Below are 56032 nucleotides of genomic sequence, written 5' to 3' on the forward strand. Positions count from 1 at the left end.
CGCGCGCGAGGTTAACGCGCCGCTCGAGCCGATCGGCCACGTGACCCCGGACGATGTGGCGCCGGGCACTATTAACCCGCCACCCAACAAACGCGCCGTGCCGGTTCTTACACCGGGCACGGCGCTTTTTGCATCTGTCTCGCGGTGGCCTGAGCCGGGCTTCGTTCAGCACGAAACCCGGTTCCAGTCAGGCCTGAACGCGGCCTGACCTCACGACCTCAACCCGGCGTATTGCCGACCATATCGTTCGGTTTTACCCACTCGTCGAACTGCTGTTCGGTGACAAATCCAAGCGCCAGTGCCGACGCCTTGAGCGTCGTGCCTTCCTTGTGCGCCTTCTTCGCGATCTTGGCCGCCTTGTCGTAGCCGATGTGCGGATTGAGCGCCGTCACCAGCATCAGCGATTCGTTGAGCAGCGTGTCGATGCGCTCGCGATTCGGCTCGATGCCGACCGCGCAGTTGTCGTTGAAGCTGTGCGCGCCGTCGGCGAGCAGGCGGATCGACTGCAGCACGTTGTGCGCAATCATCGGACGGAACACGTTCAGCTCGAAGTTGCCGCTCGCGCCGCCCATATTCACCGCGACGTCGTTGCCGAACACCTGGCAGCACAGCATGGTCATCGCTTCGGACTGGGTCGGATTAACCTTGCCCGGCATGATCGAGCTACCGGGCTCGTTTTCCGGAATCGACAGTTCGCCGAGACCGCAACGCGGGCCGCTCGCGAGCCAGCGCACGTCGTTGGCGATCTTCATCAGGCTGGCCGCGACGGTCTTGAGCGCACCGTGCGCGAATACTAGCGCGTCGGCGGCGGCCATCACCTCGAACTTGTTGGGCGCCGACACGAACGTCACACCGGTTAGCTTGCCGATTGCCGCGGCAACCTTGTCGGCGAACTGCGGATGCGCGTTCAGGCCGGTGCCGACCGCTGTGCCGCCTTGCGCGAGTTCGTAGAGATGCGGCAGCGCCGATTCGACGTGGCGAATGCCCTGGTCGAGTTGCGCCACATAACCGGAGAATTCCTGACCTAGCGTGAGCGGCGTTGCATCCTGCAAGTGGGTGCGGCCGATCTTGACGATCCCGGCGAATGCTTTCGCCTTGCCGTCGAGCGTCGCACGCAGCGTCTTCAACGCGGGCACCAGATGCTTGACGATACCGACCGCCGCCGCCACATGCATGGCCGTCGGAAACACGTCGTTGGACGACTGGCCGCGATTTACGTCGTCGTTCGGGTGCACCTTGCGCGCCTCGCCGCGCTCGCCGCCCAGCAGCTCGCTCGCGCGGTTGGCGATCACCTCGTTGAGGTTCATGTTGGTCTGCGTGCCGGAGCCGGTCTGCCAGACCGCCAGCGGAAATTCGTGCGGATGCTTGCCTTCGATGATTTCGTCGGCGGCCTGCATAATGGCCTTCGCTTTGCTCTCGTCGAGCACGCCGAGGCCCAGATTGACCTCGGCCGCCGCACGCTTGATGACGGCCAGCGCCGTGATCAGCTCGGGCGATTGCTTCTCCGTGGAGATGCGGAAATTCTGCAGCGAACGCTGGGTTTGCGCGCCCCATAGCTGCGCGTTCGGCACGGCAATCTCGCCGAACGTGTCGCGCTCCATTCGTACGTCTTCGGTCATGGTTCAACTCCGCTTTAACTGAAAAGCCCAATTAGCTGGATAACTGCATGGTTCGGATGCCCTGCGCGCCCGCGCTGCAAGGCGTGCATCAAAGCTGACCCTGGACTGGCAATAACAAGAATAGACCCGTCATCACATTCCGGTACAAACCTGCTTGCGGGTCCGAGGTGTAGGTGTGCCGCTGGCCGTTCTCCTCGTCAGTCCATTCGAGTTGCGACTGCGGCGAACCAATGTAGCTCACTCCGGCAAGTTCTGCCTTCGAGGCGAGCGTGACCCGATAGCTGACCGCCGGCGCGGTCGCACGGTCGAACAGCGCGGCGACCTGGCCCGCCAGCACCGGACTGTGGATGAAGAGCGCCAGTTCGGTGTTCAGATTCGCCGAGCGCGGATCGAGGTTCATCGAGCCGATCACCAGAATCTGGCGGTCAAGCACGTAGGTTTTCGCGTGCAGGCTGGCGCGTGACCGCGAGCCTGTCACCGACGTCCCCGTGCTTTGCTGGTCAGGCTTGAATTCGTACAGTTCGACGCCGTGCTGCAGTAGCGGCACACGGTAGGGGCTGTAGCCGGCTTGCACGGCCACCGCGTCGGTGGCGGCGAGCGAGTTGGTCAGGACCGCGACCCGTATGCCGCGCTGCGTGAGTTGCGCGAGTGCATCCACCCCGGCATCGTGCGGTACGAAGTACGGCGATACCACCAGAAACTCTTTCTGGGCTTCCTTCATCAGATCGGCGAGACGTTGCATGGGTGGGCTGACGTAGTCGGGCGACGGCTGATCGATCTTGCCCGGCGTATCGGCCTTGAATTCCGCCGGCGCCCACGTGAGGTCGAGTTGGTCCGCGGCGATCTGCGTTGCGAGCGGTGTCGCATTTAGCGGTTTCGCGTTGTAGGGATCGGCGTTGGTGCGCCAGTGCGCGCGCAATGCATCGCGCGTCGCGTCGAGTTCCTGCGGCGAGAAGTTCTGGTGATTCAGCGCCTTCAGCGGATAGGCGCCGGAGCTGTTCCAGTACTCGTCGAAGCTGGCCGACACGTCGGCGGTAATCGGACCTGCCGCGAGCACGTCGAGGTCGCGGAACTGCAGCGTGGTGCTCGCGCTGAAATACTCGTCGCCGAGATTGCGGCCGCCGACGATCGCCAACTGGTTGTCCGCGATCATCGCCTTGTTGTGCATGCGGCGCGTGAACTGGTCGATCTTCGTGAGCAGGTTGGTGGTGCGCTCGAACACGCTGCGATGACTGCTGCCAAACGGATTGAAGACCCGCACCTCGATGTTGGGATGCGAATTCAGTCCGGCCATTATGTCGTCGATGTCCTTGAAATTCAGGTCGTCGACGAGCATGCGCACGCGCACGCCGTGGTCGGCGGCGTAGAGCGCGGCGCCGAGGAGCAGCTTGCCGGTAGTGTCTTCGTTGGCGATGTAGTACTGCATATCGAGCGTCTTCGTCGCCGCGCGGGCGAGGGCGATACGCATCTGCAGCGCCTCGGTTCCATTCGACAGCACGCGAAAGCCGGATTCGCCAGGATGCGCGCTTTCGATGGGCGAGAGAGCGGCACTCAGTGGTGTCGTGGTGGTGGTCGGCAGTGCGTGTGTGACGGGACGATCGAATGCGGCCGCGGGCGGCCGGCTTGCGCAGGCGGTCAAAAGTGCCGCTGCGGCGCACACTAGCAAGCAATGCTTGCCGATGCGCGTGGCCATTCGCACTGCGGTGCTCGCGAATGGTGTCGTCCTTGGTGGACGTTGACGATATTGCGACGTGATGTTGTTGTTGCTGTCGTACGCCGGCACGTTATTCCTCCGCTGGATTCGGTTCGCGCACGGCCTGAAGTGCAACGTTCAGGGCGTACACCCGATGCATCTGTGCTCTTTCGAGGAAAGCATTCTAAGGGGAATTGATCGGGCAAGCATGCGACGTCGCACTTGCGCCTGATGCTCATGAGAGCGGCTGGCGTCTCAACCCGGCAGGGATGGTGTTGCGACGTAGGGTCTGTGGTGTGATTCGTCATGCTAACGATATGCGAGTGAGTCGCACTCGTGGGCGACACCTGCGCAGCATGATTGCGAGTGTCGCTGCGCGCTCATCGATGACGAGCGCGCAGCGTTACCATTAGCTGCGTTTCGCCTCGAACGCGGACCCGCTGTCAGGATGCGTGGAACCTTTGGCCGGGCGACCTGCCCAGTATCCCGCGAGCAGCGATCCCGAGAGGTTGTGCCATACCGAGAACAGGGCACCGGGCAATGCGGCCAGCGGTGAGAAATACAGTTTGCCGAGCGTCGCGGCGAGGCCGGAATTCTGCATGCCGACTTCGATCGCCAGCGTGCGGCATACGGCTTCGTCGAATCCGAGCAAGCGGCCGCCCCAATACCCGCCGAGCAGACCGATGCCGTTATGCAGTACCACGCCGAGCATCACCACGAGACCGACCGACGCGATACTTTTCTGCGTGCCGCCCACCACCGCGGAGATGATCAGCAGAATGGCAATCATCGACACCAGCGGCAGAACCGGTTCGACCTTGCGCACCAGTTTGCCGAACAGATGGTTGACGACGAGGCCTACCACGATCGGCAGTGCGACGATCTCGAGGATGCTCATCAGCATGCCGCGCACGTCGACTGCGATCGAGGCGTCGACATAAAGGCGCGTGAGCAGCGGCGTCGCGAACACGCCAACCAGCGTCGACAACGCACTGATCGTCACCGATAACGCTACATCGCCGCGCGCCAGATAGATCATGACGTTCGACGCCGTGCCGCTCGCGACACTGCCTACCAGCACCATGCCCGCCGTCAGATCGGGCGGCATGTGCAGCACTTTGGCGATGCCCCACGCGGCGAGCGGCATGACGAGATAGTGCAGGACGATGCCGGCGACGACCGGCGCGGGCCGGGTGAAGACGCGCCTGAAGTCGGCGATGGAAAGGGTCACGCCCATCGCCAGCATGATGATTGTCAGCAGGGTGGTGACGTGCGGCGCGATGGGGCTGAACGAAGCCGGCGAAAAATAGGCGGCGAGCGAGACCAGCACGGCCCACAGCGGAAAGAGACGGGTAACCCGGGCAAGCATGTCAGGAGGTCCTTGGTTCTGTTTCTGGATGGAAATTCGAGCGGGCCGGCGTGCAAGGCGTCGAAGCATCGGACAGCGGATTACTGGCCGTGCGGATGGCGCATGCCAGGCGGCGCGCGTTGGATGCGTGTCCGGTGCCGTCCTTATGGGACGCGCAAGCGGGCAGCCGGGGCGCGGTCATACCGACGGTTGCGCAGCGGCCGGCACGCGTCGCAGGCTGAGCTTGTGAAAGCGCAGCGTCATGAGCAACGCGACGCTCGCGAGTCCGGCCGCGAGACCCCACCACAGGCCTCGTGCGCCAAGCCCGAAGTGAAATGCGAGCGTGTAGCCGGTCGGAAAACCGATCCCCCAGTAGCCGAACGCGGCGGCCAGCATTGGCACGCGCGTGTCCTTGAGACCGCGCAGACATCCGGAGCCGACCGTCTGCATACCGTCGACGATCTGGAAGATCGCGGCGACGCCAAGCAGCGAGCTGGCCAACGCCACGGTGGCGGCATTCGCGGGATCGTCGAGGTGTAAATACAGACCGACGATCCAGTGCGGCGCGAGGATCAGGACGAGCCCCGACAGCGACATGAATCCGACGCCCAACCCGAGCGCCACGAAGCCCGCGTGGCGCGCGGCGAGCGGCTGCCCCGCGCCGGACCAGAAGCCGACCCGCACATTGGCGGCCTGACCGATCGCGAGCGGCACCATGAACGCCACTGACGCAACGTTCAGCGCGATCTGATGCGCCGCGAGCTGCGATTCGCCGAGCACGCCGACCATCAGGCCGGTTGCCAGAAAGAGTGTGGACTCGACGCCATAGGTGATCGCCACCGGCCAGCCGATGCCGAACAGTTCGCCCATCAACGGCAATCTGGGGCGTGTCGCGGTGACGAAGTGACGATAGCGGGGGCGCAGATGCAGCCACCCCATCAGCACCAGCGCGGTGATCCACACGGTAATGGTGGTGGCTGTCGCCGAACCGAGGAAGCCGAGGCGCGGCAAACCGTTCGCCCCGTGGATCAGGCTGTAGTTCAGGAAGCCGTTCACGCAGACCCCCGCCAGCGACACCCATAACAGACGTTTGGCCGCACCGATGGCCGGCAGGAACGAGCGCATCAGGCCGACCCCGATCAGGCTCGCAGGTGCACCCCAGCGCAGGATGGCGGCGTATTCGCCGACGTTGCGTGCGAGTAGGGCCGGCTCGCCAAAGGCAAGCAGGATCGGCGTGGCGAGCGACAGCACCGTGAAGGCGGGGATCGCCAGCAGCATCGACATCACGAAGCCGGTCCAGTAGATGTGCGGCACGCGGTCTTCGGCTTGGGCGCCGCGCGCGTGCGAGACGCTCACGCTCACCGACGTCAGCACGCCCTGCAGCAGCGTGACGACCACGAAGAACAGGTTCGCGCCAAGTCCGCCGGCGGCGAGCGCGTCGGGCCCGAGCGAACCTAGCAGGATCGTATCGGTGACGCCCATTGCCATTTGCGACAGTTGGGCAATGGCGAGCGGGGCGGCGAGGCGGGCGGTGTCGGCGGCGTGGCGGGAAAACGTAGGCGGCGGCGCGGCCACCCGGGAGAGGCCGGATCGGGTCATAAAGCGAGGCACGGAGCAGGTCGCGTCCATGCCGTTTCTATCGAAACCGACAGCTTAGGGGGTAGGCGAGCTGTTGTCGATCTGTAAGCACATCTTTGGTGCGGATTTTTGGCGAGCCCGCAGTCCAGCGCTGAGCCGAGCCCGGCGGCGCTATGCCTCGTGCACGGCAATCCGGGTGTCGCCCAGCAAAACAACTTGTCCCGCGCGGATTTTGCAGGTTTTACGTAGCTCGACCTGGCCATCCACGGTCACTGCGCCGGAGGCAACCATCAGTTTGGCGGAGCCGCCGCTGTCGGCAAGCCCCGTTATCTTCAGGAGATTGTGCAATTCGACATAGTCGCCGGTCAGGGTGAAATCGAGATTGGGCATGGCGATTGCGGTAAGGGTAACGGGGTTCGCATCATAAGCCAGAAGCCACATGGATAGCCTCAGGTAGTCCGGCTTATGCTGATTGAAAGCATAGGTTATGTTTTCGTTAGAAAATGAAACGGTGCGTAACAGTGACCGTTTGTCGCGAACTTCACTCGCAAAGGGCAGGTCTGTAGAAAAACCTGCTGTCTGCGTGACCTTCCGTCACTTCGACGGCGGGGCGCAGCAGACCGGACGATACGCACAGCTAGCATCTTCGGTGGGCTTGCCGCCCGAGTCCTGACAACAATTTTAGAGAGGTAAAGCTATGACCCAGATTCGTTCGCTCCTGATCGGTACCGCCCTGACTGCTTTTGCCGCTACCGGTGCGTTCGCGCAGACCAACGCGCAACCGGATGCCGGCGGTGCGGGCCAGCAAATGGCGGCGCCCGGCGCCGATACAGCGGCTCCGGCCGCGCAAGGCGTCCAGCCGCCGACCCCGGCGCCGCAGCGTCTGACGGCATCGGGCTCGACCGATCCGCTGGTGCAAAAGCGCGACGCGGATGCGCAGGCCAATGCCCAGTACAGCGCGTCGAAGAAGGCGTCGAAGGCAGAGTTGAAGCAGCAGCAGGCCGCGGCCAAGTCGCAGTACAAGCAGCAAGTCCGTGACGCCAAGATTAACAAGAAGGCCGACAAGCAGACGGCCAACAACGATATGAAGATGAACATGCAAGGCCAGACGCCGAACCAGGATGATGCTTCCGACGTCAAGCACTAAGCATGTAGCAAGGGGGCGGTGAGCCGCTCCGACGGGCCGGCGCGGCTTGCCGCGGCCGGCCCGTTCAATTTTATCGACGGGTTGTCCATGGCCTGTCCGTGATCCTGAGGGAGGTATTGCATGAATAAGCCCATGAACTGGATTGTTGCGGCGCTGATTGCCGGCTGCGTGTCGCCGGTTGCGTTCGCGCAAACGAACGACTCGACCGCAACGCCCACGCACGCCGACAAAAAGGCTGCCAAGGAACAGGCGAAGGCCGACAAGAAGTCCGATGTCGCTCAGGCGAAGGCCGACAAGTCGAAGACGGAGGCGCAGTCTGACGCCGATAAGGCCGCGGCCGATGCGAAGGAAAAGGACGCGAAGAAGGAGTAGGGGTGGGGGCGTCGTCTCGGTAGTTGAGGAAAAAAAGGGTGCTTGTCGGAGCCGGTTGTATGGATATACAGTATGCGGCGCCGCGCTGTTTTGCGGCCCATGCCCTGTAACCCTCTATCTGCCGCCCAGACACCGTGCTCTCCGTTGCCGAACCCGCGCCGTCCGATACTGCCGCCTGGCTGGCCAGGCTCAATGACGCGCAGCGCGAAGCCGTTGAATACGACACCGGCAACGTTACGCAGCCGACCGGCGCCCTGCTGGTCATTGCCGGCGCTGGGTCGGGCAAGACCAATACATTGGCGCACCGGGTCGCCAATCTGGTCGTCAAGGGTGTCGATCCCCGTCGAATCCTCCTGCTGACGTTTTCACGCCGGGCCGCGGTCGAAATGACCCGGCGGGTGACGCGCATCGCCGGGCAGGCGCTGGGCGCGCGGGCCGCGGTAGCACAGGGTCTGACGTGGTCGGGCACGTTTCACGGCATCGGCGCCCGTCTGCTGCGCGAATATGCCGAACTGATCGGCCTCGCGCCCACCTTCACAATCAACGATCGCGAGGATTCCGCCGACCTGATGAACCTCGTGCGGCACGAGCTCGGGCTCTCGGCGAAGGAACGGCGTTTTCCATCGAAGGGCACCTGCCTCGCGATCTACTCGCGCGTTGTCAACACCGGCGCGGCGTTGGCGGATGTGCTGAACGACGCGTTTCCGTGGTGCCGCGAGTGGGAGGCGGATCTGCGGCTGCTGTTTGCCACTTATGTGGAAGCCAAGCAGAAACAGAGCGTGCTTGACTACGACGATCTGCTGCTCTACTGGTCCCTGATGGCCGAGCAACCGGCGATCGCCGCTGACCTTGCGGGCCGCTTCGATCACGTGCTGGTAGACGAGTATCAGGACACCAATCGCCTGCAGGCGTCTATCCTCCTCGCGTTGAAGCCCGACGGCCGCGGCCTGACCGTGGTGGGCGACGACGCCCAATCGATCTACTCGTTTCGCGGCGCGACGGTGCGCAACATCCTCGATTTTCCGGGCCACTTCGATCCGCCCGCGAGACAGGTCACGCTCGAGCGTAACTACCGCTCGACGCAGCCGATTCTGGCGGCGTCGAACGCGGTGATCGAGCTCGCCAGCGAGCGCTTCACCAAAAATCTGTGGACGGACAAGGCATCCGCCCAGCGCCCGCACCTCGTCAGCGTGGCGGACGAGGCCGATCAGGCGCGTTACGTGGTCGAACAGGTGCTCGAGGCGCGCGAAGCCGGCATGAAGCTGAAGGCGCAAGCGGTGCTGTTTCGCGCCGCTCATCACAGCGCCGCGCTGGAGATCGAACTGACCCGGCGCAACATTCCGTTTGTGAAATTCGGCGGCCTCAAGTTTCTCGACTCGGTGCACGTGAAAGACGTGCTGGCCGTGCTGCGCTGGGCGGAAAATCCGCGTGACCGGGTGGCGGGGTTTCGCGTCACGCAGCTCTTGCCTGGTGTCGGGCCGGCGACGGCGGCGCGTGTGCTGGATGCGGTGACTGAAATTGCCCCTGGCGCTACGGCGAGCGCATTAGCGTCCTTCGCCCCACCGGCTCGCACACTGGAAGACTGGCAGCCATTCGTCGCGCTCATGTCGAGCGTATGCGGCCCGGGCTCGTCGTGGCCGGCCGAGTTCGAACGGGTGCGGCGCTGGTACGAACCTCACCTTGAGCGCAATCACGAAGACGCGGCCGTCCGTCATGCGGATCTGCTGCAAATGGAGAGCATCGCCGCCACCTATGCCTCGCGCGAGCGTTTCCTGACGGAGTTGACGCTCGATCCGCCCGATGCCACCAGCGACGAATCCGGCGTGCCCATGCTCGACGAGGACTATCTGATCCTGTCGACCATCCATTCGGCAAAGGGGCAAGAGTGGCGCAATGTGTTCGTGCTGAACGGGGTCGACGGCTGCATTCCGTCGGATCTCGGCACGGGCAGCGAGGCGGAGATCGACGAGGAGCGACGCCTGCTGTACGTGGCGATGACGCGTGCGAAGGAGGATCTTCACATCGTCGTGCCGCAACGCTTCTACGTGCATAACCAGACGCATCTGGGCGATCGGCACGTTTGGGCCTCGCGCACGCGTTTCATCCCGGCGCACCTGCTGCCGCTCTTCGACGCGCATGCCTGGCCGCGCGTGCCCGAGCCCGTTGCGCCGAGCGCGGCGGGACTGGCCGCGGCGGCGCAAGCGAAGCTCGAAATCGCGGCGAAGCTGAAAAAGATGTGGGACTGAGCGCGGGCGAGGTGTCTGTCACCCCGCTCCGTTTAACGTGACTGCTGCCGCGGCTGCTGTTGCTGTGGTTGCGGACGGGGCGGCGGCGTAAAGAAGGCGCGTAGCCACGCCGCGAGCCGCGAGAAAATGTCATACGGCTCTTCGACAAAGATTTCCGGCTTCAGCAGGCGCAGATATTCCATGATCTGCTGCGCTTCCTGTTTCTGGAACGAGCCGTGGGAAATGCCCAACCGCAACAGGCCGCGTAGTTCGCCAAGCTTTTCGCGCGCGGTGCTGCCAATGCTCGTCTCGCACGCCACCTTCGCCTCGTAGACCCGCTGCCGCAGCGACTCGACCAGCCGCCATGCCGGCGTTTGCATGGTCTCTTCGAGCGCCTGGATGTCCTGCGCCGCGCTCTTGATCTGCGCGGCGAGCGGATCCACCAGCGACGCATCGCCATCCGATTCCTTGACGATCGCCGCTGCCCAGTCGTGACACTGCTTGGCCAGTTCCTCCGGGGTCCATTCGGAGCGCGAGGCGAAGCCAAACCCGAACTCTGATGCCTGCTGCATCAGGATCGCGACGACATCCGGGAATTCCTTGTCCAGCGTGCGTTTAGCCCATGCGTACTGACCGCCCTGCAACATCCGCTTCACCGCGTGTTCGGTGAGCGGCACCATGTTGTCGAGCAGTTTGGCGCGCAGAAAATCCTCAAACGACGGCGTGGCGAACTGCGGGTCGAGCTTGAGCGAGACGCGCAGAAACGCGTCAAAGTCCTTGCGCAGGTTTGCGACGGTTTCGTCTTTGAGTGAAAGGGTGATTTGACCCATGTCGTATCCCGTTTGGTCCTCCCGCGTTGCACCGCAAAAGTGCCGCCTTCTGCGAACTGCCCCCGTGACAGGGCGACGTCGATGCTCGACGCGGTTGATCTTGCTTGTTGCCGCATAACCAGCGGGAGAACTTCCCGGCGAGCGGACCTCGACTGCATAACGGCGGAATGGGGTAAAACTTGAGGGGCAGAGCTTGGGGCTGGTGCGTGCGGGCCGTCGGATGCAGCGCTGGTTGCGGCGCTGCACAAGGCTGGCGTTGCAACCAGGGGGGCCGCTCTACTTGAGGACGACGCCTTGCCAGACAAAAAAGACCGTGAGTCCGACCGCAATGGTGAGCAATGGCCGGCGGGTCAGCGCACTGACGGCCACGGCGGCGAGAGCCCCGACGAGTTGCGGATTGCGCCACGTGAGTTCGGCGTCGCCGCCGTGGGGCGAGACGGTCATGGGCACGATGATGGCGGTAAGCACCGTCACCGGCACGAAACCGAGGGCGGTCCGCACGAGCGGCGGGAACACCAGCCGCTCGCCGAGCACGAAAACGGTCGCGCGGATCGTCCACGTGATGAGCGCCATGCCGAGAATCAGGAGGGCGTAGTTCATTGTGCCGCCTCCGCCTCCGCCTCTGCCGTGCGCCGCTGGCTGCCGGGCAACGACAGCAGCACGCCGACCACGACTCCGGCGAACACCGCACCGAGCAGGCCCAGCTTATAGGGCCACGCCTGCCAGAAGAACGCCAGCGCGCCCGCGGTGACGGCCGCGGCGAAATAACGTAGCGCGACGAGTTGGGGCACGACGATCGCGATGAAAGTGGCGGCCATGGCGAAATCGAGCCCGAGCGACTGCAGACCTGGGAACGCCGCGCCGAACAGAAGGCCGGCGAGCGTCCAGATCTGCCAGTTGAGATACATGGCGAGACCCGCGCCGAGGAAGTAGTACGGGCTGATCGAGCCCGGCGGATGGTGCCTGTAGTGCGCCCAGGCGACTGCGAAGACTTCGTCGGTGAGCACGCCGCCCAGCGCGAGGCGCCAGCGCAGCGGCAGGTTCGAGACATAGGGCGCGAGCGTGGCGCTGTATAGGACGTGCCGCAGGTTCACGACCAGGGTGGTAGCCAGCACCACCGCGAAGCTCGTATGGCCTGCGATCAGGCCCAGCGCAATAAATTGCGCCGAGCCGGCGAAAACGACGAGCGACATCAGTTGCCCGTGCCACAGGTGCAGCGGGCCGGATGTGACGAGGGTGCCGAAGATCATGCCGAACGGCGCGGCGCCGACCATCATCGGGATGATGTCGCGCGCGCCGGCGGTGAATTCAGTGCGTCTGGTATGGGTCAATCTTGCCTCCTTGGTCTGCGGAGGATAGCCGCGGCGGGGTGGGGAGGGCTTGTACGTTCTTGCTATGGTGGTTTGCTGCGGTGCTGTGACCGCTGCTTTTGCGTGACTTGCGCTTAGCTAGCCTGCCAGCGCCCGGGCGGCACCCCAAACACGCGCCGGAAATGCCGGGTGAAGTGGCTCTGATCGGTGAACCCGCTGGCCGCGGCTACCTCGGTGACAGAGGCTCCCGCGCGCAGCGGCGCCAGTGCGCGTTGCAGCCGAACCTGGTTGCGCCACGCGTGCGGCGGCAGGCCGGTGCTCTGGGCGAACAGACGCGCAGCGTGGAACGGCGACAGGCCGACGGCGCTTGCCAGTTCGCCTAGCTGGAGTGGCGTGGCGAGATCGCCGGTAAGGCGCTCTTTCATGGTCGCGACGCGGGTGTCATCGACGGCGAGCCGTGCTGGCTTTGTCTGCCCGCCGGAGTAGCGCACGAGCAGCATCGACAGGGCGTCGAGCATCGCGGCTTCGGCCGCGAGCGGATCGGCTTGCGCTTCGAGCAGACGGTGAGCGCGTGCGAGCCGTTGCGCGACTTCCACATCGCGGATCACGCCGGGCTCGAACCATGGCAATGGCTGGGGCTGACCGGCGACGTCGTCCGCGAGTTGCTGGATGAAATCCACCGGCGCGTACAGCACGCGGTAGCGCCAGCCTTCCTCCATCGCCCGCGCGCCCGTGTGCAGCTCACCGGGGTTGATGATCGGCACGCTGCCCGCCTCGGCGACGTAGTCCGCGCCCAGATACCGGTAGCATTCGGCGCCGGCGACGATCACCGGGATGGTGTACGCGTCGTGCCAGTGCGGCGAAAACTCGTGATCGTGGTATTCAGCCGTGAGCAGATCCGCGCCAGGCAAAAGCGGCGTGCGCCAGTAGCGGGCGGAATCGCGGAAACGGGTCACGGTCATGATGGAAATCCAGCTCGGCCTGCCAGTTTAGCGCGAGCAGGCTGTCACCGTACAAGCAGCTTTCACTTGAGCGGAATCGTAGTGCCGGCCGGCACTGCCACCGCGCTGACACTGTTCTTCGCGCTGCCGCTGGCGACACGATCGCTGTAGGTCAGATACACCAGCGAGTTGCGCTTCGCATCGACGATCCGCACCACGTGCAGCGTCTTGAAGATCAGCGACATGCTCACCGAAAACACATCGGACTGCTGCTTGACCGGACCGGTGAACTTGATGGCGCCCACCTGGCGACAGGCGATCGATGCTTCGGTGGGATCTTCCGCAATGCCGAGCGTGCCCTTGATGCCGCCGGTACGGGCTCGCGACACATAGCAGGTGATGCCTTGCACGATCGGGTCATCGTAGGCTTCGACCACCACCCGGTCAGAGCCGGTCACGTGGAAATTGGTGTTGACGCTGCCCACTTCCTCGCTGTGCGCGAGAGGGTTGAGCAGAGCCGTGACAGCGAAGGCGAGCGTAACGCGCAACAAGGGTGATTTCATTGGGATACCGGAGTGATCAGGAATGATGGCAAAGCGAAAGCACCATCGTATATCGGCAACCATGACGCGGGTGGATGCGTCTGGAAACCGCTGAAGGAGAGCGGAATGGGATGAACGCGAAGAGCGCAACGTTTATTGGGTGGCCAGTATTACCGCGACGCGCGCCGCCCAAAAACAAAAGGCCCGCAAATGCGGGCCTTCGAATCTTTTGGCTCCTCGACCTGGGCTCGAACCAGGGACCTACGGATTAACAGTCCGGCGCTCTACCGACTGAGCTATCGAGGAACAGCAGTACAACTTTTACATAAAAAAGCCCGTTTTGGTTAACGGGCCTTTGCAAATCTTGGCTCCCCGACCTGGGCTCGAACCAGGGACCTACGGATTAACAGTCCGGCGCTCTACCGACTGAGCTATCGGGGAACAACAAAAGCAGAGAAGCGAAATTGTAGGAGGTGCTCCGGAACCTGTCAAGACCCTTGGCCCATCTCGATTTCGTTCGAATAGGCGTGGCCGGGGAGGGTGATACAGGGACCGGCGCGCAGCAGCCGGGTGCGACCTTAAGGTCGTGAGCCGCCGCGCGTAGGGCTGCTTAGCGAGCGAGCAAAGTCAGCTTTTCCTTCACGTCCTTGAATTCGTCGGCTTCCGGCAGCGGGGCCTTCGTCTTCGTGATGCTCGGCCAGCCCTTGGCGAGATCGGCATTCAGCGCGATGAAGTCCTGCTGGTCGCCCGGCACGTCTTCTTCGGCGTAGATGGCGTTCACCGGACATTCGGCGACGCACACAGCACAGTCGATGCACTCATCGGGGTCGATCGCGAGGAAGTTGGGACCTTCGCGAAAGCAGTCCACCGGGCACACATCGACGCAGTCGGTATAGCGGCACTTGATGCAGCTTTCGGTCACAACGTGAGTCATTCAGGCAGCTCCTGCATGCGGTATCGGGGAGGCGAAACGCCAAAAGCGCTATTGTATCGTAACGTCAAGAGGCATATGCAGCACGGGCTCACCCGGTTTATACGTTTTCGTGATTAGTTTATGGCACTGCGTAAGGCTGCCTGCGCCATATGCCCGCGCGCATTCGGGTAACATGCGTCAGGTCGGCGCGCCGGGGCGTGCCGCAGGCGCATGGGCCCAGTCGGGCCTTCCGTTCTTCCTGCAGTCCGGTACGCACCATCATGATTATTACTTCGCTGCTCGATACTGACCTGTACAAGTTCACGATGATGCAGGTGGTTTTGCATCATTTCCCTGCCGCGAGCGTGGAATACCGCTTCCGCTGCAGGACGCCGAACGTCGACCTCGTGCCTTATATCGAGGAAATCCGCGGCGAAGTGCGCAAGCTGTGCGAATTGCGTTTCACCGACGACGAGCTCGACTACCTGCGGCGCATGCGCTTCATCAAGGGCGATTTCATCGAGTTCCTCGCGCTCTTCCATCTGAACGACAAGTACATTTCGATTACCCCTTCGCCGAAGGGCAATGGCGAGATCGACATCGAGATCAAGGGTCCATGGCTGCATACGATCCTGTTCGAGATTCCGGTGCTGGCAATCGTCAATGAGGTCTACTTCCGCAACACGCAGCGCGAGCCGGCCTACGGCGAAGGCCGTGAGCGACTCTCCGAAAAGATCAAGCTGCTCGGCGCACGCCCGGAATTCGCGGACTGCAAGATCGCCGACTACGGCACGCGCCGCCGCTTCTCGAAGCGCTGGCACGAAGAGGTGATCCTGACGCTGAAGGACGATCTGGGCGAGCAGTTCACCGGCACCAGCAACGTCTTTTACGCCATGAAGCATGGTCTCACGCCGCTCGGCACGATGGCCCACGAATACCTTCAGGCCTGCCAGGCGCTCGGCCCGCGGCTGCGCGATTCGCAGATCTACGGCTTCGAGATGTGGGCGAAGGAGTATCGCGGCGACCTGGGCATCGCGCTGTCCGACGTGTACGGCATGGAAGCGTTCCTGCGCGATTTCGACATGTACTTCTGCAAGCTGTTCGACGGCGCGCGTCACGATTCAGGCGACCCGTTCGAGTGGGGCGAGCGGCTTCTGAAGCACTACGAGGCGAATCGCTGCGATTCGCGCACGAAGATTCTCGTGTTCTCCGATGCGCTCGATATTCCGAAGGTCCTGCAACTGTACGAACGCTTCCGCGGACGCTGCAAGCTCGCGTTCGGCGTCGGCACCAACCTGACCAACGACCTCGGCTATAACCCGCTTCAGATCGTCATCAAGATGGTTCGCTGCAACGGTCAGCCGGTCGCCAAACTGTCCGATTCGCCGGGCAAGAATATGTGCGACGACAAGGCGTACCTCGCTTATCTGCGCCAGGTTTTCGGCATCAAACAGCCGGACGAGGAAGTCTCGCCGTAACGGCAGTGACTTCCTGTACGGGCGCCTGGTGCGCGCCCGCTTAGGCCATCTGGACGAGTGTCCGCGAGTGAGGTGGCCGGTATAATTCTCGCGATACCTGCCTGTCGCACGGCTATCGAAAGAAACGAGACACTCGCGAGGATTTGGCCCACATGGATACATCGATTGCCCGCCGCAACATCCTGGCGCGCGTCCGCGCAGCCCAGGGCCGCGAAGCCGAGCCGGCAGAATCCGAGCGCGAAGCCGCTACCGACTATCTCGCTCGGCATCCGCAAGGTCCGCGGCCAACTATGCCGGACGATCTGGTCGCGCGTTTTATCGAAGAGGCGCAGAAGCTGTCCACCACCGTTGAGAGCGTCGACGCCTTGAGCGATGTGCCGGCTGCGGTGCTTCGCTATCTCACGCAGCACGGCTTGCCGCTGCAGGCCATTGCCTGGCAAACGCTGCAAGACCTCAACTGGACCGAAGCAGGTCTCAGCATCGAATTTCGCAAACCGGAAGATGGCGATGTGGTCGGCATCACCGGCTGTTTCTGCGCGACAGCGGAGACCGGCACGCTGGTGCTGTTGTCGGGACCCGAAACCTATGCGTCCGCCGGTCTGCTTCCCGAAACGCACATCGCGATCGTGCCGGCCTCGCGCATCGTCGCCGGTCATGAAGACGCCTTCAACCTGATTCGCTCCGAACGGGGCGAACTGCCGCGCGCCGTCAACTTCGTATCGGGGCCGTCGCGTACCGGGGATATCGAGCAGACTATCGTGCTCGGGGCACACGGGCCGTATCGGGTGCACGTGATCGTCGTGCGTACATGAAGCGACATGCTGTGTGGACGAGCATCGTGCTCGCCGCCGTAATGGCGCTTGGGCCGCAAATCGCGTCGGCCGCGACGCTTGATGGCGCAACCCTGTCGGCATGGTGGGGCGCGCCATTTGCCGGTGTGCTGCTGTCGATTGCCGTGTTCCCGCTCATCGCGCCGACTTTCTGGCATCACCATTTCGGCAAGATCGCGGCAGGCTGGGCCATCCTGTTTCTGGTGCCGTTTGGTGTGATGTTCGGTGCCGGCGTAGCGCTCGGCTCGTTCGTTCACGCCATGCTCGAAGAGTACGTGCCCTTCATCGTGCTGTTGACTGCGCTCTATACGGTGGCGGGCGGCATCTGCGTGCGCGGGAATCTGCACGGCTCGCCACGCATGAATACGGCGATCATCGCGCTCGGTACGGCACTCGCCAGCATCATGGGCACGACCGGCGCGGCAATGCTGCTGATCCGGCCACTGCTGCGTGCCAACGATAATCGCAAGCACGTCGTGCATGTGGTGGTGTTCTTCATCTTCCTCGTTGCCAACGCGGGCGGCTCGCTGTCGCCGCTCGGCGACCCGCCGCTCTTTCTCGGTTTTCTCAACGGCGTGGGCTTTTTCTGGACCACCGTGCATCTGGCTTTGCCGATGCTGTTCGTGTGTGGCGTCCTGCTCGTGGTCTTCTACGCGCTCGATTCGTACTTTTACCATCGTCGTGAAGAAGAGCGTTCGCCGTTTCTCGATCCCACGCCCGATACGCCACCGCTCGGCATCGACGGCAAGATCAATTTCGTGCTGCTTGGCGTGGTCATTGCGCTCGTGCTGATGAGTGGCCTGTGGAAGCCGCGTATCGAGTTCGACGTTTTTGGCACGCACGTCGCGCTGCAAAACGCGCTGCGCGATGTGGCGCTGATCGGCGTCACGCTGCTCTCGCTGGCGGTGACCCCGCGCGCGGCGCGCGAGGGCAATGCCTTCAACTGGGCACCAATCGAAGAGGTCGCGAAACTGTTCGCCGGCATCTTCGTGACGATCGCGCCGGTCATCACGATTCTGCGCGCGGGTGAGGCAGGCGCGTTCGCGGGTATCGTGCATCTGGTCAACGACGCGTCGGGCCAGCCGCGCGACGCGATGTACTTCTGGGCGACGGGTTTGCTGTCGTCGTTTCTTGACAACGCGCCTACCTATCTGGTGTTCTTCAACCTGGCCGGCGGCGACGCGCAAACGCTGATGACGAAGGGCGCCACCACGCTGGCCGCGATTTCCGCCGGCGCGGTATTCATGGGCGCGAACAGCTATATCGGCAATGCGCCGAACTTCATGGTGAAGGCGATTGCGGAGTCGCGCGGCGTGCGTATGCCGAGCTTTTTTGCTTACCTGGGCTGGTCCGTCGTTATTCTGGTGCCGTTGTTTCTCGTGACGGGCTGGCTGTTCTTTTAGCTTTTTAGAGCCATTGATGACGGTTGACTGCAGCACGGCCGCAGACGGTCCCGCTGCGCTATTCGGAGAATTGCAATGCAGAAGATCCTGGTTGCCCGTCCGATTTTTCCGGACGTGATCGAACGCCTCAAACAGTATTTCGAGGTGGACTGGAACAACGGCGAAGTCTTGCCTGCCGACGAACTGACGCAACGGCTTGCCGATAAGGACGGCGCACTGACGGCCGGCGACCCGATCGACGCAGCCGTGCTGGCGGCAGCACCGCGGCTGCGAGTGGTGTCGAATATGGCAGTCGGCTACAACAACTTCGATATGGCCGCGTTCAACGCGGCGAACGTACTCGGCACCAATACGCCGGACGTCCTGAACGAGTCCACTGCCGATTTCGGCTGGGCGCTGATGATGGCGACGGCACGCCGGATCGCCGAGTCCGAGCACTGGCTACGCGCCGGAAAGTGGCAGAAGTGGGCGTACGACGGCTTTCTCGGTACCGACCTGTACGGTTCGACGCTCGGTGTGATCGGCATGGGCCGCATTGGCCAGGCACTGGCGCGTCGCGCCCGCGGCTTCAACATGCAGGTGATCTATCACAACCGCTCGCGGGTCGCGCCTGCTATCGAAGCCGATCTGAATGCGGAGTATGTGTCGAAGGCAGACCTGTTGCGGCGGGCCGATCACGTCGTCCTGGTGCTGCCCTATACGAAGGAAAACCATCACACGATCGGCGCAGCGGAGCTCGCGCAGATGAAGCCGACCGCGACGCTGACCAACATCGCGCGCGGAGGCATCGTCGACGACGCCGCGCTCGCCGAGGCGCTGCGTGCGAAGCGGATCGCAGCGGCCGGTCTCGATGTTTACGAAGGCGAGCCGAATCTAAACCCGGCGCTGTTGACCGTGCCGAATGTCGTGCTGACGCCGCATATCGCAAGCGCGACTGAAGCGACCCGCCGTGCCATGGCCAATCTCGCGGCCGACAACCTGATTGCCGGGTTGGGCGAAGGTCCGAATGCAGGGCATCCGCCGAGCGCGATCAATCCGGATGTTCTCGGCAAGGCGCGTTCATGATGACGTTGTTGTTGCCCGCGGCGGTCGTGGTATTGGCGGTCGCTTTGGTGATCGCCTTGCTCGTATTGATGCGTGCTGGCCGTCAGAGTGATCTGCAGGCGCAGCTCGACCAGTTAGGCGATCACATTGGCTCGGCAGCGCAGGAGCAGTCGCGCGCGTCCGAGCGGATCGAGCGCGAGTTGCGCAGCGAGATCAAGGAGACCGCCCGCGTCTCGCGAACCGAACTGAACGGCGGCTTCTCGCAATTTCAGCAGACGCTTGCCGCGCAGTTCACGAGTATGACGACGCTGCAGAACGGCAAGATCGACGGCTTCGCGCAGCAACTCGTCAGACTCACGGAAACCAACGCGCAGCAACTCGAAGCGGTCAGGCTGAGCTTGCAGCAGCAGGCGCAGCAGGCGCGCGACGAGCAGGGTGCCACGCTTAAGCGTTTCGGTGAGACGCTGACATTGCAGCTCGGGCAACTGACGGAATCGAACGATCGCCGTTTTGCCGAAATCCGCACGACGATCGAACAACGTCTGAAGGACATCGAGACAAACAACGCGACCAAGCTCGAAGAAATGCGCCGTACGGTCGACGAGAAGCTGCACGCCACACTCGAGCAGCGTCTGGGCGAATCGTTCAAGCAGGTCTCGGACCGGCTCGAGCAGGTGCATCGCGGGCTGGGGGAAATGCAGACGCTTGCCGCAGGCGTTGGCGATCTGAAGAAGGTGCTGACCAACGTCAAGACGCGTGGCACATGGGGCGAAGTGCAGCTCGAGGCGCTGCTCGAACAATTGCTGACCGCGGATCAATACGCGAAGAACGTCGCAACGGTGCCGAAAAGCGCCGACCGGGTCGAATTCGCGATCAAGTTGCCGGGCCGGCAAGACCCGGAAGGTGTAGCGGTGCCGGTATGGCTGCCGATAGATGCGAAATTCCCGCGCGAGGACTACGAGCGGTTGATCGAAGCTCAGGAGCGAGCCGACCCGGTGGCGGTCGAAGAAGCGTCGCGGGCGCTGGAAGGGCGTATTCGTGCCGAGGCCCGCGCGATCTCTGAGAAGTATGTCGCGCCGCCGCACACCACCGATTTCGCCTTGCTGTTCCTGCCGACCGAAGGGCTCTACGCGGAAGTTCTACGCCGGCCGGGCCTCACCGACACGTTGCAGCGTGACTACCGGGTGACGATAGCCGGACCGACCACGCTCACCGCGTTGCTCAACAGTCTGCAGATGGGCTTCCGCACGCTGGCCATCGAGAAGCGTTCGAGCGAAGTCTGGCAGGTGCTCGGCGCGGTGAAGACGGAATTCGGCAAGTTCGGCGACGTGCTGGCGAAGACGAAGTCGCAGCTCGAAACGGTGACGCGTTCGATCGAAGCTGCGGAAACGCGTACACGCATGATGAACCGCAAGCTGCGCGACGTCGAAGCGTTACCAGGAGAGCAGGCGAGCGGCTTATTGGGAGATGCGCTGCTTGGGGCAGATGCGGAAGAATAGGGCGGATCTGGATTTACCCAGCCTTTGCCGCCTTTACTCCGGCCAATTCCTCAAGGGCATCACCCGTGATGCGCACGACGCGCCAATCCGGCAACACGGTCGCGCCCATCTTCTCGTAGAAACTGATGGCCGGCTGATTCCAGTCGAGCACCGTCCATTCGAACCGGCCGCATTGCCGTTCGACGGCCAATGCCGCCAGTTCGCGCAGCATCCGCGTGCCCAGCCCAGTGCCGCGCTGCGACGGCTGCACATACAGGTCTTCCAGGTAGAGTCCACGCCGGCCGAGGAAGGTCGAGAAATTATGGAAGAACAGCGCATATGCGACGATGCGGCCGTCTTCTTCCTGCGCGACCATGGCTTCGGCCGAGGGCCGCGCGCCGAACAGCGCGTCATGCACGCCTGCTTCGGTGGCGACGAACAGATGGGTGAGCTTCTCGAACTCAGCCAGTTCGAACATCAACGAAAAAATGGCGCTCACGTCGGCGCTCGTCGCGGCACGAATGGTGGCGGCCATTAAGCTTCCTCTTGAACGTCGCTCAACTGGATTTCGATGCCGCCAAACCGCGACGCGACCCAGTTATACGCATGACAGGCGATCCACAACAGCACGAAACCAAGAATCGCGTTCAGCAGCAGCGCGCTGAACACGGTGCTCAGCTCGACCGAACCGTAGCGGATAAACGCAACCAGTACCCCAAGCAGCACGATGGGCACACTGAAGGTCAGATACACCAGGATCAGCGCCTTGGCGGTCTGTCCCGGCGCGATGAACGAGATCTGTTTTCTCATGTAAGTCAAACCCGTTGGTCGTTGTGAGGGTAAGGGTTGAGGGTGAGCGGCAGCCGGGCGTGTCAGATCAGCCCGTCGAACAGCATGATATCGACGCTTTCGCCAGCCGTGATGTCAGAGCGTTCGTGCTCGAGCACGATAAAGCAATTGGCTTCGCTCATGGAACTAAGGACCCCCGAGCTTTGCGAGGGAGTCGGCGTGACCTGCCATTGGCCGCGCGCATCGCGTGTCGCTACGCCGCGCTGGAATTCGGTGCGGCCTGCACGCTTGCGGATGAGCTCGCGACTCGTGGCTTGCAGAAGCGCCGCCGGTTGTGGCGTGGCGCCGGACATGACCACCAATGCTTCGCGCACGATCTGATAGAACGTCACCATCACGGCGACCGGATTGCCCGGCAGGCCGAAGAATAACGCGGGCAGGCCGAGGCCGGGTCGTTCGCCTGACCAGACGCGGCCGAACGCGAGCGGGCGCCCTGGACGCATGGCGAGACTCCAGAACGCCACGTCCCCGAAGGTCTGCAATAACTGCTGGGTGAAGTCCGCCTCGCCGACGGAGACGCCACCCGAGGTCAGGACCACGTCGGCGCTGGCTGCGGCGCTGCGTAGCGCGGCCTCGAGCGCGGCGGGCTCATCCCGTACGACACCGAGGTCGAGGGGGTCGATGTTCATCCGCCGCAGCATGGCAAACAGCGTGTGACGATTGCTGTCGTAGACGCAGCCGGGATCGAGCGGCTCGCCGAGCGAACGCAGTTCGTCGCCGGTAGAAAAAAATGCGGCCCGCAGACGCCTGCGCACCGGCACTTCGGCGATACCAAGCGAAGCGATCAACCCGAGGTCCGACGCGCGCAAGATCCGGCCGGCTCGCAGCGCTACGCTGCCGCGCGGCAGGTCTTCGCCGGCGAGGCGCCGGTTGGCGCCACTGCGCACGGCGCTGGCGGCAAAGCGGATCGTCTCGCCGCTGCGTGTGACGAGTTCTTGCGGCACGACCGTATCGCAATCCGCCGGCATCGAGGCGCCCGTCATGACCCGCACGCACTCCGTTACCGCAACCGCGCCGCCAAATGGGTGGCCAGCCAGCGCCTTGCCGGCGAGCGTCAGTTCAACGCTGTTCGCCTCGCTGTTTGCCTGACCGGCGAGCACGGCGCTGCGGAAGGCGTAGCCGTCCATTGCCGAGTTGTCGTGCGCGGGTACGTCGCTGGGCGACACGATGTCTGCGGCCAGCACGCGGTCGAGCGCATCGTGCAGCGGCACGTGTTCGACTGCAGTGACGGGTGTGGCCCACTGCCGCACGATCGCCTGCGCGGCCGTGACCGGCAGCGCCTGAGGATCGTACTGCGCGACGCAGCTGGAAAATTCGTTAAGCGTGGTCATGAATGGAGAGGCGTCGCGGCCGGATGCGGTCGGCTGGATTGGGTGAGCGCCGTGCGTCCGGAGCAGAACATCGGCTGCAACCTCGTTGACGTCTGAACGACGTCTCAATGGCGTTCAAGGTCGGCCAGTTCTTGTAAAGAGTTGATATTGTAAAACGCGCGCTCATCCGGAAAGGCGACTTCCACCGTCTTGTGGCGCGCGTACCACGCGCGGACCTTACGTTCACCCGCTTGCAGAAAGGCGGAGAGGTCATCGGCCAGACTGGTGCGCAACAGCGCGAAGACAGGGTGAATCGAGGTCTCGCCGTGCGTGTCGACGGTGGTGACGGTGGCGATATCGGCTTGTTGTGCATCGAGGGCATCCGCGAGCCGCGCGGCGAGATCGGCCGGCAGTCCGGGTGAGTCGCATGGCGCGCTGACCACGAACGGGGTTCGAGCGGCGCGTAGGCCGGCTAGCAGACCCGCCAGCGGGCCGGGGAAGTCCGCTACGCTGTCTGCTACGACGCTCGCGCCAAATGGCGAGCCGAGCGCGGCATAGATCTCGGGATGACGATTGGCGCTGATGAGTAACGATCCGGTCTGCGGTGCGAGTCGCTTCATGACGTGCAAGGCGAGCGCTTCGCCGTGCAGCAGTTGCAACCCTTTGTCGACACCGCCCATACGCGTGCCGCGTCCGCCGGCGAGAACGAGGCCGGTGAGATTGGCTGGCAGGGGATTGAGTGCGGCAGGCAAGACGGCCTCAGCCGCCGATGTACGACATTTCGACGCGGCGCTCGTCTGGCGATTGCGATACCGCAGCGCTGCTGCCGCGCAGTTCGGAATAGCGATCGCCGCGGGCCTGCCAGATATGTGCGACCGCGGAGGCGATCTGTGCGTCGCTCGAGCCATTGCGCACCAGCGCACGCAGGTCGTGTCCCCCTGACGCAAACAGGCACAGGTACAGCTTGCCTTCCGTGGAGAGCCGGGCGCGTGTACAGGTGCCGCAGAACGCCCGGGTGACGCTCGAAATCACGCCGATCTCGCCGCTGCCGTCGGTGTAGCGCCAGCGCTGCGCAGTCTCGGCGGCGCTGTGCGCTTCGAGCGGCACCAGCGGGAAGTATTCGCCGATCCTTTCCACGACCTCGGCCGACGGCAGCACTTCAGCCATGTTCCAGCCGTTCGAGGTGCCCACGTCCATGTACTCGATAAAGCGCAGCACGCAGCCCGAGCCTTTGAAGTGGCGTGCCATCGGCACGATTTCGCCATCGTTGGTACCGCGCTTGACCACCATGTTGACCTTGACCGGCGCAAGGCCCACCGCCTGGGCGGTGGCGATGCCTTCCAGCACGTCGTCCACAGCGAAGTCCGCATCGTTCATGCGACGAAACAGCGTGTCGTCGAGCGCGTCCAGGCTGACCGTGACGCGCGTCAGTCCGGCGTCTTTCAGGCTGCGCGCCTTGCGGGCGAGCAGCGAACCGTTAGTGGTAAGCGTGAGATCGAGCGGCCGGCCTTCCGGCGTGGTGAGTTGCGCGAGCCGTTCGATCAGGTATTCCAGGTTTTTGCGCAGCAGCGGTTCACCGCCTGTCAAGCGGATCTTTTCTACGCCATGTGCGACGAAAAGCCGCGCCAGGCGCTCGATTTCCTCGAAGCTCAGCAGCGCGCTGTGCGGCAGGAAGGCGTAGTCCTTGTCGAACACCGCGCGCGGCATGCAGTAGACGCAGCGGAAGTTGCACCGATCCGTCACCGAGATGCGCAGATCCCGCAGCGGGCGCGACAAGGTATCGCGCAGCACGCCGCTAGGCGTCTGCACGGGACCGGTGATGACCGGGACCGCGCTGACGTCGGCAACAGGGATGATGCGTCGGGACATGGATCGCTTCAATTGGGGTGCAGACTTCCATTTTAGCGGAACGCCCGTCCACCCACATGGAACGAATACCCGCATTCAGGCAAACAAAAAGCCCGCCGGTGAGGGCGGGCTTTCTGGACAGCAGGGCGTTGACGGCGCCCGGTGTAACGGCTTACTGCGGGTGCTTCGCCGTTTCGACCTGCTGCATCGGCGCATTGTCGACCGGCGGCAGCGGCTTGCGCTCACGCGGCACGCGCGCTGGCTTCGCAACTTGCGCAGCGGCTTCCTGCGCGGCACGCAGCTTGGTGGCGTCGGTGTTGACCCACACGAGGCCGGCGCTTTCCAGCACCGGCTGCAGGGCTTCCGGCGACAGACCGTTGTTGCGCGGCACAACTGACGCTACAGCAGCGACCGGTGCCGGTTCGACAGCCTGCGCAGGCTCAACCGCGGGTTGCGGTGCTGCCGGTGCGGCTACTTCTTCGGCTGCGGCAGCTTGCGGCGCTGCTTCGACCACTGGCTGCTGTGCTTCCACCGGTGCAGCAACCACGACCGCCGGAGCGACCGAGGTTGCCGGCGTCGCTTCCACGACCGGAGCCTGAACGGCGGCCGGCTCGGCAGCGAACGTCTCTGCAGCAGCGGGCTCAACCGCTGCCGGTGCCTGTACTGGCGCTTCAACCGCCGGCGCTTCGTGAACCGGTGCCTGGAACACAGGCGCCGCAGGTGCTGCGCTCGTCGTTTCGACGGCAGCGCTTGCGGTTTCATGTGCGGCTTCGGTTGCGACCGGCGCAACAGGTGCCACGGGCGCGGCTGGTGCCGATACAACCGGCGCCGGTTCAGCGTGCGTGACTACCGGCGCTTCGGGCACGGCTGCTTCTGCGACCGGCACGAAAGCTTCGGTTTTGGCAGCCTGTTCGGCGGCCAGAACCGGCGTTTCGGTTGCGGCATGCAGCTCGGTGACGACCGCCGTTTCCGTTGCGACCGCAGCAACGACCACTTCGACCGGTGCGCTTGCCGGCGCTTCGTGACGGGGCTGCTGAGCCGGCGCCTCGACTGCTGCGCTAGCCGTTTCGCCTTCCGTTTCCGCACTTTCGACAGACTCGGCACCTTCGGCGTTGACGTTACCGTTCACGCCTTCTTCTTCACGCTCACGACGGCCGCCACGACGCCCGCGACGGCGGCGACGACGCTCTTCGCCTTCACGGGCCACGGCTTCCTGATCGACGGGAGCGCCGCCTTCAAGGTTGCCGGCCTGGTTTTGCGTCAGCAGATCGGTCTGGTTTTCGTCCTGGCTCAGCGCTTCGGCGCCTTCCGGTTGCTGCTTGCGACGCTCGCCGCGTTCCGGACGATCACCGCGATCGCGACGTTCGCCGCGTTCCTGGCGTTCGCCACGCTCGGCGCGCGGTGCGCTTTCCACGGTTTCGCCACGGTCCGCGCGCTCCTGACCGCGCTCGCCGCGGTTGTCACGCCCTTCGCGCTCACCACGCGGCTCGCGGCTTTCGCGCGGCTCACGGTTGCCACGCGGCTCCCGTGTTTCGCGGGGCTCGCGACCCTCACGCGGTTCGCGCGACTCGCGTGCTTCACGCGGCTCACGACCCTCGCGGGCTTCACGTCCTTCGCGACCTTCGCGACCTTCGCGACCTTCGCGTTCGTCACGACGCTGCGACGGCTGGCCTTGACGGCCGCCAACCGCAGCACCTTCGCCACGCGCCGCGCCATCACGGCCGCTCGCGCCGCCACGGCGATTATTGCGACGATCGCCGCCGCGCTCGCCCGTGCGCTCACCGCGCTCCGGACGATCGCCGCGTGCCGGACGCGCCGTCTGCTCGACGGGTGCCGGTGCGACCGGTGCGGGCGCCGCCGGCGCCGCGCCGAACAGCTTCTTCAGCCAGCCAATGAAACCGCCACCAGCCGGCGTCACTGCCACAGGGGCAGGCGTAGCGGCAGCAACCGGGCGAACCGGGGCGCTAGGCGCCGGCTTTTCAGGCGTGATGCCCTTGACCGCGGCTTCCTGCTTCGGCTTCACTTCCTCGGCACGCTTGCTGTAACCGGTTTCCGATTCCAGCTCGCGGGCCGCTTCTTCGGCCATCTTCCACGAAGCACGCGGTTCGTCGAGGCGTGCATCGTCGTGACGCAGGCGCTCGAGCTTGTAGTGCGGCGTGTCGAGGTGCTTGTTCGGGATCAGGACGACATTGACCTTGAAACGCGACTCGATCTTGTTGATTTCGGCGCGCTTCTCGTTCAACAGGAAGGCGGTCACTTCGACCGGCACCTGGCAGTGGATGGCCGCGGTGTTTTCCTTCATCGCTTCTTCCTGAATGATCCGCAGCACTTGCAGTGCGGACGATTCGGTATCGCGGATGTGGCCCGTGCCGTTACAGCGCGGGCAGGTCACGTGGCTGCCTTCCGAGAGGGCCGGACGCAGACGTTGACGCGACAGTTCCATCAGGCCGAAGCGCGAAATCTTGCCCATCTGGACACGTGCACGGTCGTGCTTGAGCGCGTCTTTCAGGCGTTGTTCGACTTCGCGTTGGCTCTTGGCCGACTCCATGTCGATGAAGTCGATCACGATCAGGCCGCCCAGGTCGCGCAGGCGCAACTGGCGGGCCACTTCGTCGGCGGCTTCGAGGTTGGTGCGTGCAGCCGTTTCCTCGATGTCGGCGCCCTTGGTGGCGCGCGCCGAGTTCACGTCGATGGCCACCAGCGCTTCGGTGTGGTCGATCACGATCGCACCGCCCGAAGGCAGCGGCACCGTGCGCGAATACGCCGTTTCGATCTGATGTTCGATCTGGAAACGCGAGAAAAGCGGCACGTCGTCGTGATACCGCTTCACCTTGCTGACATTATCCGGCATCACGATATCCATGAAGGCGCGGGCCTGGTCATGAATTTCGGTGGTGTCGATGAGGATTTCGCCGATATCCGGCTGGAAATAGTCGCGAATTGCGCGGATCACCAGGCTCGATTCGAGATAAATCAGCATCGGCTGACCGGTCGAACCGCTTTGCGACGCGGCTTCGATGGCGCGCCACAGTTGCATCAGATAGTTCAGGTCCCACTGCAGTTCTTCGGCGGAGCGGCCAATACCAGCCGTACGCGCGATGATGCTCATGCCTTCCGGCAGTTGCAGCTGCGCCATGGTTTCGCGCAGTTCCTGACGGTCGTCACCTTCGATCCGGCGCGACACGCCACCGCCGCGCGGATTGTTCGGCATCAGGACCAGATAACGGCCTGCCAGCGAAATAAAGGTGGTGAGAGCAGCGCCCTTGTTGCCGCGTTCTTCCTTTTCGACCTGGACGATCAGTTCCTGACCTTCCTTCAGGGCGTCCTGGATACGGGCGGAACGCATGTCGACGCCGTCGCGGAAATACTGGCGGGCGACTTCCTTGAACGGCAGAAAACCGTGACGGTCTTCGCCGTAGTTGACGAAACAGGCTTCGAGCGACGGCTCGATGCGAGTGATGATGCCCTTGTAAATATTGCCTTTGCGCTGTTCGCGACCGGCGGTTTCGATGTCGATATCGATGAGTTTTTGCCCATCGACGATGGCTACGCGCAGTTCTTCCTGCTGCGTTGCATTAAACAACATTCGTTTCATTGAACGACTCCAGAGCGGCTTAGCCTGCGCCCACGCCTCGCGTTTATTGGACGCAAAGGACGTTCGAGGCAGCGGCATGCCGCGCTTTATTGTGTTTTCACAAGCACGCTGGAGCGGGAAAAATGGCGGGGAGAATTGCCTGAGAGGGCCCGGTCCATACAGAAGGACGCGGTGCCGCAGGGCACATGCGAACACGGCTTCAAATAACGGCCTGACACGCCGCGGGTACTGCCGGCTGACCTATACACACCTTCGTCCACTCGCGCCGGTGCGCCAACTGGGCGCGTGACCGGAGGGTCGAAGGCTGCGGTCGAGCCGCAGCGGGAAGTTCGCGCAATAGGCGCGTCTTTTCTCGCCGGGGGTGTCTCGCCTCATTTTGACGTCGCCATGTCTTGTACTTTCTACAAGACGCCTTGGGCGCACGCCGTATTTTCGCAACCGGAAGCCTCGTCCTGCAGGGCGTCAAACCGCCGATACCCGAGGCTCGCAGTTAAATTCTTTTTTACCAAAATTCCGTTACCGCGGAGCCGACCGTGACCGAACGCGCCTGTGGGCGCCGTCCCTGCCGGGTGCTGACTCCGTGCGTACAACTTGTTGCATCTCGTTATGCGGGTGAGCAACCAGACCCGGGCGCAAGTAAAATGACTGTTTATCGCTTGCACCTGCGCAGACTGCCGGAATACCGGACAATGCGCCGGCCGCCGCAGACTGCTGGGCAAATTATATTCAGAATGAAAGAGTTAGGCAAAATATCCCAGAAATCGGTCGCAAGTGACCAGGTCTCGATGATCGAGATCGATGATGGCGCGGCCGGACAGCGCATCGACAACTTCCTGTTACGCGTCTGTAAAGGCGTGCCTAAAAGCCATATTTATCGCATCCTGCGTAGCGGGGAAGTGCGTGTAAATAAGGGCCGGGTCGATGCGCAGTACCGTCTCGAACACGGCGATCTGGTGCGCGTGCCGCCGATCCGCATCGCTCAAGGGACCGAAGCGAGCGCTCACAATCCGGTTCCGGTCGCCCATTTCGAAATTCTTTTTGAAGATGACCACATGCTGGTCATCGATAAACCGGCCGGCGTCGCCGTCCATGGTGGCAGCGGGGTGGCGTTCGGGGTAATCGAGCAGATGCGCGAGGCGCGTCCGCAGGCAAAATTCCTGGAACTGGTGCACCGGCTGGACCGCGAAACCTCCGGTGTCCTGATGCTGGCGAAGAAGCGCGCGGCACTTGTTAACCTGCACGAGCAGATTCGTGAGAACCGCATGGACAAGCGCTACTTTGCGTGCGTTCATGGCGAGTGGGCGAGCGACTGGGGCCGCCGCCGGGCGGTCAAGGAGCCGCTGCACAAGTATCTGACGGCGGATGGCGAACGCCGCGTGCGGGTCCAGGCGGACGGGCTGGCGTCGCACACGGTGTTCAATCTGGTGAATCGCTGGCCGGACTACGCGCTTCTCGAAGCGGAACTGAAGACGGGTCGCACGCATCAGATCCGGGTTCACCTCGCGCATCTGGAGTTGCCGATCGTCGGCGACGTCAAATATGGCGATTTCGCACTGAATAAAGAGCTGGCGCGCACCAATGCGCGTCCTGGACTGAAGCGGATGTTTCTGCACGCGTACCGGCTCAAGCTGGCACACCCGGCTACCGGCGACGTGCTGCAGTTCGAGGCGCCGCTACCGGCGGAATGCCGGCGTTTCATCGATCAGCTCAATGAAATCAATAACGGGGCAACCCCGGAGACGAATACGCATGGCTAGAGAGCAATTTGATCTGATCGTCTTCGATTGGGACGGCACCTTGATGGATTCGACCGTGCATATCACGCGCAGTATCCAGTCGGCGTGTCGCGATCTCGGCTTGCCGGTGCCGGCTGATGAGGCGGCGAGCTACGTGATTGGCCTCGGGCTGCGCGACGCGCTGCAGATCGCCGCGCCGACGCTCGACCCGTCCGAGTATCCGCGTCTGGCCGAGCGCTACCGTTTTCACTATCTGGTCAAAGATCAGACCACGGAGCTTTTTGCTGGAGTGCGCGAAATGCTGCAGGAGTTGCGCGATCAGGGTTATCTGCTTGGTGTCGCCACCGGCAAGAGCCGTGTGGGCCTGAACCGGGCGCTCGACCAGTCGCGCCTCACCAGCCTGTTCGACGGTACCCGCTGTGCCGACGAGACTTTCTCGAAGCCTCATCCGGCAATGCTGCATGAGCTGACCCGTGAACTGGGTCAGGATGTGGCACGCACGGTGATGGTCGGCGATACGACCCATGACCTGCAAATGGCGATCAACGCCGGCGTCGCAGGCATCGCCGTGACCTACGGCGCCCATCCGGAGGCCTCGCTCGCTGCGCTCGAGCCGAAGTTCGTGGCGTCGAGCGTCAGCGCGCTGTCCGGCTGGTTGCGCGAGAACGCATGAGCATGTCTGCCATCGAACCCGTGCGGATCTGCGCTTCCGACGAACTGGTCGAGGGTGGCACAGGGCTGCGCCGCCAGGCGAAATACGTCGACGGGGATGCGGTTGTTTTCTTTGTCCGCTATGGTGGCGAGGTTTTTGGTTATCTGAACCGCTGTGCGCATGTGCCGATGGAGCTCGACTGGGCTGAGGGTCAGTTCTTCGAATCATCGGGTTTATACTTGATGTGCGCCACGCACGGCGCAATTTACGCGCCGGATACAGGTAAGTGTGTCGGCGGTCCGTGCCGTGGCGGCAGGCTGCGTCCCGTTCAGGTAGACGAACGGGATACACCGGATGGCCGCGCGGTATTCTGGCTGCCGGACGACGACCTGCGTCCGGTCACCCCCTGACTCTTTGATCTGCGACGCATGGCCGACAATCTCACTCCCGATCCGAACCAACCGTCCTCAGCGGGCCGCAGGCCGACGCCAACTGATGAACCGGGCTGGGAGCGCGCCGCGCTCGAACGCATTGCGCTCGCTGCCATCAGCGAACAGCGCGCGGCGCGGCGCTGGAAGATCTTCTTTCGCTTCGTCTTCGTCATCCTGCTGCTGCTGGTGGTCTGGGGCGTGTTCGACTTTTCCGGCGAGAAGGTCGCCACCACCGGCCGCCACACCGCACTGGTCACGCTCGACGGGGAAATTGCCGCGGACACGAACGCGAACGCCGATGATGTCGACTCCGCATTGGAAAGCGCCTTCGACGACGCCGGCACGGCGGGCGTGATCCTGAGCTGCAACAGTCCGGGCGGCAGTCCGGTGCAGGCGGGTATCATCAATCGCGATATCCGTCGTCTGCGCGCCAAATATCCGTCCATCCCGCTGTATGTGGTGGTGGGCGACATGTGCGCCTCGGGCGGGTACTACGCGGCCGCAGCGGCAGACAAGATTTACGTGGATAAGGCGAGCATCGTCGGCTCGATCGGCGTGCTGATGGACGGCTTCGGATTTACCGGGCTGATGGACAAGCTCGGCGTCGAGCGGCGTCTGCACACCTCGGGCGAAAACAAGGGCTTCTTCGACCCGTTCTCTCCGGAGACGCCGAAGATGGACGCGCATGCCCAGGAAATGCTCGACCAGATCCACCAGCAGTTCATCGACGCGGTGCGCGAAGGCCGCGGCAAGCGGCTGCATGAGACGCCGGATATCTTCTCGGGTCTGTTCTGGACCGGTCAGCAGAGTGTTGATCTTGGTCTGGCGGATGGCTTTGGCGACTCTGATTACGTCGCGCGCGAGATTATCAAGGCGCCGGATATCGTCGATTACACCGTGAAGGAAAGCATCACTGATCGCGTGGCGCGCAAGTTCGGCGCGGCGGTTGGCAGCGCTGCGGTTCATGCGATGGTGCTGGGCGGGAAGATGAGCTTGCGGTAAATAGTGACGCAGGGAGTCGCTTACCGCGGGGACGGTCAGTCGGTCGGCGGCTGGTCAAGCGGAACTCGCCCAGTCAAGTAGCGGCCGCCGTTTCGGGCGGCCTTCGTCCTTGCAGGTCCGGCGGCCGGCCCCTCTTTCAGACGGCAAGAAGCAGGAAGATCGCCGGGCGCTTGTGCAGATCGAGCACCGGCGCCTTTTTCCAGTCCGACACGGTTCGACTCGCAATCGTCTCGGTCTCCAGCGTCAGATCCACTGCGACGCACACCAGCGTCGACGGCGCGCAGGTCGCCAGTAAAGTATCGAGCAGCGCCTTGTTGCGATAAGGCGTCTCGATAAAGATCTGCGTCTGCTTTCCCTTGCGCGACTGTTGTTCCAGATCGCGCAGCCGCTTGGCCCGTTCGGCTGCGTCCACCGGCAGGTAACCGTGAAAAGCGAAACTCTGGCCGTTCAGGCCGGAGGCCATCAACGCCAACAGAATCGAGCTCGGTCCCACGAACGGCACAACCTTGACGCCGCGCTCGTGCGCCCGCCGCACCAGCAGCGCACCCGGATCGGCGACCGCCGGACAACCGGCCTCCGAGACGAGGCCCGCATCCGTGCCTGCCAGGACCGGCGCCAGCAGTTTTTCGATCTCGCCCGCCGGGGTATTCACGTTCAACTCGCGAATCTCGATTTCCTGGATCGGCCGTTCGGTGCCGACTTTCTTCAGGAAGGCGCGCGTGGTTTTCGCGTTTTCGCCGATGTAATAGTGCAGAGCCGCGGCGCGCGCCCGCACTGGCGCGGGCAGCACGGCGTCGAGCGCGTCCGCGTCACCTTCGCCCAGGGTGTTCGGGATCAGATACAGTGTGCCGCTCATCGTGCCCCCAACAGTGGAAAACCGGCCGCCAGCAGCATTCGCGACAACGCGATCAGCGGCAGTCCGATCAGCGCGGTCGGATCGTCCGACTCGATCGCATCTAGCAGCGCAATGCCGAGCCCTTCGGATTTGGCACTTCCGGCGACATCGTAAGGCGTTTCGGCTCTCAAATAGGCTTCCAGTTCAGCGTCTGACAGATTCCGGAAGCGTACCGTCGTCACGACATCAAGCGTCTGGGCACTGCTGTCGCGACTGTCGAACAGGCACAGCGCGCTATGAAACAGCACTTCGCGGCCGCGCATGGCCTGCAGCTGGGCAAGCGCCTTGTCGTGCGAGCCCGGTTTGCCAATCTGCAGACCGTCGTAAGTGGCGACCTGATCTGAGCCGATCACGAGTGCGTGTTCACCGGCGGCCAGTTTGGCTGCGACCGCCCGTGCTTTATCCTCGGAGAGCCGCAGGGCGGTCGCTTCGGGCGTTTCTCCCGGGTGAGGCGTTTCGTCGACAGCGGGCACGACGACATCGAACGGCACGCGCAGGCGTTCCAGAAGCTCGCGGCGGTAGCGCGAACTCGACGCCAGAATCAGGCGCGGCGGGCGGGAAGAGATATCCGGCATGGTGAACCAAAGGCTAGGGAGAGCAGGCCGCACGGGCTTTCGCGCGTGTGGGCTTAAGTGTTTGACTCGAAAAGACAAAACGGATATGATTTTGGGCTTTTCATCGGTATGTGAACGTTGCGCTGCAGGGAAGCCTCGGGGGAATCTCGGGAAAGCCTCGTGAAAATCCCGCGCAAACCCCCAATGCGGTCTTGCTGCAATCAGGGTTTGTCTCGTAGTAGCAGCGCCTCGGCAGGCGGCATACTGACCTGATTTACCCCGGCTAAATCCGTGCCGACGCAGGAGCGCACATGACTCAACATCCTGGCAAACCTGCAGGTCTCGCCGACCCGCATGATGTCGATCTTTTCGAATTCGCGCGGAGCGGCTGTCAGGCCGCGGGTCTCGTGCGCGTCTCGCAACTGCCGCGCATGTTAAACGAAGTTCCTGCGGAAGCGCCAGAGCGCGAAAGCGCGTTCACCTGGCAGGCCGAAGGGGCAACGCAGCCGGAATTGCAGGACGACGGCACCGAGGGTCCGCAGCCTTATCTGAGGCTCGCGATTCACGGGTCGGCATGGCTCGAATGTCAGCGGTGTCTCACGCCGTATCTGCAGGCGTTCAACGTCGATGCGACTTACCGGATCGTCAACACTGAGGCGGAAGCCGAAGAGTTTCCGCTCGACGAGGATGAAGTCGATGTGATCGTGGGTTCAGCCCATTTCGATCTTATCGACTTGATCGAAGAAGAGTTGCTGCTGAGTTTGCCGCTGGTGCCCAAGCACGAGGTTTGCCCTGAAGTGCACGAGTCGCTCGTGTCTGGGGTGGCCGGTGATGAGGGTGACGAAGCCGGAGAGGATGAAGCTGAAGAGGGCGGCGAGCCCGCCCGGCCCAATCCGTTTGCGGCGCTCGAAGCCCTCAAGAAGGGTGGTTCCGGCGGCGAGAAGCACTGAACAGTTGCATAGGAGCGCGATGCGGCGCGTTGGCCATTCGGCCAGTGACGATTGCCGTATCGGGCTGTGTTAGAATTCGGAAAATTTTTAGGAGTTATCATGGCAGTCCAACAAAACAAGAAGTCGCCGTCGAAGCGCGGCATGCACCGCTCGCACGATTTCCTCAGCGCAGCGCCGCTGGCTGTGGAACCGAGCACGGGTGAAGTGCATCTGCGTCACCACGTTAGCCCGAACGGCTACTATCGCGGCAAGAAAGTCGTCAAGACGAAGAACGACTAATCGTCCCGTTGCGTTGCGCCCCTTGGCGTTTCGCGTGGCGATCGGCTCGCTTGACATTTTCCCGGCTCGACAAAAAGGCGGCATCTATGGCCGCTTTTTTGTGTCGAACGCAGTTAGCCGTCTAGCGCTTGCTGCGTTCCCATGCAGAGCTCCTGAAATTCGTCGCACTCCATGACAGTAAAGCTCACGATAGATTGCATGGGAGGCGACCACGGCCCGTCCGTGACCGTTCCCGCGGCTGTCAGTTTCGTTCGTTCGCATCCCGATGCGCAGTTGATGCTCGTCGGTATCGAAAGCGTGATCCGCGCCCAGCTCAAGAAGTTGAAGGCCGAGGGCGAGTCTGCGCTGGTCATCGTGCCGGCTTCAGAGATCGTCGCCATGGACGACTCGGTTGAAGTCGCGCTGCGCAAGAAGAAAGACTCGTCGATGCGCGTGGCGCTCAACCGCGTCAAGGAAGGCGAGGCTCAGGCCTGCATCTCCGCCGGCAACACCGGTGCGCTGATGGCGGTGTCCCGCTATGTTCTGAAAACGCTCCCGGGTATCGAACGCCCGGCGATCGCGTTCGCATTGCCGAATCCAACCGGCTACACGATGATGCTCGACCTGGGCGCCAACGTCGATTGCGAGCCGCAGCATCTGCTGCAGTTTGCGGAGATGGGGCATGCGCTCGTGTCGGCGCTCGAGGGCAAGGAACGCCCTACGATCGGTCTGCTTAACATCGGCGAAGAGGTCATCAAGGGCAACGAGACCATCAAGCGTGCCGGTGAGTTGCTGCGGGCGAGTACACTGAATTTCCACGGTAACGTCGAGGGCGACGATATCTTTAAGGGCACGACCGATGTGATCGTCTGCGACGGTTTTGTCGGCAATGTCGCGCTGAAGACATCGGAAGGGCTCGCGCAGATGTTGAACGACATCATCAAGGAAGAGTTCGGCCACTCTTGGCTGACCAAGGTGATGGGGCTTCTCGCGTTGCCGGTACTGTTACGCTTCAAGAAGCGGGTCGACACCCGGCAATACAACGGTGCAGCACTGCTCGGCCTGCGTAGTCTCGTGATCAAGAGCCACGGCTCGGCGGACGCGTACGCGTTTGAGTGGGCGATCAAACGCGGGTATGATGCCGTCAAAAACGGCGTGCTGGAACGCCTTGCGCGGGCGATGGAAGAGAACGCGAGTTCTCTGGAACAGGTTGCGCGCGACGCAAGCGGCGCGGGTTATGCAAGTCCGGCCGCAGGCCAGCCAGCCGAGCCCTACGCTGCGCTATCCTCGAAGGCATAATGGCTCAATCGACAATTTATTCCCGCGTGCTGGGAACCGGCAGTTATCTGCCACCCGGGCGCGTCAGCAATCAGGACCTGGCCGAACGTCTTGCCAGGCAGGGCGTCGAAACCAGCGACGAGTGGATCGTAGCCCGCACCGGCATCCACGCACGCCATTTCGCAGAACCTGATGTCACCACTAGCGATCTCGCGCTCATCGCCGCCCAGCGCGCGATCGAAGCTGCCGATGTCGACCCGCAATCGATCGACCTGATCATTGTCGCCACCTCCACGCCCGACTATGTGTTTCCTAGCACGGCGTGTCTGCTGCAGAACAAGCTCGGCATCAAGAACCACGGCGCGGCGTTCGACGTGCAGGCTGTCTGTTCGGGCTTCGCTTATGCGGTGGCAACGGCGGACAGTTTCATCCGCAGCGGTCAGCATCACACCGCGCTGGTGATCGGAGCCGAAACCTTCTCGCGTCTGCTCGATTTCAATGACCGCACGACCTGCGTGCTCTTCGGCGACGGCGCTGGCGCAGTCATCCTCTCGGCCTCGGAACAGCCTGGCGTGCTTGCCAACGCGCTGCATGCCGACGGCAGTCATTCCAACATTCTCTGCACGCCGGGCAACGTGAACGGCGGTGTGATCGCCGGTAGCGCGTTCCTGCATATGGACGGCCAGGCGGTGTTCAAGCTCGCCGTCAACGTGCTCGAGAAGGTCGCCGTCGAAGCGCTTAACAAAGCTGGCCTCACAGCGGAACAGGTCGATTGGCTGATTCCGCATCAGGCCAATATCCGTATCATGCAAAGCACGTGCCGCAAACTGGGCCTGCCGCAGGAGCGCATGGTCGTCACGGTGGGCGAGCACGGCAATACGTCGGCTGCGTCCATTCCGCTCGCGTTTGACGTCGCCGTGCGCGACGGCCGTATCAAGCGTGGCCAGAACGTCCTGATCGAAGGCGTCGGCGGCGGCTTCACGTGGGGCGCGTCGGTTATCCGCTATTGATCTGCGTTTGAGGCGGCGCTTCGGCGTCGCCCGCAACGGTCAGTCGCGTCGATAAGGCCGCGTGCCGTGCGCATCTGAAACATCGAATTTTGAGGATCCCATGAAATTTGCGTTTGTTTTTCCTGGCCAGGGCTCGCAGTCTGTCGGCATGCTCAACGCATTTGCCGACCACGCCATCGTGCGCGAGACAGTTCAGGAAGCCTCCGACGCGCTCGGCCAGGATCTGGGCAAGCTGATCGCCGAAGGTCCGGCTGACGATCTGAACCTCACCACCAATACCCAACCCGTCATGCTGACGGCCGCGTACGCAATCTACCGCGCGTGGCAGGCTGCGGGCGGTCCGGCGCCGGCAATCGTCGCGGGCCACAGCCTTGGTGAATACACGGCGCTGGTCGTTGCCGGCGCGCTGGCGTTCCGTGACGCGGTACCACTCGTGCGTTTTCGCGCGCAGGCCATGCAGACGGCCGTGCCGGTAGGCGAGGGCGGCATGGCGGCGATTCTCGGTCTCGACGACGACGCGGTGCGTGCGGTGTGTGCCGAAGCAGCGTCGGCGGGTGTCGTGGAAGCGGTGAATTTCAATGCGCCGTCGCAGGTCGTGATTGCCGGCAACAAGGCCGCGGTCGAAAAGGCCTGCGAAATCGCCAAGGCCAAGGGCGCGAAGCGTGCGCTGCCGCTGCCGGTGTCGGCGCCTTTCCATTCCTCGCTTCTCAAGCCCGCATCGGATCAGTTGCGCGAGTATCTCGCGAGCGTCGAGCTGCAGGTGCCGAAGATCCCCGTTGTGAATAACGTCGATGTGGCTATCGTCAACGAGCCGGCCGCGATTAAGGATGCACTCGTGCGTCAGGCAGCCGGCGCGGTGCGCTGGGTCGAATGCGTGCAGGCGATCGCGGGCCAGGGTGTCACGCATGTGATCGAATGCGGTCCCGGCAAGGTTCTGTCAGGTTTGACCAAGCGCATCGACGGCAATCTGGTCGGTGCCTCGGTTTTCGATCCGGCCTCGCTCGAAGAAACGCTTAAGCTCGTGACGGCCTGAGCGGCGCGCAGGTACAGCCGCAAGTATCACAGTACTCACTACAGCCTAAAGACTGCAATCAGCCCTCACGGGCACTCCGGACTGAAAGATGGAAAAGACTCTCGATAAGCAGATCGCGATCGTGACCGGCGCCTCCCGGGGTATTGGCCGCGCCATTGCGCTCGAACTGGCGCGCCAGGGTGCGACCGTCATCGGCACGGCGACCAGCGAAAGCGGCGCTGCCTCGATCACCGAAGCGTTCAAGGCCGAAGGCGTGAACGGCCGCGGCGCAGTACTGAACGTGAACGACGCGGCTGCAGCAGAAGCGCTGATCGACGGCACCGTGAAAGAATTTGGAACGTTGCACGTGCTCGTGAACAACGCGGGCATTACCCAAGATCAACTGGCGATGCGCATGAAGGACGACGACTGGGACGCGGTGATCGACACCAATCTCAAGTCCGTGTTCCGCCTGTCGCGCGCAGTGCTCCGCCCGATGATGAAGGCGCGCGGCGGCCGCATTATCAACATTACGTCGGTGGTCGGCTCGGCTGGCAACCCGGGACAGGCCAACTACGCGGCGGCGAAAGCCGGTGTAGCGGGTATGACGCGGGCGCTGGCGCGCGAGATCGGCAGCCGCGGCATTACCGTGAACTGCGTCGCGCCGGGCTTTATCGACACCGACATGACGAAGACCCTGCCGGAAGAGCAGCAAACCGCGCTCAAGACCCAGATTCCGCTTGGCCGTCTGGGCAGCCCGGAAGACATCGCTCATGCTGTCGCGTTTCTTGCTTCGCCGCAGGCCGGCTACATCACCGGCACGACGTTGCATGTAAACGGCGGCATGTACATGTCTTAACGGAATTCGGTTACCATCCGCGCCGTGACGCGATTCTCGTCGTGACCGGGCGGATGCCTTGACAGGAACCGTGCGCGCCGCTTTTTTGCAGGGGCAAACCTGATAAAATGCGCGCACCTGTATTTTTGAACTTCTTTTCCCTTGGAGGGGTTAATGGACAATATCGAACAGCGCGTCAAGAAGATCGTCGCAGAACAACTGGGCGTTGCCGAAGCAGAGATCAAGAACGAAGCCTCGTTCGTGAACGACCTCGGCGCTGACTCGCTCGACACCGTCGAACTCGTGATGGCCCTCGAAGACGAATTCGGCATGGAAATTCCGGATGAAGAAGCTGAGAAGATCACGACCGTCCAGCAAGCGATCGACTACGCTCGCGCAAACGTCAAGGCCTAAGGTCATTCGCGCCCGCGTTGCTGGGTTGGCGGCGTGTGACGCCCTGTTGGGCCGGTTTCCGGCATCCACGGGGCTGGTGCTATTGCCGACGGAGTTGGCGATGAAGTTGCCGGCGCAGCCGTTTCCAGCGCAGATGCAAGTGCAGGTTTCGGCGCAGTTTCCAACGCGTTTTTCAGCGCGTGTTCCAGGTTAACAGCCACAGGGCTCACAGGTCCGATTCCTGTGGCCGCTGTGGCTTTTGCTTTTGTCACCTATGAAAAAGAGGTTACCGTGAGCCGTCGTCGTGTTGTCGTTACAGGCCTGGGGCTGATTTCGCCTGTTGGCAATAATGTTGCCGACGGCTGGGCCAATCTGGTCGCCGGCAAGTCGGGCATTGCCAACATCACGAAGTTCGATGCCGCGAACTTCACGACCCGCTTTGCCGGCGAGGTGAAGGGCTTCAATATCGAGGACTACATCCCCGGCAAGGAAGCGCGCCACATGGATACGTTCATCCATTACGGCGTGGCTGCCGGCATCCAGGCGATGCAGGACAGCGGGCTCGAAGTCACCGATGAGAATTCGGAGCGCATCGGCGTTGTGGTTGGCTCGGGCATCGGGGGTCTGCCGATGATCGAAGTCACGCAGACGGAACTGCTCAATCGCGGCCCGCGCCGGATTTCGCCGTTCTTCGTGCCGGCCTCGATCATCAACATGATCTCCGGCCATCTCTCGATCAAGTTCGGCATCAAGGGCCCGAACCTCGCTATCGTCACGGCGTGCACCACCGGCCTGCATTGCATCGGCGAGGCCTCGCGCCTGATCGAATATGGCGACGCCGACGTGATGATTGCGGGCGGTGCGGAATCGACCGTGTCGCCGCTTGGCATTGGCGGCTTCGCGGCGGCGCGTGCCCTGTCGCAACGCAATGACGATCCGGCTACGGCGAGCCGTCCGTGGGACAAGGATCGCGACGGCTTCGTGCTCGGCGAGGGCGCCGGCGTGATGGTGCTCGAAGAGTACGAGCACGCGAAGGCCCGCGGCGCGAAGATTTACGCCGAAGTGAGCGGTTATGGGATGAGCGGCGACGCCTATCACATGACTGCCCCGGTAGAAGATGGCGACGGCGCACGTCGATGCATGCTGGCCGCATTGAAGAATGCAGGTGTGAACGTGGATCAGGTGAACTACCTGAACGCCCATGGCACCTCGACGCAGCTCGGCGACCTCGCGGAAACCACCGGCATCAAGCGTGCCTTCGGCGATCACGCGAAGAACATCGTCGTGAATTCGACAAAGTCGATGACCGGCCACCTGCTGGGTGGCGCGGGCGGTCTCGAGTCGGTCTTCACGGTCCTCGCCGTGCACAATCAGATCTCGCCGCCGACGATCAACATCTTCAACCAGGATCCCCAGTGCGATCTTGATTACTGCGCCAACACCGCGCGGGAGATGAAAATCGACATCGCGCTGAAGAACTCGTTTGGGTTCGGCGGCACGAACGGCACGCTGGTCTTCAAGCGCGCCTGAGCGGACCGGTCCGTTTGACGTCACCCTCCACGCAGCCCGGTCCCGCGCTTCCCGCCGGACCGGTATCGCCGAACGGAGCGCCGCTGGTTACCCTGCGACGCTCCGTTGTCCTGCGTAGCGCAACGGTGGCTTTTATCCTGATTGCCGTGGCTGCCGTTCAGGCATGCCTGTCAGCCCGGCTCGGCGCCATGCAGGCAGCGCCCGCTGCCGCAACTGTGCTAGCTTTCCTCTCGCTCGCCGCGCGGCGGCATTGGCACGCCGAGCCCGGCGCCATCAAAATCGGGCCCGATGGCCTCACCGTCTGGAACCGCGCCGGGCGCACGCTCGAGCAGGGTCGTATTGCCGGTTGCTCGCAGTGGAGCGGCCGGCTCCTCATTCTGGTGCTCGTGGGCGCGAGCGGCCGTTCCCGGCCGTTGCTGATCGCGGCCGACACGCTGTCTGCCGAGGCGTTCCGCGAGCTGGCCGTGCTGGGCCGGCGCGCCGCCGGCGTCTGACTGTAACGACTGTAACCGCGAGTACCTTAGTAACGTGACGCGATGATGGGGACGCTACAATGGTGCCCCGCGTTGCAGCCCATAGTTAACGGATTTATCAGGTGAGCGAAAAAGAAATTGATCAGGTGCTGGTCGAACGCGTCCAGAAGGGCGACAAGGCCGCGTTCGAGCTTCTGGTCTCCAAATACCACCGGAAGATCCTCCGGCTGATCTCGCGCCTCGTGCGGGACCCCGCTGAGGTTGAGGATGTAGCCCAGGATGCCTTCATCAAGGCATACCGGGCGCTGCCCCAATTCCGCGGCGAATCGGCCTTTTATACGTGGTTGTACCGGATTGCGGTCAACACGGCAAAGAACTACCTTGCGACCCAGGGGCGGCGTGCACCCACTTCGACCGAAGCAGATGCTGAAGAAGCTGAAACTTTCTCGGACGCCGACCAACTAAGGGATATCAACACGCCTGAGTCGATGTTGATGAGCAAGCAGATCGCTGAGACGGTCAATGCTGCGATGGCGGTTTTACCGGAAGAGTTGCGCACCGCCATTACTCTTCGTGAAATTGAAGGTTTGAGCTATGAGGAAATCGCTGAGATGATGGGGTGCCCAATCGGCACGGTCAGATCACGAATTTTTCGCGCTCGCGAAGCCATTGCGGCAAAATTGCGTCCATTGCTTGACACACCCGAAGGCAAACGCTGGTAGTCGGCCAGCTCGCCCGTCGGGGCAATGGGGCAATATCTGGGTTAGGTGGTGTCACTAGGGGTGTGTAAGATGGGGAGCATCATGGGGTCGGTCTCGATGCAATCGCAAGCAAGCTCGCGAGGCGAGCGTCTGTCCGCTTTTGTCGACGGTGAGCTGTTCGGCGAAGAGCATCTGAACAAGTTTATTTCCGAGCTGGATCGCGAAGATCGCGCGTCCTGGTCGCATTACCACCTGATCGGCGACGCTCTGCGTTCGGACGATCTGGCGGTAAGCCCCGCGACCAGTAGCGCGTTCCTCGCCAGCTTCAGTGCGCGTCTCGAGCAGGAGCCGCACGTGCTGGCGCCCGCCGCGATGCCGGCTGCAGGCCGTTTGCTGGCGCTGCGCCGCCGCTTCGTGCCGGCGTTTGCGGTCGCCGCTGCCGCCGCCACGCTGACGTGGATTGTCGTGCCGCAATTGCAGGGTGTGCCGGGCGGTGCGGGCGTGTCTCAGGTCGCGTCGCTGCAGTCCCATGGCGATTCCGTGCAGCGTGTGGCCATGGCCCCGGTGCCGACGGTTGCCGCCGCCCAGCCGGTTTCGGACGGCAACATCATCCGCGACGCGAGCCTCGACCAGTATCTGGAAGCTCATCAACAGTTTGCACAGCAACCGGTTATGCCCGGTTCGATGCCGCTGATTCGCACCTCCGCCATGACCACGCAAGGCCAATAGTCTGATGCAGACACTGCGGTTGAATAAAACGACTATCTGGGGGCGGCTGCCGGCATTTCTGTTCTGTGCAGCCGTATTGTTGTCCGCCACACCGCGTGTCTTTGCGCAGTCCGACGATCCGCTCGTCGCCCGCCGGACTGCGGCTGACTTGCTCAACCGCATTCACCAGGCCGCCCAGCAGCAGAATTACGAAGGGGCGTTCGTCTATCAGCGGGGCAATTTCGTCCAGACCTCGCGGATCGTCCATTTCGCCACCCACAGCGACGGCGAGTTCGAGCAGCTCGAAAGCCTGGACGGCAAGCCGCGCAAGATGTTGCGCCATAACGACGAAATGTACACGTTCATCCCCGAACGGCATTTGTGCGTCGTCGAAAAGCGCCAAAACAAAGATTCATTCCCCGCTTTGCTCGCGGCCAGCAGCGACCAGGTGATGTCTGTCTATGAGCCGAAGCTGCTCGGCGACGACCGCGTCGCGGGTATCGACAGTCAAGTGCTCGAACTCGACCCGAAAGACGCCTTCCGGTTCGCTTACAAGCTTTGGGCGGACAAAAAGACCGGCTTACTGCTGCGCGCGCAGACGCTCGACCCGAGCGGGCAGGTGCTCGAGCAGTTGTCGTTCTCGCAGATCAGCATAGGCGTGCCGGTCGATACGACGCCGATCGCCAATGGCATCCACAACACCGCGGGCTGGACCGTCGTGAAGCCGCCGGTCGAGCCGGTGGATATGGAAGCGCAGGGCTGGCAGATCGATCCCACCGTGCCCGGTTTCCACAAGATTCGCGAGTTGCGCCGTCCGATGGCGTCGGCTGATCCAAGCGAGCCACCCATCCCGGTCGACCAGGCCGTGTTCTCGGACGGCCTCGCGGCGATTTCGGTATTTGTCGAGCCGGTCGAAAAAAATACCCGTAAGGAAGGCGCTGGCAGCAGCGGGGCGACGCACGTGCTGGTCAAGCGTCAAGGTGACTTCTGGATTACTCTGCTGGGGGAAGTGCCCCAAGCCACATTGCAGCAATTTGCGTCTGCCATAGAATATAAGGCTCCCAAGTAATTCCTCGAATCCCTCTGCTGGCTACGATATGACGATTTTCACGGTGCGCAAATTTCTCGCAGCCGCGGTGGTGGCAGTTTGTCTGCCGCTCGTACCGCATGCAGCGTCGGCGGCGCCTGCAGCCAATCTTCCCGACTTTACCGATCTCGTCGACAAGGTCGGGCCGGCAGTCGTCAACATCCGCACCACGACCAAGGTGACGGGTAGCAGTGCCCATGGCACGGCGCCAGGACTCGATGACGGTGATATGTCAGAGTTCTTCCGGCGCTTTTTCGGCATTCCGTTGCCGCAGCAGCCCGGTTCGCCTGGCAATGGGAATGGCAACGGCGGTGGCGGTAGTGGCGGCGATAACGGCGACAACGGCAGTGGCAGCGGCGGGAGCAGCAGCAACCAGGACGCACCCGACAACTCCGATTCCGAGCAGAGCAGCGGTGTGGGGTCCGGCTTCATCCTGTCGCAGGATGGCTATGTGATGACCAACGCCCACGTGGTCGATGACGCCGACAACATCTATGTCACGCTGACCGACAAGCGAGAATTCAAGGCCAAGCTGATTGGCATGGACGATCGCACCGACGTTGCGGTGGTGAAGATCAACGCGTCGAATCTGCCGGCCGTCACGATTGGCGATTCGACCAAGGTGCGTGTGGGCGAATGGGTTGTGGCCATCGGCTCGCCGTTCGGGCTGGAAAACACGGTCACCGCCGGGATTGTCAGCGCCAAAGGGCGCGACACCGGTGATTATCTGCCGTTCATCCAGACCGACGTGCCGGTCAATCCTGGCAACTCGGGTGGTCCGCTCATCAATATGCAGGGCGAGGTAATCGGCATCAACTCGCAGATCTACAGCCGTACCGGCGGGTTCATGGGCATTTCGTTCGCGATCCCGATCGACGAAGCGATGCGCGTGGCCGAGCAGTTGAAGACAACGGGCAAAGTCACGCGTGGCCGGATTGCGGTGGCCATCGGCGAAGTGACCAAGGACGTGGCCGATTCGCTTGGCTTGCCGTCCGCTCAAGGTGCGCTCGTCAGCAGTGTCGAACCTGGAGGCCCGGCCGATAAAGCCGGCGTGCAGCCGGGCGACATCATCCTGAAGTTCAACGGCCATTCCGTCGACACCGCGACTGACTTGCCGCGTATGGTTGGCGACACGAAGCCGGGCACCAAGGCCACCATCACCGTGTGGCGCAAGGGGCAAACGCGCGATCTGTCGGTCACGATTGCCGAAATGCAGGCTGACAAAACCGCCAAGACCGACGAGAAGCAGACCCCGCCGCCGAAGCAACGCGCGACGAATTCTCTCGGCATCGCGGTGAGCGACATCCCCGCCGACCAGCAGAAGACGCTGAAGGTGCACGGTGGCGTGCAGGTCGATCAGGTGGACGGACCGGCTGCCCGCGTCGGCTTGCAGAAGGGCGACATCATTCTGCGCGTCGGCGATACGGATATCTCGAGCGCGAAGCAGTTCGACGAAGTGACCGCGCATCTGGACCCGCAAAAGATGATTGCGTTGCTGGTGCGTCGTGGCGACAACACGCAATTCGTGCCGCTGCGCCCGCGTAGCGGCTCCGCGCAGAAGTGACAACACCGGTGGCACCGCTCACGCTCTACGGGCGCGCGTGGTGCCACCTTTGTGACGACATGCGTGCCGGGCTCGAGCCGTTGCTGATGGAGTTCGGGGCGCAGGTCGAGATCGTCGATGTCGACACTGATCCTGCACTCGAAGCGCGTTACAACGAGTTAGTGCCGGTTTTGGTGTGTGATGGTGTCGAGTTGTGCCACTATCACCTCGACGAAGGGCGGGTCCGCGCAGCGCTGAGCGCACGTGCCGGGCAGATCCGCTAGCGCATCGAAAGTCACGGGGCCCGACATACGTCTGAGCCCGCTTTCAGTGCTCTCCTGCAAGATATGCCGGGCGGAAGCCTTTTTCGGCTAAAATAGAGAGGTTTTTCACCTACTTCCAAGGCGTGCTCCGCAATCGTCCGGGCGCGCCTTTTTCGCTTGATCGGTACTGAATGGATCATATTCGTAATTTCTCGATCATTGCGCACATCGACCATGGCAAGTCGACGCTCGCCGATCGCATCATCCAGATTTGCGGCGGCCTGTCCGACCGCGAAATGGAATCGCAGGTGCTCGACTCGATGGATCTCGAGCGCGAGCGCGGCATCACCATCAAGGCACAGACTGCTGCACTGACGTACAAAGCCCGCGATGGGCGGATCTACAACCTCAATATGATCGACACGCCGGGGCACGTCGATTTCTCGTACGAAGTCAGCCGCTCGCTGTCGGCGTGCGAAGGCGCGCTGCTGGTGGTCGACGCGAGTCAGGGCGTCGAAGCTCAGACGGTTGCGAACTGCTATACGGCAATCGAGCTCGGCGTCGATGTGATTCCGGTCCTCAACAAGATCGACTTGCCCGCGGCGAACCCCGAAAACGCGATCACCGAAATCGAAGATGTGATCGGCATCGACGCAACCGATGCCACGCGTTGTAGCGCGAAAACGGGCCTCGGCGTCGAAGACGTGCTGGAAGCGCTGATCGCGAAAGTGCCGCCGCCCAAGGGCGATCCCGAAGCGCCGCTGCAGGCGTTGATCATCGATTCGTGGTTCGACAACTACGTTGGCGTGGTGATGCTGGTGCGTATCGTCAACGGCACGCTGCGTCCCAAAGACAAGATCCGCTTGATGGCGACCGACACTCAGTACCCGGTCGAGCACATTGGCGTGTTCACGCCGAAATCGAAGAATCTCGAGTCGCTGTCCGCCGGGCAGGTGGGCTTCATCATCGCCGGCATCAAGGAATTGGCCGCCGCGAAGGTGGGCGATACCGTCACGCTGGTGAACCGTCCGGCGCCCGCGCCGCTGCCGGGCTTCAAGGAAGTGAAGCCGCAGGTGTTCGCCGGTCTCTACCCGGTCGAAGCCAACCAGTACGACGCCCTGCGCGATTCGCTGGAAAAACTGAAGCTCAACGACGCCTCGCTGCACTACGAGCCGGAAGTTTCGCAGGCGCTTGGCTTCGGCTTCCGTTGCGGCTTCCTCGGTCTCCTGCACATGGAGATCGTGCAGGAGCGCCTCGAGCGCGAGTTCGACATGGACCTGATCACCACGGCGCCGACCGTGGTGTATGAAGTCCTGCAACGCGACGGCACGGTCATCATGGTCGAGAACCCTGCCAAGATGCCTGATCCGTCGAAGATCGAAGAAGTGCGCGAGCCGATCGTCACCGTGAACCTGTATATGCCGCAGGACTACGTGGGCTCGGTCATCACGCTGTGTACGCAAAAGCGCGGCGTCCAGATCAACATGCAGTACCACGGCCGCCAGGTTCAGCTCACGTACGAAATTCCGATGGGCGAAGTCGTGCTCGACTTCTTCGATCGTCTAAAGTCCATGTCGCGCGGTTATGCGTCGATGGACTACGAGTTCAAGGAATATCGTGCAGCGGATGTCGTGAAGGTGGACATGCTGATCAACGGCGACAAGGTCGATGCGCTGTCGGTGATCGTCCACCGTTCGCAGAGCCAGCACCGCGGCCGCGAAGTGGCGGCCAAGATGCGCGAACTGATTCCGCGTCAGATGTACGACGTGGCGATTCAGGCGACCATCGGCGCGAACATTATCGCCCGCGAAAACATCAAGGCATTGCGTAAGAATGTGCTGGCAAAATGCTACGGCGGCGATATTTCACGTAAGAAGAAGCTGTTGGAAAAGCAGAAGGCAGGCAAGAAGCGAATGAAGCAGGTCGGGTCCGTCGAGATTCCGCAAGAAGCTTTCCTCGCGATTCTGCGTGTCGAAGACAAATAAGACGAAGAACGGAACTCTATGAATTTTGCGCTGATTCTTTTTGTGCTCGTCATCATTACGGGCATCGCATGGGTCGCAGACAAACTGGTTTTCGTGCCGCAACGGCGGCGCGCGGCGGACGAGGCAGTTGCCGAGTTCGACCGTCAGCAGGCGCGCGTTGGTGAGCGCTTCGCCGACGAAAACGCTCCGCAAACGCGGGCGCGTCTGCGTGAAGAAAAGCTTCGCCAACCCTGGTGGCTCGAATATTCGGCGAGCTTCTTCCCGGTCATTCTCGTGGTGTTCGTGGTCCGCTCGTTTGTGGTCGAGCCGTTCAAGATTCCGTCGGGCTCGATGGTGCCGACGCTGCTGGTGGGCGACTTCATCCTCGTCAACAAGTATGAATATGGCATCCGTCTGCCGATCACCAACACCAAGATCACCGACGGCAGTCCGCTTCAGCGCGGCGACGTGGTGGTGTTCCGCTACCCGAAAGACGAATCGGTCGACTACATCAAGCGCGTGATCGGCCTGCCGGGCGACGTGGTGGCGTATCAGGACAAACAGCTGACCATCAACGGCAAGCCTGTGCCGGAGACGCCACTGCCTGACTACTTCGACGAAGAGCGCATTGGGTACGCGAAACAGTTCGAAGAGGACATCGACGGCCGCAAGAATGCAATTCTCAATAATCCGGCAGTGCCGCCGTACATCGTCGGCGCGGAAGACTATCCGTATCGGGATAACTGCACGTACAACGCGCGCGGCGTGATCTGCAAGGTGCCGCCCGGCAATTATTTCATGATGGGCGACAACCGTGATAACAGCGCGGACAGTCGCTACTGGGGCTTCGCGCCGGACAAGAATATCGTCGGCCGCGCGTTCTTTATCTGGATGAATTTCAGCAACTTGAAACGCATCGGGACGTTCCACTGATCGTCACCGCACTGACCGCACGCTGACCAGACAACACGTCGCGCAGATGCCACTCATTGGGCGCGGCGTGTTCTCACGCTACTTTAAGAACGTGCGGTAAGGTCGCTTCACAACGCTTTTTCCGTTGGCCGCTCCGCGTTTTCGCCGGGGCAGGCGCCCGCGTTATACTCTGCACATGCCCCTATCTCCGTTGGAAAGCCGTTTGCGTTACGAATTTCGCAATGCGGAATTGTTGCGCCAGGCTTTAACTCACCGTAGTCACAGTGCCACGCATAACGAACGGCTCGAGTTTCTCGGCGATTCCGTTCTGAATTGCGCGGTGGCTGCACTATTGTTCCAACGTTTCAGCAAACTGGACGAGGGCGACCTGTCGCGCGTCCGCGCCAATCTGGTCAAACAGCAGTCGCTGTACGAAATTGCTCAGGCCCTGAATATTTCAGAGGGCCTCCGGCTCGGTGAAGGCGAGCTGCGCAGTGGCGGCTTCCGCCGCCCGTCAATCCTCGCTGACACGCTCGAAGCTATCCTGGGTGCCATCTTCCTGGACGGTGGCTTCGAAGCCGCTCAGACGGTCATCAAACGCCTCTACGTGCCGATTCTGGACCATATCGATCCCCGCACGCTCGGCAAGGACTCGAAGACGCTGCTGCAGGAGTATCTGCAGGGGCACAAGATTGCGTTGCCCACCTACACTGTCGTGGCAACGCATGGTGCGGCGCACAATCAGCAGTTTGAAGTCGAATGCACGGTGCCGAAGCTGGAAGTCAAGGTGTCCGGTTCGGGCGCCAGCCGGCGCGCGGCCGAGCAGGCCGCAGCCAAGAAGGCACTGGACGAGGTGATGGCCGCCGCGCCTGCCGTGGTGGCCAAGCCAAAGCGCTCGAAGGGCGCCCGGGCGGCGAAGCATGCCGAGCCGGAGATTGTCCCTGGCGTGACCGGTGTGCAAACCGCGCTCGATCTGCGTGCGCCGGACCGTAAGAACGAGCGGAGCGCGCGCGGCGAGCCGAAGGCAGCCGCAGCCGGGACCGAGGCCGCCGTGGCCGAGCGGCCAGCACCCGTCGCCGCGCCGGTCGTCGCACCGCTTGCGGTAATCCGGGCTGCGCACGTGGAATACAGCAGCCAGACCTCGGCGGAAAAAGACAAGGCCGAGAAAGACAAGGCCGAGAAGGACAAGGCGGAAAAAGCCGAAAAGACCGAGCGCGCCGAAAAGCTCGACAAATCCGACGCCTCTTCACGCAGCGCCGACAAACCCGCCGCCGCCCGTAGCCGCGAACTTGCGCCCGACCTGGCGGCGCCTGCCGAACTCGAACCCGGTGTTGCCGACGCGGTACAAACGCGCGTCGCCGATGCGGGCCATTGATTGACTGGATGCGCGTTTCTTCGCGCGTCCATATGAACCTGCCGTAGCCTGAATATGAACGCTTCCACCCCCACTGGTTTCCGCTGCGGCATGGTCGCGATCGTCGGCCGCCCCAACGTCGGCAAGTCCACGCTGATGAACGCGCTGGTCGGCCAGAAAGTCAGTATCACGTCGCGCAAGGCGCAGACGACGCGCCATCGCATTACCGGCATTCACACGCTCGAAGACGCGCAGTACATCTTCGTCGACACACCCGGGTTCCAGACCAAGCACAGCGGCGCGCTGAACCGCTCGCTCAACCGCGCGGTCACTTCGACGCTGACCTCGGTCGACGCCATCCTGTTCGTGATCGAAGCGGGCCGTTTCGGTCCGGACGACCAGAAGGTGCTCGATCTGATCCCGCCTTCGGTGCCCACGCTGCTGATCGCCAACAAGCTCGACCGTGTCTCGGATAAGGACTCGCTGTTTCCGTTCATGCAGCAGGTGAGCGCACTGCGCGAGTTCAATGAGATTGTGCCGCTGTCCGCCAAGAATCCCGACGACATCAAACGTCTGATGGCAACCGTCAAGCCGTTTCTGCCGGAAGGCGCGCCGATCTACGGCGAAGACGACCTGACCGATCGCAGCGAGCGTTTTCTCGCCGCCGAAATCCTGCGCGAAAAGGTTTTCCGTTGGACCGGTGACGAACTCCCGTACACGAGCACGGTCCTGATCGACAAGTTCGAAACCGAAGGTCGTCTGCGCCGCATTTTCGCGACCATCATGGTGGAACGCGACACGCACAAGGCGATGATCATCGGCCAGAAGGGCGCCAAGCTGAAGCAGATCAGCACCGAAGCGCGCCTTGACATGGAAAAGCTGTTCGACGGCCCCGTGTATCTGGAAACCTTCATCAAGGTGAAGAGTGGCTGGGCCGACAACGAAGCCGGACTTCGCGCCTATGGGTACGAATGACGCGTGGATGACGCTGCAATCCGACGCTGAACCGGACGATACCGAGCCGGGCGCGCCGGCGCGCGAGCCATCGAAGGCTCGTGTGTCGAAGAAGTCATCTTCAGCATCCACTGGTTCTTCCATCCGCAACTCGCCGCGCAATACGCCGCGTAGCTCAGCCGGCGAAGCATCGGACGCAGACGCGTCTGCCAGCGGCGAAGCGCGCAAGACACCGGCACGCCGGTCGCCGCGCAGTTCCGGTTCCGACTACAAGGTCACTGAGCAACCGGCGTTCGTGCTGCATAGCTATCCGCATCGTGAGACCAGTCTGATCATCGATGTACTGACGCGCGATCACGGCCGTCTCGCTCTCGTCGCAAAGGGCGCAAAGCGCCCGCACTCCGCGTTGCGCGGCGTGCTGCAGACATTCCAGCCGCTCGCGCTGGCGTGGTCCGGCAAATCCGAAGTCCGCACGCTGACCGGTGCCGAATGGGTGGGCGGCATGCTGCCGCTTGCCGGTGACGCGTTGCTCTGTGGCTTCTACGTCAACGAACTGCTGGTCAAATTCTGCGGACGCGAAGATCCGCATCCGCAACTGTTCCAGCACTATGTCGTCACGCTGGCGCGTCTCGCTCACGATGAGCCGGCCGTGCAGGTCCTGCGCTCGTTCGAACGCGTATTGCTGCGCGAAACCGGCTACGCTCTGGCGCTCAATCGTACGGTCGCGCGCAAGGCCGTGGTGGCGGAGGGGCGCTACGTGTTCGATCCGGAGCGCGGCGTGCGCGAAGCCTCCGACGATCTGCCCGTGCAGTGGCCGGTAGTTGCCGGCCAGACGTTGCTCGATATGGAAGCGGACGATTACCATCGTGCGCAGACCGTGGCGCAAAGCAAGACGCTGATGCGCTTTCTGCTCAACACTTACCTTGGCGGCACGCCGCTCGCGACGCGCCAGATCCTGATCGACTTGCAGAACTTATGAGCTTCTTTCTTACGTCGCCTAATGTGATCGACCTGGGCGTGAATATCGATCACGTCGCTACGGTGCGCAATGCGCGCGGTACCTCCTACCCCGACCCGATTCGCGCGGCGCTCGACGCCGAAGCGGCGGGCGCAGATGCGATCACGCTGCACCTGCGCGAAGACCGCCGGCATATCGTCGACGCTGACGTGCGCAAGCTGCGTCCGCTATTGAGGACGCGTATGAACCTCGAATGCGCGGTGACGCAGGAGATGCTCGATATCGCCTGTGAGGTGCAGCCGCACGACGTGTGCCTCGTGCCGGAAAAGCGCGAAGAACTGACCACCGAAGGCGGCCTCGACGTCGCCGGCCAGTTCGAGGCTGTGCGCTCTGCGTGCAAGCAACTGGCCGAAGCGGGCTCGCGCGTGTCGCTCTTCATCGACCCGGACGAAACGCAGATTCGCGCCGCGCATGAAGCCGGTGCGCCGGTGATCGAACTGCATACCGGCCGCTACGCCGAAGCGCATGACCCGGCAGAGCAACAGCGCGAATACGAGCGCGTGGTACGCAGCGTCGAATTCGGTCTGTCGCTCGGCATCAAGGTGAATGCCGGACATGGCCTGCACTACACGAACGTTCAGCAGATCGCGGCGATCGATGGCATTGTCGAGCTGAATATCGGCCACGCGATCGTCGCGCACGCGATTTTTGCGGGCTGGGAGAACGCGGTGCGCGAGATGAAGGCGATCATGGTCGCCGCGCGTCTCGCTGCACACGCTTGACGCCTGCGGGCGCGCCTCAGCAAACCCGCCGCAACCCTAAGCAACGAGGACCTCTCCACGCATGGCAATCTACGGCATCGGCACCGACATCGTTCAGGTCAGTCGCGTGGCGGCAGTCATGACCCGAACCAACGGGCGCTTCGCGGAGAAAGTGCTCGGCGCCGACGAATTGCGCATCTATCACGCGCGCCACGCCCGCTCGGCGGTGCGCGGGCTCGCGTTCCTCGCCACCCGTTTTTCGGCCAAGGAAGCTTTCTCGAAAGCGATCGGCCTTGGCATGCGCTGGCCGATGACCTGGCGCGCGCTGCAGACTCTCAACGAGCCGAGTGGCAAGCCGATGGTCGTCGCTTCGGGCGAACTGGCTGAATGGCTCGAAGCACGCGGCATCACAGCGCGTGTGACGATCAGCGACGAGCACGACTATGCAGTCTCCTTCGTGATTGCGGAGACGGCGGATCCAGCTGGATCCGCAGCGTCCACTCCGTCTGTCGATCCAGTCACCCCCTGATTTCGCCCGGCGCGGCGTCGGCAAGCCGCGTCTTCTTTCCCTGCGTTTTATTTTGTCTTTTTGCGGAATCCGATGAAAACCAATCCAGGCCCGGTGATGCTCGACGTGGTCGGCAAAACGCTGACCGACGACGACAAGCGCCGCCTCGCGCATCCGATGACCGGCGGCGTGATCCTGTTCGCGCGCCACTACGAGAACCGCGCACAACTGGTTGCGCTGACCGATGCGATCCGCGCCGTACGTGACGATCTGTTGATCGCCGTCGATCACGAAGGCGGCCGTGTGCAGCGTTTCCGCACCGATGGCTTTACCGTGTTGCCGGCGATGGGCAAGCTCGGCGCGCTGTGGGACTCGGACGTTCTGCACGCCACCAAGATCACCACCGCGGTGGGCTACATCCTCGCCGCCGAATTGCGCGCGTGCGGCGTCGACATGAGTTTTACGCCCGTCCTCGATCTGAATTACGGCCAGTCGCAGGTGATCGGCGATCGCGCGTTCCATCGCGATCCGCGCGTGGTGGCGTTGCTCGCGAAGAGTCTCAATCATGGCCTCGCGCTGGCCGGCATGGCGAACTGCGGCAAGCATTTCCCCGGACACGGATTTGCTCACGCGGACTCCCATGTCGCGGTGCCGGTGGACGACCGTCCGCTCGACGCGATTCTGCGTGACGACGTTGCGCCGTACGACTGGCTGGGGTTGTCGCTAGCGTCGGTGATCCCGGCGCACGTGATTTATCCGCAGGTGGATGCGAAGCCGGCGGGTTTCTCGCGGGCCTGGTTACAGGACGTGTTACGTAACAAGCTTCGTTTTCCGGGCGCAATTTTTAGCGACGATCTTTCGATGGAGGCCGCGCGCCAGGGCGGCACGCTCACCGAAGCCGCGACCGCTGCATTGCAGGCGGGATGCGACATGGTGTTGATCTGTAATCAGCCCGAGGAAGCGGAGAAGGTGCTCGACGCGCTGCGCTTCACGCCGTCAAAGGAATCGCAGGCGCGCGTGGCCCGGATGCGTCCGCGCGGCAAGGCGCTCAAGTGGAGCAAGCTGGTTGCCGAGCCGGAGTATCTGCAGGCGCAGAGCTTGTTGCGCAGCGCGTTTGCCTGAGCGCGTGGTGTAGCGGGCATTACGCCAGACCGCAAGATTTCGCGAGGCCAAACAGCCGTGCCACAAGAACTAAAAAGGCGGCGCAACTTGAACTGCGCCGCCTTTTTGCCAACTGCGTGCCACGCGCTCGTGGCAGATCAGTTCAGGCGCATCCGCTGCAGCTTGTTGTACAGCGTCTTCGGGCTAATGCCCAGCAGCGACGCAGCGCGATGCCGCGTGCCGCCGACCGCGTCGAGCGTCGCGCGAATCAGCATCTCCTCCACGTCCGCGAGCGGTGTACCGACGGTCACCTGCACCCGGCTGCCATTCAGATCGCGCACGCCACCCGAACCGGTCTCATCGGCGCGCAGCGTTTCGAGCACGTCGCCCGAGGCTTGATACGCGCGCCTGACGCGGTCCTGCAGTTCACGTACATTCCCGGGCCATTCATAGGCCAGACACTCGCGCAGGAAGTTCGGTCCGATCTGCTTGGTCGCATCGGCAGAGCCATGGGAAGCGGCCTCGCGATTGAGCTCATCGACCAGCGATTGCGCGATCAGCGCAGCGTCGTCACCGCGCTCGCGCAGCGGCGGCAAGGTGACCGCGGCCGCGTCGAGACGCAGCGCGAGATCGCTATGCAGGCTGCCGTCGGCGACAGCTGCGCGCGGCGACTTGCGGGTCGAGGCGACCAGCCGGAAATCGGTGACCACCTGATGCGTGCCGCCAACCCGCATAAAGGTTTGCGAATCGAGCGCACGCAACAGCGCCTCCTGTTGAGGACGCGGCAATTCGGCGATCTCGTCGATAAACAACGTACCGCCACTGGCCTGTTCGAACAGGCCCTGCTCGCGCTGCTCGGCACCACTGAACGCGCCGCGCTCGTGACCGAACAGCAGGCTATCCAGCGAACGGCTCGCCGCGTGGTTCGCCGCCGTGCGGCAATCGAACATGACGAACGGCCCTTTGCGACGCCGGCTCATCTCATGCAGCGTGCGTGCGGTGACTTCCTTGCCCGTGCCCGCTTCGCCGGAGATCAGAACGGCAGCCTCGGTCGGCGCGGTGTGTTCGATCATGTCGTACACGTGCTGGATGGCTCCGCTTCTGCCGAGCATGGGGCCGAAGCGTCCGAGCTGGCGCAGCGTGGCGCGTAAGGTTTGCACTTCCTCGGTCAGTTCGTACGGGCGCGGAATACGCGCCAGCAGACTGCGCAGGCGCGGAATGTTGACGGGCTTGAGCAGGTAATCCCAGATGCCGTGCCGCAGGCCTTCAATCGCGCTTTCGACGGTGGCGTTGCCGGTCATCACGATGACAGGCAGTGCACCTCCAGGCGGTTGCGCGGGCAGATGCTGCAGCAGGTCAAGTCCGCTGCCATCGGGCAGATTCAGGTCGACCAGCACGACGTCCGGGATGAAGCGCGTCAGCGCAGCCCGCGCTTCGGCGAGGGTCGTCGCGGTGTCGACGGAGAAGCCGTCGGCGGCGAGGATCGCTGACAGGCCTGACAGGCTATTGGGATCGTCTTCTACAATCAGGGCATGTGGCATGGCTAGCGCTAGTTTTTAGATGGTTGGAAGCCCGCGCCGCGCCACCGGTGTTCCGGTAACGGGCAGGGGTGCGATGGGGTCGTCCGCTGTTCCTCTCGGAATACAGCGCCACGCATGATCAGTCCCGGTTGGCATCGAAAAAGCGGTTTACTTCGCGCACTGCTTCTTCACGCGTTTTGCCGTAGCGCTCCTGAATCAGTCCGGCGAGTTTGTCGGCGCGGCCTTCGGCCTTGGTCAACTCGTCGTCCGTCAGTTCGCCCCACGCAGTCTTCGCTTTGCCGATGATTTGCTTCCATTTGCCTTCAGCGATGT

56 protein-coding genes and 2 tRNA genes (1 of these 58 cut by a window edge) are annotated in these 56032 nt (G+C 62.9%); 35 read left to right on the forward strand and 23 right to left on the reverse strand.

Annotation, left to right across the window (positions count from 1 at the left end; all coding sequences use genetic code 11):
- Positions 1-208 (forward strand): hypothetical protein (locus P3T20_RS24565; RefSeq protein ID WP_429288141.1); only part of this gene is annotated, 208 nt, incomplete at its 5' end.
- A 10-nt stretch (positions 209-218) separates the two neighbouring features.
- On the opposite strand, the gene fumC is transcribed toward P3T20_RS24565, so the two are convergent.
- From fumC to P3T20_RS24590, 5 genes are all read right to left on the reverse strand, one after another.
- Complete coding sequence (gene fumC, locus P3T20_RS24570; protein WP_429288142.1) at positions 219-1619, reverse strand: class II fumarate hydratase; 1401 nt, start codon at positions 1617-1619, stop codon at positions 219-221.
- Between the two features lie 88 nt (positions 1620-1707).
- A complete protein-coding gene (locus tag P3T20_RS24575; protein WP_429288143.1) occupies positions 1708-3312 on the reverse strand; it encodes a phospholipase D family protein in 1605 nt (534 codons plus the stop codon).
- 409 nt (positions 3313-3721) lie between these two features.
- A complete protein-coding gene (gene panS / locus P3T20_RS24580) occupies positions 3722-4681 on the reverse strand; it encodes a ketopantoate/pantoate/pantothenate transporter PanS (protein ID WP_429288144.1) in 960 nt (319 codons plus the stop codon).
- Positions 4682-4858: 177 nt separating this feature from the next.
- Positions 4859-6259, reverse strand: coding sequence for an MATE family efflux transporter (locus tag P3T20_RS24585; RefSeq protein WP_429288145.1), 1401 nt, complete (start codon positions 6257-6259; stop codon positions 4859-4861).
- Positions 6260-6409: 150 nt separating this feature from the next.
- The gene (locus tag P3T20_RS24590; RefSeq protein ID WP_074265967.1) at positions 6410-6628 is read right to left on the reverse strand and encodes an RNA-binding S4 domain-containing protein; all 219 of its coding nucleotides are present in this window, start codon (positions 6626-6628) and stop codon (positions 6410-6412) included.
- A 307-nt stretch (positions 6629-6935) separates the two neighbouring features.
- On the opposite strand from P3T20_RS24590, the gene P3T20_RS24595 reads away from it, so the two are divergent.
- From P3T20_RS24595 to P3T20_RS24605, 3 genes are all read left to right on the forward strand, one after another.
- Entirely contained in the window at positions 6936-7385 is a 450-nt protein-coding gene (locus tag P3T20_RS24595; RefSeq protein WP_429288146.1) for a hypothetical protein, read from the forward strand.
- Between the two features lie 120 nt (positions 7386-7505).
- Entirely contained in the window at positions 7506-7757 is a 252-nt protein-coding gene (locus P3T20_RS24600; RefSeq protein ID WP_074263811.1) for a hypothetical protein, read from the forward strand.
- Positions 7758-7891: 134 nt separating this feature from the next.
- A complete protein-coding gene (locus P3T20_RS24605; protein ID WP_429288147.1) occupies positions 7892-10003 on the forward strand; it encodes an ATP-dependent helicase in 2112 nt (703 codons plus the stop codon).
- Positions 10004-10035: 32 nt separating this feature from the next.
- Here P3T20_RS24605 and P3T20_RS24610 read toward each other — a convergent pair whose 3' ends face one another.
- The 8 genes from P3T20_RS24610 to fdxA form a co-directional block, all read right to left on the reverse strand.
- Complete coding sequence (locus tag P3T20_RS24610; protein ID WP_074263813.1) at positions 10036-10812, reverse strand: DUF4088 family protein; 777 nt, start codon at positions 10810-10812, stop codon at positions 10036-10038.
- Positions 10813-11088: 276 nt separating this feature from the next.
- The gene (locus P3T20_RS24615; protein WP_074263814.1) at positions 11089-11412 is read right to left on the reverse strand and encodes an AzlD domain-containing protein; all 324 of its coding nucleotides are present in this window, start codon (positions 11410-11412) and stop codon (positions 11089-11091) included.
- Positions 11409-12089, reverse strand: a complete 681-nt coding sequence (locus P3T20_RS24620) for an AzlC family ABC transporter permease (RefSeq protein WP_083611500.1) — start codon at positions 12087-12089, stop codon at positions 11409-11411. The genes P3T20_RS24615 and P3T20_RS24620 overlap by 4 nt, the downstream gene beginning before the upstream one ends.
- 167 nt (positions 12090-12256) lie before the next feature.
- Positions 12257-13084, reverse strand: a complete 828-nt coding sequence (locus P3T20_RS24625) for an AraC family transcriptional regulator (RefSeq protein WP_429288148.1) — start codon at positions 13082-13084, stop codon at positions 12257-12259.
- 62 nt (positions 13085-13146) lie between these two features.
- Positions 13147-13626: a CreA family protein gene (locus P3T20_RS24630; RefSeq protein WP_074263817.1), complete on the reverse strand. Its 480-nt coding sequence runs from the start codon at positions 13624-13626 to the stop codon at positions 13147-13149.
- Between the two features lie 209 nt (positions 13627-13835).
- A tRNA-Asn gene (locus tag P3T20_RS24635) sits at positions 13836-13911 on the reverse strand.
- A 59-nt stretch (positions 13912-13970) separates the two neighbouring features.
- Positions 13971-14046, reverse strand: a tRNA-Asn gene (locus tag P3T20_RS24640).
- Positions 14047-14215: 169 nt separating this feature from the next.
- Positions 14216-14539 (reverse strand): ferredoxin FdxA, encoded by a 324-nt coding sequence (fdxA, locus tag P3T20_RS24645; protein ID WP_074263818.1) that lies wholly within the window; start codon positions 14537-14539, stop codon positions 14216-14218.
- 260 nt (positions 14540-14799) lie between these two features.
- On the opposite strand from fdxA, the gene pncB reads away from it, so the two are divergent.
- The 5 genes from pncB to P3T20_RS24670 all read left to right on the forward strand — a co-directional run bounded on the left by pncB (position 14800) and on the right by P3T20_RS24670 (position 20772).
- Positions 14800-15996, forward strand: a complete 1197-nt coding sequence (gene pncB / locus P3T20_RS24650; protein ID WP_074263819.1) for a nicotinate phosphoribosyltransferase — start codon at positions 14800-14802, stop codon at positions 15994-15996.
- Positions 15997-16148: 152 nt separating this feature from the next.
- Positions 16149-16808: a LutC/YkgG family protein gene (locus P3T20_RS24655; RefSeq protein ID WP_074263820.1), complete on the forward strand. Its 660-nt coding sequence runs from the start codon at positions 16149-16151 to the stop codon at positions 16806-16808.
- Positions 16805-18229, forward strand: a complete 1425-nt coding sequence (locus P3T20_RS24660) for a sodium:proton antiporter (RefSeq protein ID WP_429288149.1) — start codon at positions 16805-16807, stop codon at positions 18227-18229. Before P3T20_RS24655 ends, P3T20_RS24660 begins: the two co-directional genes overlap by 4 nt.
- 75 nt (positions 18230-18304) lie before the next feature.
- Entirely contained in the window at positions 18305-19294 is a 990-nt protein-coding gene (locus P3T20_RS24665; RefSeq protein ID WP_429288150.1) for a 2-hydroxyacid dehydrogenase, read from the forward strand.
- Positions 19294-20772: a DNA recombination protein RmuC gene (locus P3T20_RS24670; protein WP_429288317.1), complete on the forward strand. Its 1479-nt coding sequence runs from the start codon at positions 19294-19296 to the stop codon at positions 20770-20772. Before P3T20_RS24665 ends, P3T20_RS24670 begins: the two co-directional genes overlap by 1 nt.
- A 13-nt stretch (positions 20773-20785) precedes the next feature.
- Here P3T20_RS24670 and P3T20_RS24675 read toward each other — a convergent pair whose 3' ends face one another.
- From P3T20_RS24675 to P3T20_RS24700, 6 genes are all read right to left on the reverse strand, one after another.
- Positions 20786-21286: an N-acetyltransferase family protein gene (locus P3T20_RS24675; RefSeq protein WP_429288151.1), complete on the reverse strand. Its 501-nt coding sequence runs from the start codon at positions 21284-21286 to the stop codon at positions 20786-20788.
- Entirely contained in the window at positions 21286-21561 is a 276-nt protein-coding gene (locus P3T20_RS24680) for a hypothetical protein (protein ID WP_074263824.1), read from the reverse strand. Before P3T20_RS24680 ends, P3T20_RS24675 begins: the two co-directional genes overlap by 1 nt.
- A 62-nt stretch (positions 21562-21623) precedes the next feature.
- On the reverse strand, positions 21624-22931 hold the full coding sequence (gene moeA / locus P3T20_RS24685) for a molybdopterin molybdotransferase MoeA (RefSeq protein ID WP_429288152.1): 1308 nt from the start codon (positions 22929-22931) through the stop codon (positions 21624-21626).
- Between the two features lie 104 nt (positions 22932-23035).
- Positions 23036-23590: a molybdenum cofactor guanylyltransferase MobA gene (gene mobA / locus P3T20_RS24690; RefSeq protein WP_429288318.1), complete on the reverse strand. Its 555-nt coding sequence runs from the start codon at positions 23588-23590 to the stop codon at positions 23036-23038.
- A gap of 79 nt (positions 23591-23669) precedes the next feature.
- The gene (gene moaA, locus P3T20_RS24695) at positions 23670-24779 is read right to left on the reverse strand and encodes a GTP 3',8-cyclase MoaA (RefSeq protein WP_429288153.1); all 1110 of its coding nucleotides are present in this window, start codon (positions 24777-24779) and stop codon (positions 23670-23672) included.
- A 151-nt stretch (positions 24780-24930) separates the two neighbouring features.
- Positions 24931-28353 (reverse strand): Rne/Rng family ribonuclease, encoded by a 3423-nt coding sequence (locus P3T20_RS24700; protein ID WP_429288154.1) that lies wholly within the window; start codon positions 28351-28353, stop codon positions 24931-24933.
- Between the two features lie 731 nt (positions 28354-29084).
- On the opposite strand from P3T20_RS24700, the gene P3T20_RS24705 reads away from it, so the two are divergent.
- The 4 genes from P3T20_RS24705 to P3T20_RS24720 are packed head-to-tail and all read left to right on the forward strand — an operon-like array spanning position 29085 to position 32174.
- Positions 29085-30110 carry an RluA family pseudouridine synthase gene (locus P3T20_RS24705; protein ID WP_429288319.1) on the forward strand — a complete coding sequence of 342 codons (1026 nt, stop codon included), beginning with the start codon at positions 29085-29087 and terminating at the stop codon, positions 30108-30110.
- The gene (locus P3T20_RS24710) at positions 30103-30762 is read left to right on the forward strand and encodes an HAD-IIIA family hydrolase (RefSeq protein ID WP_429288155.1); all 660 of its coding nucleotides are present in this window, start codon (positions 30103-30105) and stop codon (positions 30760-30762) included. Before P3T20_RS24705 ends, P3T20_RS24710 begins: the two co-directional genes overlap by 8 nt.
- The gene (locus P3T20_RS24715; RefSeq protein ID WP_429288156.1) at positions 30759-31151 is read left to right on the forward strand and encodes a Rieske (2Fe-2S) protein; all 393 of its coding nucleotides are present in this window, start codon (positions 30759-30761) and stop codon (positions 31149-31151) included. Before P3T20_RS24710 ends, P3T20_RS24715 begins: the two co-directional genes overlap by 4 nt.
- An 18-nt stretch (positions 31152-31169) precedes the next feature.
- Positions 31170-32174, forward strand: coding sequence for a S49 family peptidase (locus P3T20_RS24720; RefSeq protein ID WP_074263831.1), 1005 nt, complete (start codon positions 31170-31172; stop codon positions 32172-32174).
- A 136-nt stretch (positions 32175-32310) separates the two neighbouring features.
- Here P3T20_RS24720 and P3T20_RS24725 read toward each other — a convergent pair whose 3' ends face one another.
- Positions 32311-33030 (reverse strand): SAM-dependent methyltransferase, encoded by a 720-nt coding sequence (locus P3T20_RS24725; RefSeq protein ID WP_429288157.1) that lies wholly within the window; start codon positions 33028-33030, stop codon positions 32311-32313.
- Positions 33027-33644 (reverse strand): Maf-like protein, encoded by a 618-nt coding sequence (locus P3T20_RS24730; protein WP_429288158.1) that lies wholly within the window; start codon positions 33642-33644, stop codon positions 33027-33029. Before P3T20_RS24730 ends, P3T20_RS24725 begins: the two co-directional genes overlap by 4 nt.
- Before the next feature lie 290 nt (positions 33645-33934).
- On the opposite strand from P3T20_RS24730, the gene P3T20_RS24735 reads away from it, so the two are divergent.
- The 22 genes from P3T20_RS24735 to nagZ all read left to right on the forward strand — a co-directional run bounded on the left by P3T20_RS24735 (position 33935) and on the right by nagZ (position 54200).
- Positions 33935-34573, forward strand: a complete 639-nt coding sequence (locus P3T20_RS24735; RefSeq protein WP_074263834.1) for a DUF177 domain-containing protein — start codon at positions 33935-33937, stop codon at positions 34571-34573.
- A gap of 99 nt (positions 34574-34672) precedes the next feature.
- Positions 34673-34852: a 50S ribosomal protein L32 gene (gene rpmF, locus P3T20_RS24740; protein ID WP_074263835.1), complete on the forward strand. Its 180-nt coding sequence runs from the start codon at positions 34673-34675 to the stop codon at positions 34850-34852.
- A gap of 171 nt (positions 34853-35023) precedes the next feature.
- Positions 35024-36130 carry a phosphate acyltransferase PlsX gene (plsX, locus tag P3T20_RS24745; RefSeq protein WP_074263836.1) on the forward strand — a complete coding sequence of 369 codons (1107 nt, stop codon included), beginning with the start codon at positions 35024-35026 and terminating at the stop codon, positions 36128-36130.
- Positions 36130-37119 (forward strand): beta-ketoacyl-ACP synthase III, encoded by a 990-nt coding sequence (locus tag P3T20_RS24750; protein WP_429288159.1) that lies wholly within the window; start codon positions 36130-36132, stop codon positions 37117-37119. Before plsX ends, P3T20_RS24750 begins: the two co-directional genes overlap by 1 nt.
- Positions 37120-37219: 100 nt before the next feature.
- Positions 37220-38152, forward strand: coding sequence for an ACP S-malonyltransferase (fabD, locus tag P3T20_RS24755; protein WP_429288160.1), 933 nt, complete (start codon positions 37220-37222; stop codon positions 38150-38152).
- A gap of 88 nt (positions 38153-38240) precedes the next feature.
- Complete coding sequence (fabG, locus tag P3T20_RS24760) at positions 38241-38990, forward strand: 3-oxoacyl-ACP reductase FabG (RefSeq protein ID WP_074263839.1); 750 nt, start codon at positions 38241-38243, stop codon at positions 38988-38990.
- A gap of 153 nt (positions 38991-39143) precedes the next feature.
- A complete protein-coding gene (gene acpP, locus P3T20_RS24765; protein ID WP_004197638.1) occupies positions 39144-39383 on the forward strand; it encodes an acyl carrier protein in 240 nt (79 codons plus the stop codon).
- Positions 39384-39653: 270 nt separating this feature from the next.
- Positions 39654-40892, forward strand: coding sequence for a beta-ketoacyl-ACP synthase II (fabF, locus tag P3T20_RS24770; protein ID WP_074265970.1), 1239 nt, complete (start codon positions 39654-39656; stop codon positions 40890-40892).
- A gap of 125 nt (positions 40893-41017) precedes the next feature.
- The gene (locus P3T20_RS24775) at positions 41018-41386 is read left to right on the forward strand and encodes a protein YgfX (RefSeq protein ID WP_254368785.1); all 369 of its coding nucleotides are present in this window, start codon (positions 41018-41020) and stop codon (positions 41384-41386) included.
- A 101-nt stretch (positions 41387-41487) separates the two neighbouring features.
- The gene (gene rpoE, locus P3T20_RS24780; protein WP_006051939.1) at positions 41488-42087 is read left to right on the forward strand and encodes an RNA polymerase sigma factor RpoE; all 600 of its coding nucleotides are present in this window, start codon (positions 41488-41490) and stop codon (positions 42085-42087) included.
- Between the two features lie 81 nt (positions 42088-42168).
- On the forward strand, positions 42169-42795 hold the full coding sequence (locus tag P3T20_RS24785; protein WP_074263840.1) for a sigma-E factor negative regulatory protein: 627 nt from the start codon (positions 42169-42171) through the stop codon (positions 42793-42795).
- Positions 42796-42799: 4 nt separating this feature from the next.
- Positions 42800-43843, forward strand: coding sequence for a MucB/RseB C-terminal domain-containing protein (locus P3T20_RS24790; protein WP_429288161.1), 1044 nt, complete (start codon positions 42800-42802; stop codon positions 43841-43843).
- A 28-nt stretch (positions 43844-43871) separates the two neighbouring features.
- Positions 43872-45425 carry a DegQ family serine endoprotease gene (locus P3T20_RS24795; protein ID WP_074263842.1) on the forward strand — a complete coding sequence of 518 codons (1554 nt, stop codon included), beginning with the start codon at positions 43872-43874 and terminating at the stop codon, positions 45423-45425.
- On the forward strand, positions 45422-45688 hold the full coding sequence (locus tag P3T20_RS24800) for a glutaredoxin family protein (protein WP_074263843.1): 267 nt from the start codon (positions 45422-45424) through the stop codon (positions 45686-45688). The genes P3T20_RS24795 and P3T20_RS24800 overlap by 4 nt, the downstream gene beginning before the upstream one ends.
- 170 nt (positions 45689-45858) lie before the next feature.
- Positions 45859-47652 carry a translation elongation factor 4 gene (gene lepA, locus P3T20_RS24805; protein ID WP_074263844.1) on the forward strand — a complete coding sequence of 598 codons (1794 nt, stop codon included), beginning with the start codon at positions 45859-45861 and terminating at the stop codon, positions 47650-47652.
- A gap of 18 nt (positions 47653-47670) precedes the next feature.
- The gene (lepB, locus tag P3T20_RS24810) at positions 47671-48564 is read left to right on the forward strand and encodes a signal peptidase I (protein ID WP_074263845.1); all 894 of its coding nucleotides are present in this window, start codon (positions 47671-47673) and stop codon (positions 48562-48564) included.
- A gap of 175 nt (positions 48565-48739) precedes the next feature.
- Positions 48740-49918, forward strand: a complete 1179-nt coding sequence (gene rnc / locus P3T20_RS24815) for a ribonuclease III (RefSeq protein WP_074263846.1) — start codon at positions 48740-48742, stop codon at positions 49916-49918.
- Between the two features lie 54 nt (positions 49919-49972).
- On the forward strand, positions 49973-50872 hold the full coding sequence (gene era / locus P3T20_RS24820; protein WP_074263847.1) for a GTPase Era: 900 nt from the start codon (positions 49973-49975) through the stop codon (positions 50870-50872).
- Entirely contained in the window at positions 50859-51830 is a 972-nt protein-coding gene (recO, locus tag P3T20_RS24825) for a DNA repair protein RecO (protein ID WP_074263848.1), read from the forward strand. Before era ends, recO begins: the two co-directional genes overlap by 14 nt.
- Entirely contained in the window at positions 51827-52591 is a 765-nt protein-coding gene (gene pdxJ / locus P3T20_RS24830; protein WP_074263849.1) for a pyridoxine 5'-phosphate synthase, read from the forward strand. Before recO ends, pdxJ begins: the two co-directional genes overlap by 4 nt.
- 61 nt (positions 52592-52652) lie before the next feature.
- Positions 52653-53099, forward strand: a complete 447-nt coding sequence (gene acpS / locus P3T20_RS24835) for a holo-ACP synthase (RefSeq protein ID WP_074263850.1) — start codon at positions 52653-52655, stop codon at positions 53097-53099.
- A gap of 72 nt (positions 53100-53171) precedes the next feature.
- Positions 53172-54200, forward strand: coding sequence for a beta-N-acetylhexosaminidase (gene nagZ, locus P3T20_RS24840; RefSeq protein ID WP_074263851.1), 1029 nt, complete (start codon positions 53172-53174; stop codon positions 54198-54200).
- A 137-nt stretch (positions 54201-54337) separates the two neighbouring features.
- Here the strand turns inward: nagZ and P3T20_RS24845 are convergent, their stop codons facing one another.
- On the reverse strand, positions 54338-55720 hold the full coding sequence (locus tag P3T20_RS24845; RefSeq protein WP_074263852.1) for a sigma-54-dependent transcriptional regulator: 1383 nt from the start codon (positions 55718-55720) through the stop codon (positions 54338-54340).
- Positions 55721-55838: 118 nt separating this feature from the next.
- A protein-coding gene (locus tag P3T20_RS24850; protein ID WP_074263853.1) for a CsbD family protein crosses the window boundary here: on the reverse strand, positions 55839-56032 show its 3' portion. The gene runs 10 nt beyond the window's last position; 194 of the gene's 204 nt are visible here — the last part of the coding sequence; the start codon falls outside the window, past its right edge; it ends in the stop codon at positions 55839-55841.

Origin of the sequence: Paraburkholderia sp. GAS206C, from assembly GCF_050435645.1 — a bacterium.
Taxonomy (GTDB): Bacteria; Pseudomonadota; Gammaproteobacteria; order Burkholderiales; family Burkholderiaceae; genus Paraburkholderia; species Paraburkholderia phenazinium_B.

What these genes read in the sequence shown, in the direction of transcription:
- fumC (WP_429288142.1), bottom strand. Translation starts at nt 1,619, where the DNA reads ATGACCGAAGACGTACGAATGGAGCGCGACACGTTCGGCGAGATTGCC.
- P3T20_RS24575 (WP_429288143.1), bottom strand. Translation starts at nt 3,312, where the DNA reads ATGGCCACGCGCATCGGCAAGCATTGCTTGCTAGTGTGCGCCGCAGCG.
- panS (WP_429288144.1), bottom strand. Translation starts at nt 4,681, where the DNA reads ATGCTTGCCCGGGTTACCCGTCTCTTTCCGCTGTGGGCCGTGCTGGTC.
- P3T20_RS24585 (WP_429288145.1), bottom strand. Translation starts at nt 6,259, where the DNA reads ATGACCCGATCCGGCCTCTCCCGGGTGGCCGCGCCGCCGCCTACGTTT.
- P3T20_RS24590 (WP_074265967.1), bottom strand. Translation starts at nt 6,628, where the DNA reads ATGCCCAATCTCGATTTCACCCTGACCGGCGACTATGTCGAATTGCAC.
- P3T20_RS24595 (WP_429288146.1), top strand. Translation starts at nt 6,936, where the DNA reads ATGACCCAGATTCGTTCGCTCCTGATCGGTACCGCCCTGACTGCTTTT.
- P3T20_RS24600 (WP_074263811.1), top strand. Translation starts at nt 7,506, where the DNA reads ATGAATAAGCCCATGAACTGGATTGTTGCGGCGCTGATTGCCGGCTGC.
- P3T20_RS24610 (WP_074263813.1), bottom strand. Translation starts at nt 10,812, where the DNA reads ATGGGTCAAATCACCCTTTCACTCAAAGACGAAACCGTCGCAAACCTG.
- P3T20_RS24615 (WP_074263814.1), bottom strand. Translation starts at nt 11,412, where the DNA reads ATGAACTACGCCCTCCTGATTCTCGGCATGGCGCTCATCACGTGGACG.
- P3T20_RS24620 (WP_083611500.1), bottom strand. Translation starts at nt 12,089, where the DNA reads ATGATGGTCGGCGCCGCGCCGTTCGGCATGATCTTCGGCACCCTCGTC.
- P3T20_RS24625 (WP_429288148.1), bottom strand. Translation starts at nt 13,084, where the DNA reads ATGACCGTGACCCGTTTCCGCGATTCCGCCCGCTACTGGCGCACGCCG.
- P3T20_RS24630 (WP_074263817.1), bottom strand. Translation starts at nt 13,626, where the DNA reads ATGAAATCACCCTTGTTGCGCGTTACGCTCGCCTTCGCTGTCACGGCT.
- fdxA (WP_074263818.1), bottom strand. Translation starts at nt 14,539, where the DNA reads ATGACTCACGTTGTGACCGAAAGCTGCATCAAGTGCCGCTATACCGAC.
- pncB (WP_074263819.1), top strand. Translation starts at nt 14,800, where the DNA reads ATGATTATTACTTCGCTGCTCGATACTGACCTGTACAAGTTCACGATG.
- P3T20_RS24655 (WP_074263820.1), top strand. Translation starts at nt 16,149, where the DNA reads ATGGATACATCGATTGCCCGCCGCAACATCCTGGCGCGCGTCCGCGCA.
- P3T20_RS24660 (WP_429288149.1), top strand. Translation starts at nt 16,805, where the DNA reads ATGAAGCGACATGCTGTGTGGACGAGCATCGTGCTCGCCGCCGTAATG.
- P3T20_RS24665 (WP_429288150.1), top strand. Translation starts at nt 18,305, where the DNA reads ATGCAGAAGATCCTGGTTGCCCGTCCGATTTTTCCGGACGTGATCGAA.
- P3T20_RS24670 (WP_429288317.1), top strand. Translation starts at nt 19,294, where the DNA reads ATGACGTTGTTGTTGCCCGCGGCGGTCGTGGTATTGGCGGTCGCTTTG.
- P3T20_RS24675 (WP_429288151.1), bottom strand. Translation starts at nt 21,286, where the DNA reads ATGGCCGCCACCATTCGTGCCGCGACGAGCGCCGACGTGAGCGCCATT.
- P3T20_RS24680 (WP_074263824.1), bottom strand. Translation starts at nt 21,561, where the DNA reads ATGAGAAAACAGATCTCGTTCATCGCGCCGGGACAGACCGCCAAGGCG.
- moeA (WP_429288152.1), bottom strand. Translation starts at nt 22,931, where the DNA reads ATGACCACGCTTAACGAATTTTCCAGCTGCGTCGCGCAGTACGATCCT.
- mobA (WP_429288318.1), bottom strand. Translation starts at nt 23,590, where the DNA reads ATGGGCGGTGTCGACAAAGGGTTGCAACTGCTGCACGGCGAAGCGCTC.
- moaA (WP_429288153.1), bottom strand. Translation starts at nt 24,779, where the DNA reads ATGTCCCGACGCATCATCCCTGTTGCCGACGTCAGCGCGGTCCCGGTC.
- P3T20_RS24700 (WP_429288154.1), bottom strand. Translation starts at nt 28,353, where the DNA reads ATGAAACGAATGTTGTTTAATGCAACGCAGCAGGAAGAACTGCGCGTA.
- P3T20_RS24705 (WP_429288319.1), top strand. Translation starts at nt 29,085, where the DNA reads ATGAAAGAGTTAGGCAAAATATCCCAGAAATCGGTCGCAAGTGACCAG.
- P3T20_RS24710 (WP_429288155.1), top strand. Translation starts at nt 30,103, where the DNA reads ATGGCTAGAGAGCAATTTGATCTGATCGTCTTCGATTGGGACGGCACC.
- P3T20_RS24715 (WP_429288156.1), top strand. Translation starts at nt 30,759, where the DNA reads ATGAGCATGTCTGCCATCGAACCCGTGCGGATCTGCGCTTCCGACGAA.
- P3T20_RS24720 (WP_074263831.1), top strand. Translation starts at nt 31,170, where the DNA reads ATGGCCGACAATCTCACTCCCGATCCGAACCAACCGTCCTCAGCGGGC.
- P3T20_RS24725 (WP_429288157.1), bottom strand. Translation starts at nt 33,030, where the DNA reads ATGAGCGGCACACTGTATCTGATCCCGAACACCCTGGGCGAAGGTGAC.
- P3T20_RS24730 (WP_429288158.1), bottom strand. Translation starts at nt 33,644, where the DNA reads ATGCCGGATATCTCTTCCCGCCCGCCGCGCCTGATTCTGGCGTCGAGT.
- P3T20_RS24735 (WP_074263834.1), top strand. Translation starts at nt 33,935, where the DNA reads ATGACTCAACATCCTGGCAAACCTGCAGGTCTCGCCGACCCGCATGAT.
- rpmF (WP_074263835.1), top strand. Translation starts at nt 34,673, where the DNA reads ATGGCAGTCCAACAAAACAAGAAGTCGCCGTCGAAGCGCGGCATGCAC.
- plsX (WP_074263836.1), top strand. Translation starts at nt 35,024, where the DNA reads ATGACAGTAAAGCTCACGATAGATTGCATGGGAGGCGACCACGGCCCG.
- P3T20_RS24750 (WP_429288159.1), top strand. Translation starts at nt 36,130, where the DNA reads ATGGCTCAATCGACAATTTATTCCCGCGTGCTGGGAACCGGCAGTTAT.
- fabD (WP_429288160.1), top strand. Translation starts at nt 37,220, where the DNA reads ATGAAATTTGCGTTTGTTTTTCCTGGCCAGGGCTCGCAGTCTGTCGGC.
- fabG (WP_074263839.1), top strand. Translation starts at nt 38,241, where the DNA reads ATGGAAAAGACTCTCGATAAGCAGATCGCGATCGTGACCGGCGCCTCC.
- acpP (WP_004197638.1), top strand. Translation starts at nt 39,144, where the DNA reads ATGGACAATATCGAACAGCGCGTCAAGAAGATCGTCGCAGAACAACTG.
- P3T20_RS24785 (WP_074263840.1), top strand. Translation starts at nt 42,169, where the DNA reads ATGGGGTCGGTCTCGATGCAATCGCAAGCAAGCTCGCGAGGCGAGCGT.
- P3T20_RS24790 (WP_429288161.1), top strand. Translation starts at nt 42,800, where the DNA reads ATGCAGACACTGCGGTTGAATAAAACGACTATCTGGGGGCGGCTGCCG.
- P3T20_RS24795 (WP_074263842.1), top strand. Translation starts at nt 43,872, where the DNA reads ATGACGATTTTCACGGTGCGCAAATTTCTCGCAGCCGCGGTGGTGGCA.
- lepA (WP_074263844.1), top strand. Translation starts at nt 45,859, where the DNA reads ATGGATCATATTCGTAATTTCTCGATCATTGCGCACATCGACCATGGC.
- lepB (WP_074263845.1), top strand. Translation starts at nt 47,671, where the DNA reads ATGAATTTTGCGCTGATTCTTTTTGTGCTCGTCATCATTACGGGCATC.
- rnc (WP_074263846.1), top strand. Translation starts at nt 48,740, where the DNA reads ATGCCCCTATCTCCGTTGGAAAGCCGTTTGCGTTACGAATTTCGCAAT.
- era (WP_074263847.1), top strand. Translation starts at nt 49,973, where the DNA reads ATGAACGCTTCCACCCCCACTGGTTTCCGCTGCGGCATGGTCGCGATC.
- recO (WP_074263848.1), top strand. Translation starts at nt 50,859, where the DNA reads ATGGGTACGAATGACGCGTGGATGACGCTGCAATCCGACGCTGAACCG.
- pdxJ (WP_074263849.1), top strand. Translation starts at nt 51,827, where the DNA reads ATGAGCTTCTTTCTTACGTCGCCTAATGTGATCGACCTGGGCGTGAAT.
- acpS (WP_074263850.1), top strand. Translation starts at nt 52,653, where the DNA reads ATGGCAATCTACGGCATCGGCACCGACATCGTTCAGGTCAGTCGCGTG.
- nagZ (WP_074263851.1), top strand. Translation starts at nt 53,172, where the DNA reads ATGAAAACCAATCCAGGCCCGGTGATGCTCGACGTGGTCGGCAAAACG.
- P3T20_RS24845 (WP_074263852.1), bottom strand. Translation starts at nt 55,720, where the DNA reads ATGCCACATGCCCTGATTGTAGAAGACGATCCCAATAGCCTGTCAGGC.